This is a genomic window from Paraburkholderia phymatum (assembly GCF_040965635.1).
Lineage (GTDB): Bacteria > Pseudomonadota > Gammaproteobacteria > Burkholderiales > Burkholderiaceae > Paraburkholderia > Paraburkholderia phymatum_B.
The window spans coordinates 219884-275049 of record NZ_JBFRCH010000007.1; the positions used below are offsets into that span (position 1 = coordinate 219884).

General features: G+C 63.3%; 58 protein-coding genes, 1 tRNA gene and 1 pseudogene (2 of these 60 running past the window's edge). 28 read left to right on the top strand and 32 right to left on the bottom strand.

Features of this window, described 5'->3' with window-relative positions; all coding sequences use genetic code 11:
- On the top strand, window positions 1–346 hold the 3' portion of the coding sequence (locus AB4Y32_RS16580) for a GNAT family N-acetyltransferase (RefSeq protein WP_368722368.1). The gene continues 146 nt to the left of window position 1, outside the view; 346 of the gene's 492 nt are visible here — the last part of the coding sequence; its start codon lies off the left edge, out of view; it ends in the stop codon at window positions 344–346.
- Between the two features lie 246 nt (window positions 347–592).
- On the top strand, window positions 593–2935 hold the full coding sequence (locus AB4Y32_RS16585; RefSeq protein ID WP_368722369.1) for an EAL domain-containing protein: 2343 nt from the start codon (window positions 593–595) through the stop codon (window positions 2933–2935).
- Window positions 2936–2978: 43 nt separating this feature from the next.
- Here AB4Y32_RS16585 and mnmH read toward each other — a convergent pair whose 3' ends face one another.
- Window positions 2979–4025, bottom strand: coding sequence for a tRNA 2-selenouridine(34) synthase MnmH (gene mnmH / locus AB4Y32_RS16590; protein ID WP_368722370.1), 1047 nt, complete (start codon window positions 4023–4025; stop codon window positions 2979–2981).
- A gap of 224 nt (window positions 4026–4249) precedes the next feature.
- Between mnmH and AB4Y32_RS16595 the strand changes: the two genes are divergently transcribed.
- Window positions 4250–4858, top strand: coding sequence for an HPP family protein (locus AB4Y32_RS16595; protein ID WP_368722371.1), 609 nt, complete (start codon window positions 4250–4252; stop codon window positions 4856–4858).
- Between the two features lie 45 nt (window positions 4859–4903).
- Here the strand turns inward: AB4Y32_RS16595 and cobA are convergent, their stop codons facing one another.
- Window positions 4904–5665 carry a uroporphyrinogen-III C-methyltransferase gene (gene cobA / locus AB4Y32_RS16600; protein WP_368722372.1) on the bottom strand — a complete coding sequence of 254 codons (762 nt, stop codon included), beginning with the start codon at window positions 5663–5665 and terminating at the stop codon, window positions 4904–4906.
- Window positions 5666–6332: 667 nt separating this feature from the next.
- Between cobA and AB4Y32_RS16605 the strand changes: the two genes are divergently transcribed.
- From AB4Y32_RS16605 to AB4Y32_RS16625, 5 genes are all read left to right on the top strand, one after another.
- Window positions 6333–6569 carry a hypothetical protein gene (locus AB4Y32_RS16605; RefSeq protein WP_368722373.1) on the top strand — a complete coding sequence of 79 codons (237 nt, stop codon included), beginning with the start codon at window positions 6333–6335 and terminating at the stop codon, window positions 6567–6569.
- 67 nt (window positions 6570–6636) lie between these two features.
- Window positions 6637–7527 carry an SMP-30/gluconolactonase/LRE family protein gene (locus AB4Y32_RS16610; RefSeq protein ID WP_368722374.1) on the top strand — a complete coding sequence of 297 codons (891 nt, stop codon included), beginning with the start codon at window positions 6637–6639 and terminating at the stop codon, window positions 7525–7527.
- Between the two features lie 211 nt (window positions 7528–7738).
- Complete coding sequence (locus AB4Y32_RS16615) at window positions 7739–8746, top strand: LacI family DNA-binding transcriptional regulator (RefSeq protein ID WP_368722432.1); 1008 nt, start codon at window positions 7739–7741, stop codon at window positions 8744–8746.
- A gap of 589 nt (window positions 8747–9335) precedes the next feature.
- Window positions 9336–10079, top strand: a complete 744-nt coding sequence (locus tag AB4Y32_RS16620; protein ID WP_368722375.1) for a hypothetical protein — start codon at window positions 9336–9338, stop codon at window positions 10077–10079.
- A 117-nt stretch (window positions 10080–10196) separates the two neighbouring features.
- On the top strand, window positions 10197–10637 hold the full coding sequence (locus AB4Y32_RS16625) for a PRC-barrel domain-containing protein (protein ID WP_368722376.1): 441 nt from the start codon (window positions 10197–10199) through the stop codon (window positions 10635–10637).
- Between the two features lie 137 nt (window positions 10638–10774).
- Here the strand turns inward: AB4Y32_RS16625 and rpoD are convergent, their stop codons facing one another.
- The 8 genes from rpoD to AB4Y32_RS16665 form a co-directional block, all read right to left on the bottom strand.
- The gene (gene rpoD, locus AB4Y32_RS16630; protein ID WP_368722377.1) at window positions 10775–12772 is read right to left on the bottom strand and encodes an RNA polymerase sigma factor RpoD; all 1998 of its coding nucleotides are present in this window, start codon (window positions 12770–12772) and stop codon (window positions 10775–10777) included.
- 302 nt (window positions 12773–13074) lie between these two features.
- Window positions 13075–13335 carry a hypothetical protein gene (locus tag AB4Y32_RS16635; protein WP_368722378.1) on the bottom strand — a complete coding sequence of 87 codons (261 nt, stop codon included), beginning with the start codon at window positions 13333–13335 and terminating at the stop codon, window positions 13075–13077.
- Window positions 13336–13590: 255 nt separating this feature from the next.
- On the bottom strand, window positions 13591–14370 hold the full coding sequence (fabI, locus tag AB4Y32_RS16640; RefSeq protein ID WP_368722379.1) for an enoyl-ACP reductase FabI: 780 nt from the start codon (window positions 14368–14370) through the stop codon (window positions 13591–13593).
- Between the two features lie 2 nt (window positions 14371–14372).
- Complete coding sequence (locus AB4Y32_RS16645; RefSeq protein ID WP_368722380.1) at window positions 14373–15554, bottom strand: acetate/propionate family kinase; 1182 nt, start codon at window positions 15552–15554, stop codon at window positions 14373–14375.
- Window positions 15555–15573: 19 nt separating this feature from the next.
- Window positions 15574–16527: a phosphate acetyltransferase gene (locus AB4Y32_RS16650; RefSeq protein ID WP_439899800.1), complete on the bottom strand. Its 954-nt coding sequence runs from the start codon at window positions 16525–16527 to the stop codon at window positions 15574–15576.
- Window positions 16528–16628: 101 nt separating this feature from the next.
- Entirely contained in the window at window positions 16629–18911 is a 2283-nt protein-coding gene (locus AB4Y32_RS16655) for a DUF3141 domain-containing protein (RefSeq protein WP_368722382.1), read from the bottom strand.
- A gap of 148 nt (window positions 18912–19059) precedes the next feature.
- On the bottom strand, window positions 19060–19272 hold the full coding sequence (locus tag AB4Y32_RS16660) for a hypothetical protein (RefSeq protein ID WP_368722383.1): 213 nt from the start codon (window positions 19270–19272) through the stop codon (window positions 19060–19062).
- Between the two features lie 43 nt (window positions 19273–19315).
- Complete coding sequence (locus AB4Y32_RS16665; RefSeq protein ID WP_368722384.1) at window positions 19316–20470, bottom strand: acyl-CoA dehydrogenase family protein; 1155 nt, start codon at window positions 20468–20470, stop codon at window positions 19316–19318.
- Window positions 20471–20668: 198 nt separating this feature from the next.
- Here AB4Y32_RS16665 and AB4Y32_RS16670 point away from each other — a divergent pair, with 198 nt between their 5' ends.
- From AB4Y32_RS16670 to AB4Y32_RS16680, 3 genes are all read left to right on the top strand, one after another.
- Window positions 20669–21391, top strand: a complete 723-nt coding sequence (locus AB4Y32_RS16670; protein ID WP_368722385.1) for a sulfite exporter TauE/SafE family protein — start codon at window positions 20669–20671, stop codon at window positions 21389–21391.
- 84 nt (window positions 21392–21475) lie between these two features.
- Window positions 21476–21811, top strand: coding sequence for a YbjQ family protein (locus tag AB4Y32_RS16675; RefSeq protein ID WP_368722386.1), 336 nt, complete (start codon window positions 21476–21478; stop codon window positions 21809–21811).
- Between the two features lie 40 nt (window positions 21812–21851).
- Complete coding sequence (locus AB4Y32_RS16680; RefSeq protein WP_087738637.1) at window positions 21852–22046, top strand: YqaE/Pmp3 family membrane protein; 195 nt, start codon at window positions 21852–21854, stop codon at window positions 22044–22046.
- A 56-nt stretch (window positions 22047–22102) separates the two neighbouring features.
- Here the strand turns inward: AB4Y32_RS16680 and AB4Y32_RS16685 are convergent, their stop codons facing one another.
- The 4 genes from AB4Y32_RS16685 to AB4Y32_RS16700 form a co-directional block, all read right to left on the bottom strand.
- A complete protein-coding gene (locus AB4Y32_RS16685) occupies window positions 22103–22330 on the bottom strand; it encodes a hypothetical protein (RefSeq protein WP_368722387.1) in 228 nt (75 codons plus the stop codon).
- 92 nt (window positions 22331–22422) lie between these two features.
- A complete protein-coding gene (locus AB4Y32_RS16690) occupies window positions 22423–23031 on the bottom strand; it encodes a hypothetical protein (protein WP_368722388.1) in 609 nt (202 codons plus the stop codon).
- A 67-nt stretch (window positions 23032–23098) separates the two neighbouring features.
- Window positions 23099–23491, bottom strand: a complete 393-nt coding sequence (locus AB4Y32_RS16695) for a hypothetical protein (RefSeq protein ID WP_368722389.1) — start codon at window positions 23489–23491, stop codon at window positions 23099–23101.
- Window positions 23492–23580: 89 nt separating this feature from the next.
- Window positions 23581–23748 carry a hypothetical protein gene (locus tag AB4Y32_RS16700; protein ID WP_368722390.1) on the bottom strand — a complete coding sequence of 56 codons (168 nt, stop codon included), beginning with the start codon at window positions 23746–23748 and terminating at the stop codon, window positions 23581–23583.
- Window positions 23749–24121: 373 nt separating this feature from the next.
- Between AB4Y32_RS16700 and AB4Y32_RS16705 the strand changes: the two genes are divergently transcribed.
- Window positions 24122–24526 (top strand): helix-turn-helix domain-containing protein, encoded by a 405-nt coding sequence (locus AB4Y32_RS16705; protein WP_368722391.1) that lies wholly within the window; start codon window positions 24122–24124, stop codon window positions 24524–24526.
- 64 nt (window positions 24527–24590) lie between these two features.
- Here AB4Y32_RS16705 and AB4Y32_RS16710 read toward each other — a convergent pair whose 3' ends face one another.
- The 3 genes from AB4Y32_RS16710 to AB4Y32_RS16720 are packed head-to-tail and all read right to left on the bottom strand — an operon-like array spanning window position 24591 to window position 25866.
- Window positions 24591–25085 (bottom strand): lytic transglycosylase domain-containing protein, encoded by a 495-nt coding sequence (locus AB4Y32_RS16710; RefSeq protein ID WP_368722433.1) that lies wholly within the window; start codon window positions 25083–25085, stop codon window positions 24591–24593.
- A gap of 32 nt (window positions 25086–25117) precedes the next feature.
- On the bottom strand, window positions 25118–25483 hold the full coding sequence (locus AB4Y32_RS16715; RefSeq protein ID WP_368722392.1) for a hypothetical protein: 366 nt from the start codon (window positions 25481–25483) through the stop codon (window positions 25118–25120).
- A 14-nt stretch (window positions 25484–25497) separates the two neighbouring features.
- Window positions 25498–25866, bottom strand: a complete 369-nt coding sequence (locus tag AB4Y32_RS16720; RefSeq protein WP_368722434.1) for a hypothetical protein — start codon at window positions 25864–25866, stop codon at window positions 25498–25500.
- A 384-nt stretch (window positions 25867–26250) separates the two neighbouring features.
- On the opposite strand from AB4Y32_RS16720, the gene AB4Y32_RS16725 reads away from it, so the two are divergent.
- Together AB4Y32_RS16725 and wrbA are read left to right on the top strand one after the other, a co-directional pair.
- Window positions 26251–26958, top strand: a complete 708-nt coding sequence (locus AB4Y32_RS16725; RefSeq protein WP_368722393.1) for an MgtC/SapB family protein — start codon at window positions 26251–26253, stop codon at window positions 26956–26958.
- A 168-nt stretch (window positions 26959–27126) separates the two neighbouring features.
- Window positions 27127–27726, top strand: a complete 600-nt coding sequence (gene wrbA / locus AB4Y32_RS16730; protein WP_368722394.1) for an NAD(P)H:quinone oxidoreductase — start codon at window positions 27127–27129, stop codon at window positions 27724–27726.
- Between the two features lie 169 nt (window positions 27727–27895).
- Here wrbA and AB4Y32_RS16735 read toward each other — a convergent pair whose 3' ends face one another.
- On the bottom strand, window positions 27896–28444 hold the full coding sequence (locus tag AB4Y32_RS16735; protein WP_368722395.1) for a YbaK/EbsC family protein: 549 nt from the start codon (window positions 28442–28444) through the stop codon (window positions 27896–27898).
- A 182-nt stretch (window positions 28445–28626) separates the two neighbouring features.
- Window positions 28627–29214 (bottom strand): DUF3331 domain-containing protein, encoded by a 588-nt coding sequence (locus AB4Y32_RS16740; protein ID WP_368722396.1) that lies wholly within the window; start codon window positions 29212–29214, stop codon window positions 28627–28629.
- A 523-nt stretch (window positions 29215–29737) separates the two neighbouring features.
- Between AB4Y32_RS16740 and AB4Y32_RS16745 the strand changes: the two genes are divergently transcribed.
- Window positions 29738–30115: a DUF427 domain-containing protein gene (locus tag AB4Y32_RS16745; RefSeq protein ID WP_087738629.1), complete on the top strand. Its 378-nt coding sequence runs from the start codon at window positions 29738–29740 to the stop codon at window positions 30113–30115.
- A gap of 304 nt (window positions 30116–30419) precedes the next feature.
- The gene (locus AB4Y32_RS16750) at window positions 30420–30710 is read left to right on the top strand and encodes a hypothetical protein (protein WP_368722397.1); all 291 of its coding nucleotides are present in this window, start codon (window positions 30420–30422) and stop codon (window positions 30708–30710) included.
- 8 nt (window positions 30711–30718) lie between these two features.
- Here the strand turns inward: AB4Y32_RS16750 and AB4Y32_RS16755 are convergent, their stop codons facing one another.
- Window positions 30719–30862, bottom strand: coding sequence for a hypothetical protein (locus AB4Y32_RS16755; RefSeq protein WP_368722398.1), 144 nt, complete (start codon window positions 30860–30862; stop codon window positions 30719–30721).
- Window positions 30863–30928: 66 nt separating this feature from the next.
- Entirely contained in the window at window positions 30929–31117 is a 189-nt protein-coding gene (locus AB4Y32_RS16760; RefSeq protein WP_368722399.1) for a hypothetical protein, read from the bottom strand.
- Window positions 31118–31618: 501 nt separating this feature from the next.
- Between AB4Y32_RS16760 and AB4Y32_RS16765 the strand changes: the two genes are divergently transcribed.
- From AB4Y32_RS16765 to AB4Y32_RS16775, 3 genes are all read left to right on the top strand, one after another.
- Window positions 31619–31831 (top strand): hypothetical protein, encoded by a 213-nt coding sequence (locus AB4Y32_RS16765; RefSeq protein ID WP_087738627.1) that lies wholly within the window; start codon window positions 31619–31621, stop codon window positions 31829–31831.
- A 228-nt stretch (window positions 31832–32059) separates the two neighbouring features.
- Window positions 32060–32251 (top strand): hypothetical protein, encoded by a 192-nt coding sequence (locus AB4Y32_RS16770; RefSeq protein ID WP_087738626.1) that lies wholly within the window; start codon window positions 32060–32062, stop codon window positions 32249–32251.
- Between the two features lie 150 nt (window positions 32252–32401).
- Window positions 32402–33427, top strand: coding sequence for a S1C family serine protease (locus AB4Y32_RS16775; RefSeq protein ID WP_368722400.1), 1026 nt, complete (start codon window positions 32402–32404; stop codon window positions 33425–33427).
- A 6-nt stretch (window positions 33428–33433) separates the two neighbouring features.
- On the opposite strand, the gene AB4Y32_RS16780 is transcribed toward AB4Y32_RS16775, so the two are convergent.
- Window positions 33434–35803, bottom strand: coding sequence for a DNA polymerase II (locus AB4Y32_RS16780; RefSeq protein ID WP_368722401.1), 2370 nt, complete (start codon window positions 35801–35803; stop codon window positions 33434–33436).
- Between the two features lie 228 nt (window positions 35804–36031).
- Between AB4Y32_RS16780 and ahpC the strand changes: the two genes are divergently transcribed.
- The 4 genes and pseudogenes from ahpC (at window position 36032) to AB4Y32_RS16800 (ending at window position 40275) form a co-directional block, all read left to right on the top strand.
- Complete coding sequence (gene ahpC / locus AB4Y32_RS16785; protein ID WP_368722402.1) at window positions 36032–36595, top strand: alkyl hydroperoxide reductase subunit C; 564 nt, start codon at window positions 36032–36034, stop codon at window positions 36593–36595.
- Window positions 36596–36795: 200 nt separating this feature from the next.
- Window positions 36796–38388 (top strand): alkyl hydroperoxide reductase subunit F, encoded by a 1593-nt coding sequence (gene ahpF / locus AB4Y32_RS16790; protein WP_368722403.1) that lies wholly within the window; start codon window positions 36796–36798, stop codon window positions 38386–38388.
- Window positions 38389–38579: 191 nt separating this feature from the next.
- Window positions 38580–38792, top strand: a complete 213-nt coding sequence (locus tag AB4Y32_RS16795; RefSeq protein ID WP_368722404.1) for a DUF3079 domain-containing protein — start codon at window positions 38580–38582, stop codon at window positions 38790–38792.
- A gap of 283 nt (window positions 38793–39075) precedes the next feature.
- Window positions 39076–40275 (top strand): annotated as a pseudogene (locus AB4Y32_RS16800) (branched-chain amino acid ABC transporter substrate-binding protein).
- A 6-nt stretch (window positions 40276–40281) separates the two neighbouring features.
- On the opposite strand, the gene AB4Y32_RS16805 reads toward AB4Y32_RS16800, so the two are convergent.
- From AB4Y32_RS16805 to AB4Y32_RS16815, 3 genes are all read right to left on the bottom strand, one after another.
- Window positions 40282–40740, bottom strand: coding sequence for a hypothetical protein (locus tag AB4Y32_RS16805; protein ID WP_368722405.1), 459 nt, complete (start codon window positions 40738–40740; stop codon window positions 40282–40284).
- Window positions 40737–41276 (bottom strand): septal ring lytic transglycosylase RlpA family protein, encoded by a 540-nt coding sequence (locus tag AB4Y32_RS16810; RefSeq protein WP_368722406.1) that lies wholly within the window; start codon window positions 41274–41276, stop codon window positions 40737–40739. Before AB4Y32_RS16810 ends, AB4Y32_RS16805 begins: the two co-directional genes overlap by 4 nt.
- A 172-nt stretch (window positions 41277–41448) precedes the next feature.
- Window positions 41449–41949 carry an OmpA family protein gene (locus tag AB4Y32_RS16815; protein WP_368722407.1) on the bottom strand — a complete coding sequence of 167 codons (501 nt, stop codon included), beginning with the start codon at window positions 41947–41949 and terminating at the stop codon, window positions 41449–41451.
- Window positions 41950–42545: 596 nt separating this feature from the next.
- On the opposite strand from AB4Y32_RS16815, the gene cyoA reads away from it, so the two are divergent.
- The 4 genes from cyoA to cyoD are packed head-to-tail and all read left to right on the top strand — an operon-like array spanning window position 42546 to window position 46417.
- Complete coding sequence (gene cyoA / locus AB4Y32_RS16820; RefSeq protein WP_368722408.1) at window positions 42546–43445, top strand: ubiquinol oxidase subunit II; 900 nt, start codon at window positions 42546–42548, stop codon at window positions 43443–43445.
- Window positions 43446–43448: 3 nt separating this feature from the next.
- The gene (cyoB, locus tag AB4Y32_RS16825; protein WP_368722409.1) at window positions 43449–45461 is read left to right on the top strand and encodes a cytochrome o ubiquinol oxidase subunit I; all 2013 of its coding nucleotides are present in this window, start codon (window positions 43449–43451) and stop codon (window positions 45459–45461) included.
- Window positions 45461–46075, top strand: a complete 615-nt coding sequence (gene cyoC, locus AB4Y32_RS16830; protein ID WP_368722410.1) for a cytochrome o ubiquinol oxidase subunit III — start codon at window positions 45461–45463, stop codon at window positions 46073–46075. Before cyoB ends, cyoC begins: the two co-directional genes overlap by 1 nt.
- The gene (gene cyoD / locus AB4Y32_RS16835; protein WP_368722411.1) at window positions 46076–46417 is read left to right on the top strand and encodes a cytochrome o ubiquinol oxidase subunit IV; all 342 of its coding nucleotides are present in this window, start codon (window positions 46076–46078) and stop codon (window positions 46415–46417) included.
- Window positions 46418–46724: 307 nt separating this feature from the next.
- Here cyoD and AB4Y32_RS16840 read toward each other — a convergent pair.
- Window positions 46725–46801, bottom strand: a tRNA-Val gene (locus AB4Y32_RS16840).
- A 198-nt stretch (window positions 46802–46999) separates the two neighbouring features.
- Between AB4Y32_RS16840 and AB4Y32_RS16845 the strand changes: the two genes are divergently transcribed.
- The gene (locus AB4Y32_RS16845) at window positions 47000–48355 is read left to right on the top strand and encodes a TAXI family TRAP transporter solute-binding subunit (protein WP_368722412.1); all 1356 of its coding nucleotides are present in this window, start codon (window positions 47000–47002) and stop codon (window positions 48353–48355) included.
- A 437-nt stretch (window positions 48356–48792) separates the two neighbouring features.
- On the opposite strand, the gene AB4Y32_RS16850 is transcribed toward AB4Y32_RS16845, so the two are convergent.
- The 6 genes from AB4Y32_RS16850 to AB4Y32_RS16875 form a co-directional block, all read right to left on the bottom strand.
- Window positions 48793–49110: a DUF4148 domain-containing protein gene (locus AB4Y32_RS16850; protein WP_368722413.1), complete on the bottom strand. Its 318-nt coding sequence runs from the start codon at window positions 49108–49110 to the stop codon at window positions 48793–48795.
- Between the two features lie 166 nt (window positions 49111–49276).
- Window positions 49277–50410 (bottom strand): lipocalin-like domain-containing protein, encoded by a 1134-nt coding sequence (locus AB4Y32_RS16855; RefSeq protein WP_368722414.1) that lies wholly within the window; start codon window positions 50408–50410, stop codon window positions 49277–49279.
- Complete coding sequence (locus AB4Y32_RS16860; protein ID WP_368722415.1) at window positions 50410–53013, bottom strand: FtsX-like permease family protein; 2604 nt, start codon at window positions 53011–53013, stop codon at window positions 50410–50412. The genes AB4Y32_RS16855 and AB4Y32_RS16860 overlap by 1 nt, the downstream gene beginning before the upstream one ends.
- Window positions 53006–53722, bottom strand: a complete 717-nt coding sequence (locus AB4Y32_RS16865) for an ABC transporter ATP-binding protein (RefSeq protein ID WP_368722416.1) — start codon at window positions 53720–53722, stop codon at window positions 53006–53008. The genes AB4Y32_RS16860 and AB4Y32_RS16865 overlap by 8 nt, the downstream gene beginning before the upstream one ends.
- Window positions 53723–53858: 136 nt before the next feature.
- Complete coding sequence (locus tag AB4Y32_RS16870) at window positions 53859–54245, bottom strand: DUF2917 domain-containing protein (protein WP_368722435.1); 387 nt, start codon at window positions 54243–54245, stop codon at window positions 53859–53861.
- 263 nt (window positions 54246–54508) lie between these two features.
- Window positions 54509–55166: the 3' portion of an APC family permease gene (locus tag AB4Y32_RS16875; RefSeq protein WP_368722417.1), read on the bottom strand. The gene runs 620 nt beyond the window's last position; only the last 658 of its 1278 coding nucleotides appear in the window; the start codon falls outside the window, past its right edge; its stop codon occupies window positions 54509–54511.

Consider the following 55166-nt stretch of genomic DNA (forward strand, 5'->3'; position numbering starts at 1 on the left):
GCAGACGTTCGAGCAGACATACACGTTGCCGTCGGGCCTGTTCTTCGTCGCGGAAGCAGACGGCGACATAGCGGGCTGCGTGGGACTTTTGCGTCATTCAAATGAAGTTGCCGAAGTGAAACGGCTTTATGTGCGTCCCGCATATCGTGGTCTTTCGCTTGGGGCGAAACTCATCGCATCGGTGATCGGCAAGGCAAGCACGCTGGGATACGCGAAGCTCGTGCTCGATTCCGTTCCTCAAACGGCCTTCGCGCAGCGTTTGTACGAACGCGTGGGCTTTACCGAAACGGCCGCCTATTATGCGAATCCCGTCGCAGGGACGCGCTTTCTCGAACTCGTCCTCTAAAGGGGAAGAAGGACGTGCCCGATCGCTCGTGATCTCACGCTGAGAGAAGAGCGCGTTGCACCCACGACGCAATTGACATCCGATGCAAGTGCTTCGATGCAAGTGCTTGGCTCGCGAAGCGTGCAATTGTCAAATGCAGCATCGGTCGATGCTAACGCGCATCGCTCTTTTCGTATGAAGTATCAACCTCGGGCCAGAGTTGCCGTTATACATCGGCAGAGTGACCGGAACTGGCCTGAGCTAATAATGCTTTCCTCCCTAACGGAACGGACGTCCGACGCCGGATTGCAATACCGGTTTCACCGACGTTCACTGGAACATCAGCGACCCCTTGCGACCATGACGATGGCGTTTACAGTCATCGTATTCATGGCGTTTGCGTTCGCGCGCTGCTTCGTGGCGGGGCCGGCCGTGCCGCTCATCTGGCGGCTCGCGTGCGCCGCGTGCCTTGCGCTGCTGGTCGCCGCGATTGCCCGCGCGAAGAGCACATCGCAATTCGGCGCGCTCGGCGTCGCGTATATGCTCGTGCTGCTCGCGGGGCTCGCGTTGAATGTCGATGGGCTCGACGTGCCGTTGGTGTGGGCGCTGCCCGCAATGGTCGCGATTCCCGTCTGCGCGGCGCCGCTGTGGCTTACGCCTGCGCATTTTTTCGTCGGCAGCGCGCTCTTTTGCGCAACGGGCGTACCGCTGCTGATGAGCCTGCCGCGCGCGCAAGGCGATGCGAATGTCGCGTGGTGGATGTGGCTCGCGATCACGCTGCCGACGGCCGCCGTGTTCCATTTCGGCTTCTACCGCTTCAGGCGCAATCATTTTCTGCTGGAAGACCGCCTCGCGCGCCTTGCCGCAACCGATCCGTTGACGGGACTGCACAACCGCCGCGCGTTTCTCGACCAGGCTGCGTTGCGTCTGTCGAAGCTGAATGGCGAGGCGAGTATCAGCGCCGTCTTTCTCGACATCGATCACTTCAAGTCGCTGAACGACCGCTTCGGTCATGCAGTCGGCGATCAGGCGCTATCGAACGTCGCGCGCGTGTTGAAGGAGATGACGACGCCCGCCGACATCGTAGGCCGTATTGGCGGAGAAGAATTCGTGCTGCTGCACGACGCGGCCTTGCGTCCCGCCGCGCAACTCGCCGAAACGTTGCGCATCGCAATCGGCCGCATTGCGCGTCCCGATGGCCTCTTGAGCGCGAGCTTCGGCGTTGCGCAATACCGATGCGGCGAGAGCGTGATGGCGCTGCTCGATCGCGCCGACGAGGCCTTGCTGCGAGCGAAGCATACGGGGCGCAACTGCGTGTGCATCGAACGCGCGGCGCCCGTCGATCCCGTGCGACTCACATGGGCGCATGATCGCGCGGACGGGGCTTCGTCGGAGCCGCTTCGCCAGCTGTGGGACGACTTCTGGCTGACCTCGCACTTCCAGCCGCTCTACAGCCTCTCGCATCAGAAGCAGGTCGGCTTCGAGGCGTTGTTGCGCGGCGAGCGCGAGGACGGCTCGCACGTGCCGCCCGCCGTGCTGTTCTCGCCGAGGCCATTCAGCGATCAGGGCGATCTCGACCGCACGAGCCATGCGTTGCATATCGGCAATGCGCGCCGCCTGATCCCTGATGACGCATGGGTCTTTCTCAACATTCTGCCAGCGACTTTCGTCGCCGACGGCTATGCCGACCAGCTTGCGCGACTCGTGGCCTCGGCGGGGCTCGCGCCGGATCGCGTGGTGCTCGAACTACTGGAGTCGCACGGCGGCAGTGTCGACGACATGTCGCGCGCGGCAGGCCAATATCGCGAGCACGGTTTTCTGATCGCCGTCGACGATTTCGGCGCGGGCCACTCGAACCTCGACCGTCTGCTGCGCATCCGGCCCGACCTCGTGAAGCTCGACGGCGAGTTGATACGCGCAACGAGCCCGGGCGTCGAGCAGCCGATCTTGCCCAAGCTCGTCTCGCTGCTGCATCAGGCGGGCATGCTGGTCGTGGTGGAAGGCGTCGAGACGACGGAGCAGCTGATACTCGCCGTCGAATCGAACGTCGATTTCGCGCAAGGCTTTCTGCTGGGCCGGCCGTCGCCATCCGTCACGCCGCCCGATGCCGTGCACCGGCGCATCGATCATGCATTCGATGTGATCGCGCAAGGGCGCGCGAATCAGCATGCGCTGTTCGAATCGGAAGTGCGGCCGTACCGGCAGGCGCTCGATGCGGGCGTCGACGCATGGCTCAAAGGCGTGCCGCTCGACGACGCGTTCTGCGATCTCGCGCAACTGGAGCTATGCGTCAGCTGCTTCGTGCTCGACGAGACGGGGCGGCAGATCGGACACGAAGTGATGGGCAAGGCGTCAGCCGTCGAAGGCGGCTCGCTGCATCCCGTCGCGAATCCGCGCGATGCGCGCTGGGACCATCGGCCGTATTTCCGCAATGCCGTGCTGCGTCCGGGTGTGCCTGTCACGAGCAGCCCGTATCTGTCGCTGGCGAGCGGCAGGCCGTGCATCGCGGTGACGGTCGCGTTGCAGTCGCATGAGGGGCGCTGCGTGGTCGGTGCGGAACTGGACTGGTCGCTGCGGCGTCTGCCGTGGCCGACGGCCGAGCACTGGTGATGCGTCGCGCGCGCTGACGCTTAAGCGTCGATGCGTTGAAGCGTTAGCGCAATTGCGCGAGCAGCGCGCGTGCCTGTTCGTTGATATCGGCGTCCGTGGGCCGAAGCGCGAAGCGCATCGACCCGGGCAACTGTGCAAAATGCTTGCCCGTGCTGCGCGCGTAGGCGGGATCGTAGTGCAGGTCGATCAGCTGCTCGAAGAGTTCGACGCGTTTGTCTTCGTCGATCATTTTCTGCCATTCGCCGATTCGCGCGCGACCGTGCAACTCGAGCAGCTTCGCGAGTTGCGCCTTGAAGAACTCGCGATTGTCGAACAGGTGCGCATAGTCTTGCAGCAGCAGACGGATGCGTTCGCCGCGCTCCGTTTCCACCCGGATGCACGTGCCGCGATGAATCTGCTCCGTCAACGAGACGGGCAGCGAGATGGAACCGATGCGCCGGCTTTCCGCTTCGACGAATACGGGCCGATCGTGGTCGAGTGCGCGCAACGCGGAGACGAGCGCGGTGTCGAAGGCCTTCTGCGAAGGCTGCGCCTCGTTCGGCAGCATGCCCAGAATCGAACCGCGATGCGACGCGAGCCCTTCGAGATCGAGCGTTTGCGCATCGGTTTCGGCAAGCGCGTTCAGGAGACGCGTCTTGCCGCTGCCCGTGTGGCCTGCAAGTACGACGTAGCGGAATCGCCCCGGCAACGCGTCGAGCGACTCGACGACGGCGCGCCGGTAGCTCTTGTAGCCGCCATCCAGTTGCCGCGCGCGCCAGCCGATCAGGTTGAGCCAGGTCGTCATCGACCCCGAGCGCTTGCCGCCCCGCCAGCAGTAGACGAGCGGCCGCCAGTTGCGCGGACGGTCCGCGAAGGTTGTTTCGAGGTGCGCGGCGATGTTGCGCGAGACCATGGCCGCGCCTTGCCGGGTCGCCTCGAACGGCGACACCTGCTTGTACATCGTACCGACGATGACGCGTTCCTCATTGGACAGAACGGGCGCATTGATTGCGCCGGGAATGTGGTCTTCGGCGAATTCGAGCGGCGTGCGGACATCGACGATTTCGTCGAACTCCGAGATCTGGTCGAGCGGGGCGAGAAGCGATTTCAAGGGTTGGAGCACACGGGCCGTCGCGGTGCGACGTAATGGGTAATTATCGCATGTCGGCGTTTTGCCCCGCTTTTGCCGGCTTTTTCTGTGTTCGGGCAGCGACAGACCGTCGCGCGCAAATGCCTCACGTTATGATGTAAACTGACAGCAAGCGATGAAAGCTGATGTGCATCGCCGGAATTGCCGTTTCATGCACGGTCAACGCACCCTTGGGGAGGGCCAACATGTCGATTTCGTCGGTATTGAACTGGTGTTTCGGGAACCCGAGTCATCACGTCGGGCCGGAGAATGACCGCGCCAGGGGCGACGGTGAATCGAACCAGGGAGAAGACCGGGCGCGGGGGCAACAGGACGAACGGCGAGCGATGCTCGGCGAGCTGCAACGGCAAGCCTATTTCCAGCAGCTGCTGCGGCTCACGTGCGCGGACGTGATGCGCAAGCCGCCCGTCACCGTCACCGTCGACGATACGATCGGCGCAGCGTTGAAGCTGCTCGATTCGCACCATATCAAGCTGCTGCCCGTCGTCGATGCGGAGGGCTGTCTGAAAGGCGTGGTCACGCATGTCGACTTGCAGCCGCTCGATGCAGTTCTGCCTTTCCTCAAGCTCGCATCCGATACGACCGTGCCCGAGAGCGAGCGGCGCGCGCGGCCCGTGGCCACGGTGATGTCGCGCAAGATCCGCTGCGTTGCGGAGACGACGCCGCTCACCGACGTCATTGCGCTCTTTACGCAAAAAGAGGGGCATCATCATTTGCCCGTCGTGGGCGAGGGCGGCCTTGTGGTCGGCGTGCTGACGCAGGCCGACATCATGAAGATCATGTGCGGGCAATAAGCGGGCGCTGAGCAATCGCATCGCCAGGCTAGTCGGCCGGCGCGCTCACGCGCTCAGCCGGCACATCGACTCGCTGCGCGCGGCCAGTTGCGCCACGCCTTCTCCAATCGCCCCGCCGACCAGAATCACGGCCGGGCTCGCAATATTTTCCGAGGCGGCACGCGCCGCAATCTCGCCCAGCGTCGCACGCACGCGCTTTTCGCGCGACGTGCCGGCCCATTGCACGACAGCGGCGGGCGTGTCGATTGGTAGTGTCTTGCCGAGCGCTTCGCTGATGCCGTCGATACGGCTCGCGCCCATGTAGATCGCGAGCGTCATGCCCGTGGCCGCGAGCGTCGCCCAGTCGGGCTCGCTGCCGTCGCGCAGATGCGCGGTCACGAAGATCACGCCCTGGCAATGGTCGCGATGCGTGAGCGACACGCCGAGCCCCGCTGCCGCCGCAAAGCCGGATGAAATCCCGTTGACGATCTCGACGTCGATTCCCGCGCTGCGCAGATCGGCGATCTCTTCGCCCGCGCGGCCGAACAGCAGTGCATCGCCGCCCTTGATCCGCACGACGTGCCGGCCTTGCAGCGCATAGCGGCGCATCAGGCGCTGGATGAACGCTTGCGGCGTCGACTTGCAGCCGCCGCGCTTGCCGACCTTGATCACGCGCGCATGAGCCGCCTTCAGCGTCGTGATTTCGTCGTCGACGAGATCGTCGATCAGCATCACGTCGGCGGCCGCGATCGCGTTCGCTGCCCTGAAGGTGAGCAGGTCGAGATCGCCGGGTCCCGCACTGACCAATGTCACTTTGCCCGTGTTCATCCGTTTCTCCATCGCGTGTCTTCGCCAATCGATGCCGCCAATGCAAAACGGCGTCCCGCTCGTGCTTGCACGAAGCGGACGCCGCTGTCCTGTCGCTTTCTTACCTGTTCCCGCCACTGGCTCTATGCCCGAACCGGATGCCGGCGCCTTTGCCAGCGAGGAGCGTTACCGCAAGAACGGGGCCAGTCGCGGAAACGTGTGCGCCTTCCATGCCTTTGAGGCGCAGCCGACTTCGTTGCGCGCGGATGAATCGACTGCGCGATGCAATGCGTCTGACGATTGCAACGCGATCGGCAGCGCACTCGCGCAGTGCTGCGGTGCACCACCAATGTGCTTGCGAGCATCACGATGATTCGCCGATCACGGCCGCTTTCGAAGCAACGTGATCGCCACGGCGCCTGCGCGCGCGGCCATCCAGCGAACCTCGCGCATGGCATATGACTTGCGATACCGAACTGCCGCGGCGTCAACGACGAGTCGCGGCGCAGCAAATCTTCGTGGCTTTCGTAGCACTTTGCAGCATCGAATTGGACAACGGCGTCCCCTCGGTCTGGTCTTCGAACCGGACTGGCGGGACGCCGTTGCCGTTTGGCTGTTGCCGTTTATTCTCGCGCCTTCTTCGCGCCGCACGCGCACGAACGCGTCATGACAAGCACCTGGAGACGACATGAAGCAGCGCCTGTCGACGTTGATCGACTTCTTCACCCCCGATCGCGTGCCCGTGGCTGCCCTCGCCAGCGAAGAAGAGGATAGCCGCCAGCGACATGGTGCGAGCATGCGCCCCGAACGGCTCAGGGAGCGGCGGCGCGGACCGCGCGCGCGGGTGCAACGCGGCGATGCTCACAGAACGGTTCGCGCAACGGGCTGCGTGCGAAGAACGGCTACGACGCTGGACGTTGCATGATTGTTTGCTACTGTTGATTGATCCGCGCCGCGTGCGTTTTGCAGAGCCACGAGAGAGGACCATCATCATGCAGACGTTCGAATGTGTATTGCCCGCTGCCGCCGCGCTCGGCGAATGTCCACGCTGGGATGAGCGCCGCGCGAAACTGTGGTGGGTCGATATCCAGGCGCCGGCGCTGCATGGTTTCGATCCGAAGACCGGGCAGGACGTGGCGATTCCGATGCCCGAGAACATCGCGTGCTTTTCGCTGACGGTAGACGACGGTTTCATCGCCGGCATGCGCACGGGCATCTTTCTGCTGGACGCGAACGGGCAGGTGGTGCGCAAGCTCTGCGCGAACCCGGAGAATCCCGCAACGAGCCGCTTCAACGATGGCCGCTGCGATGCGCATGGCCGGTTCTGGCTCGGCACGCTAGACGAACCGAAGGCGGGCAATGCCGCATCGTTGTACCGCTACGCAAACGGCGAGCTGACGAAGATCGACGCGGGCCTGCTGACGTCGAACGGCATGGCGTTCAGTCCCGACTACCGTTGGTGTTATCACTCGGATACGCCGCGCTTCACGATCTACCGGCACCCGTACGATGTCGACAGCGGCGAGGTCGGGCCGCGCGAAGACTGGGTGAAGTTCGAGCCGACGCCGACGGATCGCGGGCGTCCCGATGGCGCGTCGGTGGACAGCGAAGGCTGCTACTGGTCGGCGCTGTACGAAGGCGGACGTGTGGTGCGCATTTCGCCGGAAGGCAAGGTCGTCGGCGAATATCCGCTGCCCGCGCGCTGCCCGACGATGTGCGCGTTCGGCGGCGACGATCTGCGCACGCTCTATGTGACCACCGCGCGCCAGGGGCGTCCCGCCGACGAAATCGAACAGTATCCGCAATCGGGCGGAGTCTTTGCGATGCGCGTGTCCGTGCCGGGGCTGATCGAAAAGCGCAGCGCGTTGCGCGTGACGGATTGAATGGGCGAAACGCGCACGCATCGAATCCGGCGCCGCGTTTCACCATGCTTTTCGTGTAGCGTCCGTCGCGGACGGACCGGTCGCGTGCGAGGTTGCCGTTATCATATGCGGCTGATAAAGAATGCGACCCCAAACGACCAGCATGTCCAGCACTCCACGCAGCACCAGACGCGCCATAGAAACACGCAACGCGCTCGCGGGACCGCCGCGCATGTCGGATGTCGCGGCGCTCGCGGGGGTATCGAAGATGACGGTCTCGCGCGTGCTCGCCGGCCGTGGCGTGGCGCCCGCCACGCGCGAGCGCGTGCAGCGGGCCATCGACGAGCTCGGCTACGTCGCGGATGCGGCAGCGGGTGCGTTGTCCTCGGGCCGTTCCGCGTTCGCTGCGGTGCTCGTGCCGTCGCTTGCCAGCTCCAACTTCTCCGACACCGTGCGCGGGCTCACGGCCGCGCTCGAGCCGCAAGGGCTGCAACTGCTGATCGGCGATACGGACTATGACCTCGAACGCGAAGAGCGGCTCGTGCGCTCGATGCTGCGCCATCAGCCGCGCTGCATCGCGCTGACGGGCGCGCAGCACACGAGCGGGACGCGCGAACTGTTGTTGCGCTCGGGTGTCCCCGTCGTCGAGATGTGGGATTTGCCTACCTCGCCGATCGATTCGGCCGTGGGCTTTTCCAACGCGAAGGCCGCGCGCGAGATGGTTCGCTATCTGGTCGAGCGCGGCTATCGGCGTATCGGCTTTGTCGGCGGCGCGAGCGAGCTCGACCGGCGCGGCCTCGAGCGTCTGAAAGGCTATCTGCAGGAAGTGAAGGCGCATGGCCTGGGCGAGCCGCGCGTCGTGCGTCTCGGCGAGTCGCCGATCACGATGAGCCACGGTGCGCCCGCGCTCGATGCGCTGTTGCGTCAATGGCCCGATACGGACGCCGTGATGTGCGTGAGCGACATGTCCGCGTTCGGCGCGATCATGCAATGCCACCGGCGCGGCTTGTCGGTGCCGGGCGATATCGCCGTCGCGGGCTTCGGCAATTTCGAAGTGGCCGCGTGCTGCACGCCCACCATCACGACGATTTCCGTCGACGCGTACGGCATCGGCACGCGCACAGGCGAAACGCTGCTGGCCGCGCTCGCGGCACAGGACGGCGTGGCAGGATCGACGCGCGCTTCGGCGCGCAAGAGCGTGAAGATCGACTTCAGCGTGATCGCGCGCGAGAGCGCGTAGCGCGCTTTTCATCGGACCATCGGCGTGCGCGCTGGATGCGAATCTCGCCGCGCGTGGGCTACCCGGCCCGGGCGCACTTGTAGTTGGCGCGATAGTTGGCACAATAGTCAGTACATGCCAGATTGCGTGAAGGCGAATGGAGAAAACGTTTGCGAATCACGTTCGATGGGGTCGCAAGCTTCGCTATGCTGAGGATGGTAAAGCTAACCGCATTGCCTTCATTCTTTCCCTGAATAAATGTATGCGCAAAGGCCTAAAGGTCTTCGATTCGGTGTCGATATACAGGCAAGAATAAAAGGCGCGTCGAGCGCCTGTGTAGTCGAACTGCACGCCAGGTACTTCGGTGCCTGGCGTTTTTTCTTGGCAGAACGCCTGCTAGAACCATAGCCTGCTTGCCGCATCCCGTTCATCGAATACGCTTAGAATGCGAATTGATAGTACGTTCGATCCGTCGAGACGAACCGTGACAAGAACAACACGCACCGATAGCGTCATCATGAACGGAGAGGATGTTGTGCATTTTCTGAATCGCACGGTTGCCAGGGCAAATGGAGTCGGGCTTAGGCTGTGCATTGCGGCGGCGCTGTGCATGAGCGCCGCCGCTTATGGGGCGACGAGTGCATCGGCGAATGCTGCCTCCAAAGCCGCCGGATCGGAAGCGTCGAACACCACGGCCATGCAGGAGCACGTCACCGCCGACGATCCCGTGAAAGTGCGCGATGCACTCGCTGGCCAGATGCCCGCTGCCGCGACGCAATCGCTTAGCGACCGGATTCGCAATCTCGCGCGTCAGCCGTTCGATCGCATCTTTCACGGCCATGCGGCGACCACGGAGAACGGGCAGCGCACGTTCCTGTTCATGATTCCCGCGCCGCACGGCATTCTGTACCGCTCGGCGACGCATCGGCTGAGCGTGAACGTGCCGCTTGCCAGCGACGAGCATCCTGAAGCGATCCAGCTCTATCTGAACATCGTCGGCCCGAGGGGGCGCGGGCTCGTGATCGCGCCCGACGCGAAGGCCAAGGGCTACATCCAGAACATCGACCTGATCCAGCTTAAGACGGAAGGCGCGGTGAAGACCGTCGCGCGCGGCCGCCTAATGCTCTCGCAAGAGGCGTTCGAAAACGCCGGCGACAACTTTGCGATCGTGCTCGTCTGCACGCTGGAGCCGCCGTATCTGACGGAGACGCGCGAGCACAGCGATCCAACCGATGAAGAGCCCACCGACATCACGCGTCGAACCTCCACGCTTCACGCAAGCGTTCAGGCCGTCTGGCTCGTGAACCAGAAGGATGGTTCCGTGCTGGGAAAAGGGCTGAGCCTCGCGAAGTAGCACGACGACAAGCGCTTCGTGTACCCTTCTGCGACGGTTTATTTCCGATGCGGTAAGGTATGTCGCTTCTCACAGCAGCGGCAGTCCCTCGCAACATTTCACATCGGAGAATAAGCTATGAAGGCAAAGTGGGCAGCGGTCCTGATCGCGGCGTCGACGGTCGGCGTGTTTTCGGGTCAAGCCAGCGCGCAGGTGGCGGGCGCACAGACCATCGGCGTGAGCGTCGAGCAGGAATCGATCATCATCAACGGCTGGAGCGCGAAGAAGAGCCTGCTGGGCAAGCCGATCTACAACGAGCAGGGCCAGAAGGTCGGCGTGCTGCACGACATCATCATTTCGCCGGACAATGCCGCCTCGTTTGCAGTCGTCGCTGCGCATCAGTTCCTTGGCGTGTCACAGCACGATGTCGCGATTCCGATGTCCCAACTCGACTATACGGGTGGCAAGCTGGTGTGGGCGGGCGCTACGAAAGACGCGGTGAAGGCGATCCCCGCATTCCAGTATTCGAAAGTGCGCGCGACGCCGATGGCTCGCAAGGAATATGGCGAGCATCATTGATGCGCTGGTTGCCTCACATGCACTCGTGGCGCACGCGTTGAGGTGAAGGTGCAATAAAAAACGCGCGACAGCCCCAAGGCTGTCGCGCGTTTTGTTTTCGCGTGCTGCGCGTCACGGCGACGTGCAGCTTCGAGCCGTTAGCCGCGCTCGAGGAACGGGCGCAGCTTGTCCGCGCGGCTCGGGTGATTGAGCTTCCGGATCGCCTTGCCTTCGATCTGGCGGATACGCTCGCGCGTCACGTCGAACTGGCGGCCCACTTCTTCGAGCGTCAGTTCCGATGCGGTGTCGATGCCGTAGCGCATGCGCAGCACCTTCGCTTCGCGCGGCGTGAGCGCGTCGAGCGCTTCGTCGATCGCGCGGCGCATGTTCGCGTGCACGGCGGCATCGGCGGGCGACGTCGCGGACGTGTCTTCGATCATGTCGCCGAGCGTCGTGTCGGCATCTTCGCCGACGGGCGAATCGAGCGACGCCGGATTCTTCGCGATTTTCAGGATGCTGCGGATCTTCGCCTCGGGCATGTCCATGCGCTCGGCGAGCACGGACGGATGCGGCTCCTGGCCCGTCTGCTGGACGATCTCGCGCTGAATGCGGTTCAGCTTGTTGATCGACTCGATCATGTGGACAGGCACGCGGATGGTGCGAGCCTGGTCCGCGATCGCGCGCGTGATGGCCTGGCGCACCCACCACGTCGCGTATGTCGAGAACTTCCAGCCGCGGCGGTATTCGAACTTGTCCACGGCCTTCATCAGGCCGATGTTGCCTTCCTGAATCAGATCGAGGAAGTGCATGCCGCGATTGACGTACTTCTTCGCGATCGAAATGACGAGACGCAGGTTCGCTTCGATCATCTCGCGCTTGGCCTGGCGCATCTTCGATTCCGCCGAGTTCAGCTGCTTGTTGATCTGCTTGAGCTGCTGCAGCGGCAGCGCGATCGCGGTCTCGATATCGACGAGCTTCTGCTGCTCGGATTGAATCGCGGGCAGGTGACGCTCGAGGGCGGGACCATATGCCTTCGACTTCGCGGCCGTGCGCGTCGTCCATTCGAGATCGGTCTCGTTGCCCGGGAACGATTCGACGAACGCTTCGCGCGGCATGTCGCAACGATCGACGGCGATCGACAGGATGTTGCGTTCGATCGCGCGGACCAGCGCGACCTGAGCCTGCACGTCCGCGCACAGGCGGTCGATGGTCTTCGCGGTGAAGCGGATCGGCGTGAGTTCCTGCTGGATCGACTCGCGCAGGTTCGCGATGGCCGTTGCGCGGCGCTTGTCCGTGACGGGCATGTCGGGCACGCTCGCGAACAGCGCGCGCACGCGCTCGAAAATCGCGAGGCTGTCCGCCGTCAGTTGTTCGAGGCGCGCGGCGTTGGCCTTTTCGCCGCCGTCGTCGGAGAGATCGCCGTCTTCGTCATCCGAATCTTCGTCCGATGCGCTCGCTTCCAGTTCTTCTTCCGCGGCGGCGTCGGCTGCTTCGTCGTCCATTTCGGCGGCTTCGCTGGCGTTGCTGATGCCGTCGACCAGTTCGTCGATGCGGATTTCACCCGCGACGACGCGATCCACGTCCGCGAGAATCGTCGAGATGATGGACGGGCACATTGCGATGGCTTGCACCATGTCCTGCAGGCCGCCTTCGATGCGCTTGGCGATTTCGATTTCGCCGGCGCGCGTGAGCAGCTCGCTCGCGCCCATTTCGCGCATGTACATGCGGACGGGGTCGGTCGTGCGGCCGAATTCGGAGTCGACGGTGGACAGCGCGACTTCCGCTTCTTCATCGGCCTGATCGTCCGTTGCGGCAGCCGACGGGCCGTCGTTCAACAGCAGCGTTTCCGCGTCGGGCGGCGTTTCATACACGGAGACGCCCATTTCGCCGAACGTGCTGACGATGGTTTCCATCGCGGCCGTTTCGGTGAAATTGTCGGGGAGGTGATCGTTGATGTCGGCGTGCGTCAAATAGCCGCGCTCGCGGCCTAGCGCGATCAGCGCGCGCATCTGACGTTGACGTTCTTCAGCGAGGGATTCCATCAGACCAGCGTCTTGCAGCAGGACGGCGGGTTGGGCCTTCGCCTTTGCGGCGCGCTTCGGCGCCTTCGATGCGGTGGTTTCGAACTGGGAGTTGTCCCGGTCAAGCTTTGCCAATACGTTCTCCTCGGCAGGCTGTTTCGCTTCCCCGCGCGCACGCGCGCGGCAGGCAGCGTGACCTGTCGGATCGTGAGGGAGGGCGGGGTGTTGCACGAATCGATTGACGCGGAACGACGCGCTTGGGGCCCGCCGAAGCGCACTGAAATGCCGGTGCGTTCGCTGGACCTTCCGCGCAGTGCCTTCCATTTAGGACGCAATTCGACGCGTGCGAAAAAAGTGAATCTGTAAGTATAGCAGAAAAGTGGTGCGGTGCACCACTTTATGTAGCATGAAATGCGCCGCGCTGGTGCGAACGGGTGTCATTGCCTTCTGGAAAGGTCCGCCGCGACGACGCCCGCGAGCGCGGCGACCACCACGCAGCCGAGCGTCAGCAGCGTCTTGGCGACGGCCACCGACACGTGCTCCGGTCCGATCACGGCAAACGCGCCGACCAGCAGGCCGATCGCCGACAGCGCGAACATCGTCCACGGCGTGCCGCCATGCGCGACCTTGTCTTCGCGCGCGGCGGAGGCGGCGTCCTGCGCGTTGTCCTGCTCCGGAATGATGGAAGGCGTGGGCACGGCGTGTGTTTTCGACGAAGAAGAGATGGAGGTTATCTTATGCGACGCATCGTTCATTTCGACTACGTGTTGCTTTCGGATCGTTGACTGACACGCGTATGCCGTTGCGGGCGGCCGCGCAAGATCCATCATGTTATGAGATGTTCCTGCCGGCGTCAGCCGGGGGGCGCGGTTGCGTGCAGAAGTACAACGCCTGTCAGGCGTGAATGGTTTACACGCGGGAGCGGGGCGCCGATATCGAACGACGCCCCGCATTCAGCCGATGATATTGACCCCGCCGTCGACGAACACCGTGTTGCCCGTCACGCGCCGCGCGTACGGTGTCGCGAGGAACGCGCACGTGTAGCCGACGTCCATGATGTCGACGAGTTCGCCGATGGGCGCGCGCTCGGCCGCTTCGTTGAGCAGCAGATCGAAGTCCTTGAGCCCGGACGCGGCGCGTGTCTTCAGCGGCCCGGGCGAAATCGGATGCACGCGGATGTGCTTTGGCCCGAGTTCGTGCGCGAGGTAGCGGCACGACGCTTCAAGCGCGGCTTTCACGGGGCCCATCAGATCGTAGTTCGGCACGACGCGCGTCGCGCCCAGATAGCTCATCGCGAACATCGAGCCGCCTTCGTCCATCAGCGGCGCGGCGAGGCGCGCCATGCGGATGAACGAATGGCACGAGATGTCCATCGCCACCGAAAAGCCTTCCGGGGAGCTGTTCAGCAAGCCGCCTTGCAGATCGGCTTTCGGTGCGAACGCGATCGAATGCACGGCGACGTCGAGCCGTCCCCATTCGTTTCGGACGGCGTCGAATACGGCTTCGAGCTCGCCGGGCTTCGACACGTCGAGCGGCAGCAGCATCGACGCGCCGAGTTCCTGCGCGAGCGGCTCGACATAGGCTTTCGCCTTGTCGTTCAGATACGTGATGGCCAGCTCCGCGCCCAGTTCGCGAAACGCGCGCGCGCAGCCATACGCGATGGAGTGCTCGTTGGCGATCCCGATGATCAGCACCTTGCGCTGTGCGAGCGGCTGACCCGTTGGCTTGTCCATGCTTAACCCTCCAGCCGGCTGAGCGCGTGCCGGGCGATCATCAGTTCTTCGTTGGTGGGAATGACCCAGACGTCGACGGCGCTCTTCGCGTCGCTGATGAGCGGACCGTGACGTGCGTTGGCCTCTTCGTCGAGCGACACGCCGAGCCACGCCGCCAGCTCGCACACGCGCTTGCGCACGGCGTCCGCGTATTCGCCGATGCCTGCCGTGAACACGATCGCATCGAGTCCGCCGAGCGCGGCCGCGAGCGAGCCGAGTTCGCGCGAGATGCGGTAGCAGAACAGCTCGACGGCTTCGGCGGCTCTCGGGTCGTTGCTCGCGAGCAGCTCGCGCATGTCGCTGGAGATGCCGGATACGCCGAGCAGGCCCGAGCGCTTGTACAGCAGCGATTCGATTGCGCGCGCATCCATGTTCGCCTCTTCGAGCATCCACAGCACGACGCCGGGATCGAGGCTGCCCGAGCGCGTGCCCATCACCAGCCCTTCGACGGCCGTGAAGCCCATCGTGCTCGCGATGCTCTTGCAGCGATCGAAGGCCGTCATGCTCGCGCCGTTGCCGAGATGCAGCACGACCGTCTTGCCTTGCGCCGCGCGTTCGTCGCAATCCGGCAGCACGCTCGCGATGTATTCGTACGACAGCCCATGAAAGCCGTAGCGCCTCACGCCCCGGCTCGTGATGTCGGGCGGCAGCGCGAAGCGCGTCGCGACGGCGGGCTGCGTGTGATGAAACGCGGTATCGAAGCATGCGATCTGCGGCACGTTTGCGTTGCGCGCCATGATCGAGCGGATAGCCGCGAGATTGTGAGGCTGATGCAGCGGCGCGAGCGGCACGAGCGCTTCGAGTTCTTCCATCACGTGCGCGTCGATGCGCACGGGCTCCGAATAGCGGTCGCCGCCATGCACGACGCGATGGCCGACTGCGCGTAACGTTGCACGGCCCTCGCCGTGGGTGCGCAGCCAGTCGAGCAGAAACGCGATCGCGTTGTCATGCCCGAGCTGCTCGCCCTCCCGCCAGCTCTTGTCTTCGAGTACTTCGCCGCTTTGCCGCTTCGCGATGAAATGCGGATTCGAATAGATCTCTTCGATCTTGCCGCCCGCAATGGGATCGAGCTGCGCGCCGTTCACGCCGAACGCATGAAACTTGATGCTCGACGAACCCGCGTTGATGACGAGGATGACGTCCATGCCGGTTCCTCAAACGTTCTCAGACGATCGCGGCCGAGGGCTGCTCGCGCCGCGCGAGCGCGACCATCGACGCGACCGCGCACGAAGCGAGCCGCGTGATCACCGAGTCGGCGCGGCTCGTCAAGATGATGGGCACCTTTGCGCCGAGCACGATGCCGGCTGCGTCCGCGCCCGCGAGAAACGTGAGGCTCTTCGCGAGCATGTTGCCCGCTTCGAGATCGGGGACGACGAGCACGTTCGCATGGCCCGCGACGGGCGACACGATGCCCTTGATCTTCGCGGCCTCTTCACTGATCGCGTTGTCGAGCGCGAGCGGACCGTCGAGAATGCCGCCCGTGATCTGTCCGCGATCGGCCATCTTGCAGAGCGCGGCGGCTTCGAGCGTCGACGGCACTTTCGAGTTGACCGTTTCCATCGCCGACAGGATCGCCACGCGCGCCTGGGGAAAACGCAGCGCATGGGCAAGTTCGATTGCGTTCTGCACGATGTCGCGCTTTTCGTCGAGCGTCGGCGAGATGTTGACGGCGGCGTCCGTGATGATGAGGGGATCATCGCGGCCCGGCACGTCCATGATGAAGCAGTGGCTCACGCGCCGTTCGGTGCGCAGGCCCGTCGCGCGCGCGACGACGGCGCCCATCAGCTCGTCCGTGTGCAGCGAGCCTTTCATCAGCGCCTGTGCCCTGCCTTCGTGCACGAGGCGCACTGCGCATTCCGCGGCCGCGTGGCTGTGCGGCGCGTCGACGATAGGCAGGTCGCCGAGATCGAGTTCGCCTTCCTTCGCGGCCGCCTCGATCTTCGCGCGCGGTCCGACGAGAATCGGCGCGATCAGCTTGAGGCGCGCGGCTTCGACGACGGCCGACAACGAATCGCGATCGCAAGGATGCGCGACGGCCGTCGGCGTCGGCGGAAGGCTCGCAGCAACGGCGACGAGACGCTCGTATTTGTCGCGCTTGTGTTCCCGCTGGGGTTCCATCGTGTGTGCCCTCGTATGTGCCATCGTGTGAAAAGCGACCCCGCATCGCCGATGCGCGCGGCGGGCTGTGGCCGCCCGCTCGCGCTGAGTCGATGCGTCCTTTACTCGACCTGCTGGCCCGCTTCCGCGCGCCGCGCTGTTTTCTTCTTCGACGCCGATTCGAAAATCGTCAGCACGCGGGCGAGATCGGCGCGCTCGTTGTCGTCGAGCGGCAGCGTCGTGCTGATCTTGTCGATATCGCGCGCGGCGTTGCGGATGCGCGTGGCGGGCGCGTCGGCCAGCAAGCCGGGCAGGGCTTCGATCGCGGCCTCGGTGTCGAGGCGCAGCAATGCGGCCTGCTCGCGCACGACGTGCTTGAACGCCAGGATGCCCTGATCCGACAGCGTGCTGAGCATTTCGCGCGCGAGGTTGAAGCGGCGCTCATCCGCTTCGCCGTGCGTGCGCTTGACATAGAGCAGCGCGCGCACGCTCGCTTCGAGAAGGCCGCCTTCCGTCATGTCGTTGCGCAGACGCGCGTGCTCGGCGACGATCGATGCTTCGCGCTCTTCCGTGTCGCCGGGTTCCGTCAACGCCGCCGATTTCTCGCCGTCCGTTCGCGGCGGAAGACCCGCGAACGCCTGCAGCCAGGGCGCGCTGTACACCGCTTCGAACATCTGCTCGACGGCGGCGTCGCGCATGTCGCGATAGTAGTCGAGCGACGCTTCGATCGCGTTCGACATGAACGTCTGCATCTGCAGGAACGGATTGTCGGCGTCGATGGGCGCGCGCGCTTCCTTCACGCTTTGCGCAGCCTGCGCAACGGACGAGGCAAGCGGATTGCGATCGGACCATAGCTCATAGGTCACGCGCAGCGGATGCAGCTTGCTCGCGAAATCGGCCATCCACGGCGTCACGCCCGCGTGAAGCCACGGCTGCATGGTGCTGCGGTACAGCCCGAGATTGAAGCGCGACAGATACGCGGCCGTTGCGAAGCGCCGGTCGCTTTCCGGATCGGGCTGCACGATCTCGCGCACGTCGGCGATCGTGCGCGGCGAAATCGACAGTACGTTGTCGCCGATCACGAGGTCCGTATGCTCGGTCGCGTCCGTCTTCGCACCGATGTGCGCTTCATAGAGGCCGGGCGGCAGCAGGTCGATCAGATCGATATTGCTGACGAACTCGCGATGCTCCTTGCGTCCCGTGCTGCTCGACACGAAGATGCCCAGGTGGCCGATGCTGTCGTGCGTCGCGTAGACGATGGTCTGATCGTGGCCGAGCAGATCGGCGTCGTCGCGATAGAGATCGGTGATCCAGCCGAGCGCCTGCGGCGGCGGCGTGATGTTGTCGCCATACGAGCAGAACACGACGATGGGCGAGCGGATATTGCGCAGATCGAGCCGCACGCCGTCCGCTGTCACGATCTCGCCCTTGACGAGCCGGTTGCCGACGAACAGGTTGTCGACGATGTACTGCATTTCGCCCGCATTCAGGAACACGTGGCCGCCCCAGTACTTTTCGAAGCCCAGATAGCGCGGCCCTTCTGTGTCGATGTTCGCGTAGAGGTTGTACTGCTTCGTCCACAGCGTATTCGCGGGATTCAGGTTCTCGAAGTTCTCGACGAGCCATGCGCCGTCGAAGCGGCCGTCGCCGATATCGCCCGTCAGCGCCGTGAGCCACGAACCGCCCAGCATGCCGCCGGAATAGCGCATCGGATTCTTGCCGCGCCAGCCGGCCCAATACGACACAGGCGCGCCCGCGACGACAATCGGGCCGAACAGTTCGGGGCGCATCGCGGCCGTCATCAGCACTTGCCAGCCTGCCTGGCAATTGCCGATCACGGCGGGCTTGCCGGGACTGTCGGAGTGCAGCTCGATCACTTTTTCGAGGAACGCCGCTTCTGCGTGCATCACGTCTTCGACCGTTTGTCCCGGCACGGGGTCGGGCAAAAAGCCGATGAAATAGCACGGATGCCCTGCGCGCAACGCGGCGCCGATTTCGCTTTCGCGCTTGAAGCCGCCAATGCCCGGGCCGTGTCCCGCGCGCGGGTCGACGACGACGAACGGACGCAGACGGCCGGGATCGTGTCCGTTCGCGAGATCGCGGTCGGGCGTCAGGTCAGCGGGCGGCACGATGCGAACGAGGCCGTAATTGACGGGGCGCGGCAACTGCCGCCCGTCGACGATCAGTTCCCTGTCGAAGTCGAGCACGTTGGGCACGCGTTCCTGCAAGTGCGACTGATATTGATTGCCGCGCTCGCGCATCACATCGGCAAACAGCACGCTGCGCTGCCACGCGTCGATCGCATAGGCGGATGCTTGCGTCAGCAGATTGCCTGGCACCGACGCGAAGGGCAGCGGCGGAATGGAAAAGCTGGACGAAACGGATGTCGGGAGAGACTGATTCATGGTCGCTTCGAACTCCCTCAAAGAGTCGGTGCCACGGTCCCATGCGATGCGCACCAGCACGCATCGCGTGTACATCGAACTCGTACACCAGGCGTGCATCGTTGCACTGGGTCACGCGCCTGAAACCAGGGCGCGACTTCAACACGCCTCAGCGAGGCGCGGCTTCGATCAAGATCAGCGATAAAGATGGCAGTTGCATGACGCGAGTATGAATGCGGCCATCGGACGCGCGATACGCGCGCGCAGAGGCTTGTTGCGATGCGTCATCAAAGCAGTTTAGGTCGGGATGTTTTTTCTGGCAAACAAAAAGCGATGCCTGCCCGCGGGAGCGAAATAAAAGAATGGGAAGAGTGGACGACATGCGCCGTCCACTTGTTTGCGCTGAGGTCAGCGCGATCGAAGCATCAATGGCTTGCGTCGCGAATCATGTTGCGCGCGATTACGAGTTGCTGGATCTGCGACGTGCCTTCGTAAATGCGGAAGAGGCGCACGTCGCGATAGAAGCGCTCGACGGCATAGTCGGACACATAGCCCGCGCCGCCATGGATCTGCACCGCGCGATCCGCGACACGTCCGCACATCTCCGATGCAAAGAGCTTGCAGCACGATGCTTCCGTCGATACATCCTCCTTGTTGTCGCGGCGGCGCGCAGCATCGAGCACCATCGAGCGCGCGGCGTAGATGTCCGCGCGGCTGTCGGCGAGCATCGCCTGCACGAGCTGGAATTCGGCGATCGGCTGGCCGAACTGCTTGCGCTCCAGCGCGTAGCGCAGCGCATCGGCGAGCATGCGTTCGGCCGCGCCGACGCAGATCGCCGAGATGTGCAGGCGTCCTTTGTCGAGCACTTTCATCGCTGTCCTGAAGCCGACGCCTTCCTTGCCGCCGATGATGTTCGCAGCAGGCACACGGCAGTTCTCGAAGATCACGTCGCAGGTATGCGCGCCTTTCTGGCCCATCTTCCTGTCGATCTTGCCAAGCGACAGACCCGGCGTGCCCTTCTCGACGATGAACGCCGAGATGCCGCTCGCGCCCTTGATGTCCGGGTTCGTGCGCGCCATCACCGTGTAGATGCCCGCTTCCGGCGCGTTGGTAATGAAGCGCTTGGTGCCATTGATCACGTAATGATCGCCGTCACGCAAGGCCGTCGTGCGCAGCGATGCGGCGTCGGAACCCGAATTCGGCTCGGTCAACGCGAACGATGCGATCAGTTCGCCCGATGCGAGCTTCGGCAGATAGTGGCGCTTCTGTTCGTCCGTGCCGTCGATGATGAGCCCTTGTGAGCCGATGCCGTTGTTCGTGCCGATCAGCGAGCGGAATGCGGGCGATGTCTTCGCGATCTCGAATGCGGCGAGCACTTCTTCTTCCATCGTCAGGCCGAGGCCGCCGTATTCCTCGGGAATCGACAGACCGAAGAGGCCGAGTTCGCGCATCTCGCTGACGATGGCAGAGGGAATCTCATCCGTTTCGGCGACTTCGTTTTCGGCGGGCACGAGACGCTCGCGCACGAAGCGCAACAGCGAATCGAGAAGAATGGACAGTGTTTCCTGATCGCGGATCATCGTTCGTATTACCTGTGTGCAATGTGATCTTGCAATTGTGCCTGCACCCTTGAAGGTTCGTCATACGACGGGCTCGTTGCCGATGCGCGAGTTTCTGCTTCCCAGTTCGGCTTCACGTTAGCTGCCGTTGCCCGTAACGCGGTTGCGATGCCGCTCTTTTCGCGTAGGATGGCGCCAGCGCATTTTCCGGGGACACGCGTGGGCTATCTGTTGGTACTGGCCGTCGGCCTGGCGGCGGGGACGTTGAGCGGCGTGATCGGCACCGGCTCGTCGATGTTGCTGATGCCTGTGCTCGTGATGATGTTCGGCCCCCAGCAGGCCGTGCCCATCATGGCGATTGCGGCGATCATGGGCAACATCGGCAAGGTGCTCGCGTGGTGGCGCGAAATCGACTGGCGCGCTTGCGGCGCGTATTGCGCGACGGCCGTGCCGGGCGCGGCGCTCGGCGTACGCACGCTGCTCGCGCTGCCGCCGCATGCCGTCGAGATCGCGCTCGGCGTGTTCTTCGTCGCGATGGTGCCGGTGCGCCGCTGGCTTACGCGCCGCTCGATCGGTCTCAAGCTATGGCATCTGGCGATCATCGGCGCACCCATCGGCTTTCTGACGGGCATCGTCGTATCGACGGGCCCGATCACGGTGCCCGTGTTCATGGGCTATGGTCTCGTGAAGGGCGCGTTCCTCGCGACGGAAGCGGCCGGCTCGGTCGGCGTGTATGTGGCCAAGGTGATGACGTTCGGCCGCTTCGGCGCGCTGCCCGTTCACGTCGTGCTGGACGGGCTGATCGTTGGGTCCGCGCTGATGGCGGGCGCGTTCTGCGCGCGCCGCATCGTCGTGCGAATGAGTCCCGGCACGTTCAGGCTGGTCGTGGACGGGCTGATGCTGTCGTCGGGACTGTCACTGTTGTGGGCGGCGGGACGCTGATCTGCTCGTCCTGCCTGCTGGAACCATGCCGCCGTGCATGTTCTCATTGAACCGGATGCAATCACTCGACACGAAAGGAACGACATGATCGAACGAAACATGGTCTCCACGACTTTCGATTTGCCCGGCTACACCGTCGACGGCTCGCTTGGCATCGTGCGCGGCATCATCGTGCGCTCGCGTTCGGTGGTGGGCGCGATAGGCGCGGGGCTGCAGACGATCTTCGGCGGCAATATCTCGCTGTACACGTCGCTGTGCGAGCGGGCGCGGCGGGACGCGTACGAGCGCATGGTCGCGGAAGCCGAGACGCTCGGCGCGAACGCTGTCATCGGCATGCGTTACGATGCGACCGAGATCGGCTCGGGCGTCACGGAAGTGCTCTGTTACGGCACGGCAGTGCGCGTGCGCCGCAACGTGTGATCGAAGTGTCCAACTTTAAGTCGATGCCTAAGGAAATGTTATGCGCCTGTTGCTTGCCCTGATCTTGCCGTGGTTCCAGTTCTTCACTATTGGCCGTCCGATAGCGGGCATCATCTGCCTCGTGCTGCAACTGACGATCATCGGCTGGCTGCCCGCCGCGATCTGGTCGGTGTACGCGCTGAGCCAGTACAAGACCGACAGGAAGATCGAAGAAGCGCTCGGCCGGCGCACGTAAGCCGCGCCGTGCGCATGCGGCTCGACTCCATCCGTGGAGCGAGCCACGATATCGTGCTAGTCGTCGACGAACAGCATCGACACATAGAGGATCGTCGACACGATGATGATGCCGACGCCGACGAACACTTTCGTGCGGTTGAATTCAAGCCCGCCGTTGATCGCAACGGCAATGCCGACGACGGCCGACAGCGTGCCGATCGCCGCCAGCACGACGTGCGCCTTGCTCCAGATCATCTTGCGGCGTGCCTGGCGCTTCGGAGAGTTCCAGGGTTCGATTGGCATCGCGGTGAGCGTGCATTCAAACGTGTGGGCTGCCGAAGCCGGCCCGTCTCGCTGCGAGGGCAAGAAGGCCAGACGTCGAAGTCGAGTACCTGTTATTGAATGGGCGTGCCGTCACGCGTGATCTGGATGGCCGTCGCCGACACGTAGTTCGCGCGGACGCTGTCGCCGACCTTGATCTTGTCGAGCGGCACGTCGGGCGCGACTTGCAGGATCACGCTGCGGTTGGGACCGCGCAGCGTCACCTGGCGCTTCTTGTGATCGATCTTCTGCACGGTCGCGACCACTTCGATGTTCTGCTTCTGCGTCGACGCGCCGCCTTCCACGGGCGTGGTCGATTGCGATTCGACGCGCGAACGCACGCCCTTCGAGTCGACCTTGTCCGCCGACATCAGCAGCGCGCCCTTGTACGAGATGTGCACCTGATCGCCGACCTTCAGCTTCTTCACGTCGCCGACATCGGGATCGACTTCCACGATCATCGAGTTGCCGCGCGGGCCGCGGATCGTCACCTCGTTTCTGTCGGTGTCGATATGCGTGATGCGCGCCGTCACTTCGGCGACGGCAGCGGTGCCGACCGCGTTCCCAGCGGGCGACGATGCCGGATTGTCCTGCGCGCGAGCGTCGATGGCGGGCGCGGCCAGCGCCGCGCAAGCCGCTGCGATGGCCAGAATGCGAATCGAACCGCAAACTACACGTTGCATGTGAGACTCCTCGTTCGTGCGTTGAGTGGGCCAATCGTCCTGTGCGGGGGCCGTGGCGGTTTAGTGGTCACGCAGTTTCGGTCGCGTGGCTTGCTGCCTTCTGTCTCGCGTCGTCGTACACGCGGCGCCGTTCCGCCTCAACCAGCATCCGCTTGCGCTTGATCGACTGCCGGTGAATGGGCGGCCCCATCACGGCCACGTAGTCGTTGTAGCGATGCTTCTGGAAACGGCGGAAAAAGTCAGGGCCGGGCAGGCCGTTGCTGAGCGCAAGCAACACGCCGTAGTCGATCGTCGATACTTCCCCGAGCGAGGCAATGGCTCGCTCCAGCGCGTCATAGCGCGCAGTGAGCGGATCGCTCGCGCCGAACATCGCGTGAAATCGCTGATAGGTAAGCAGCCGCTCGTGCTCGGCGGCGCGTCGCAACGCCACGACGATACGATCAACCCGTTCCGCTTCCATGTTGCCCTCCGCGCGTGAGATTTCGCCGTCGCGTAAGGAATCAAATGCCGCGCGACGGGCGTGTTGCAAATAGTCCGCTTTGCCTTTTATCAGTGAAGCTGTTTTATTGCCAATATGGCCTGATGTAATTTGCGCATTTTGTTTTTTAAAGCAATCGCTCGTCGCTTTTCAAAAAGCAAATAAAACAGGCGCGACGGATTATGCCCGCTGGTTTGCAACAGGCCGACGGCTAAGGTATTGCGCTGAAATAAACGCATTGCCGCACAACGTGCTTCTTATGAAAATGGAGCAGGCACACGTACAGGCTGTGGACCGTATGGCTCGAGTCGATGCGATGCAGTAATGGTTACAGCATGCTAGCAAACGATTTCGGCAAGTTCAAGAAAACATCCGGACACCCAAAGATTGCGAGGCGTTTATTGTTTACCAAAATAGACACAGATTTTCTTTTGTTGGATATCCCGCAATAAAATCGCTAAATGATTTTTCAGTGCTCATGAAATTTCACGGGCGAGAGACACAGGCGGTCTCTAAAGATATATCGGTCTTTTAAATGCTTTGCATTTGTTGCGCCATGTCCGTCATCTGGCGACCCGGGCGTTCGTGTTCTGACCATCGACGAGGTCGCTCATGCCTTCACGAAACGAGGAATTGCCGACCGTCATGCGCAGACTCGCCGCGGGCAGGATGCTGATGGAAGGCGCGTCGATCAGCGACGTCGCGGCGCAACTGCACATCTCCGAAAACACCGTGCGCAAATATCGCGCGCTGCTGAACGAGGGCGGGCTGGATTCGTTGAGGCAGCTGAGCGTGGGCGGCCGTTCTTCGGTGCTCGACGAAGCGGCGATGCAATGGATCGCTTCCGCGTTGAGCGGCCCCGCGAGCGTTCACGGCTTCCCGTCCGACGCGTGGACCAGCAACCGTCTGCGCGAACTGATACGGGCACAGTTCGGCGTCAGCTACTCGCGTGTCTATACGTGGCAGATCGCGACCAATCTCGGGCTCGGGCACCGGCTTACGAAGTCACGCAAATAGTCGTGCGACAGGCCCCTTGAGCGGCCTTCAGCGCGGCTTTCAGTGCGGCCTTCCAGCGCGGCCTTCAGCGCGCAGAGGGCAGCAACTCGCCCCATGCGAGGAGAATCTTCTGGATGCTGCGCGCGTACGAGTCGCGCTCTTTCGGCGACTCCGAGTGATACGCGCCGATCGCGCGCCACGTGTTGCCGTACTTGACCATCTTCTGCTTGATCAGCCACGCGGCGACATAGATGTTCACGCATGCATCGGTGAGCGCGCGATGCGGAATGCCGAGGCGCTTCAGGTCGCTGAAATGAACGGAGTTGATCTGCAATTGCCCGACGTCGATCGAGCCGTTTGCGTTGCGATTGATCGCGCTCGCGTCGCCCTTCGATTCGTGCCAAGCGACCGCGCGCAGAATCAGCGGATTGACGCCTTGATAGGCGGCTGCCTGTTCGAAGCAGTCGTCGGCACGCGCGATGTCGCATGTCAGCGACGACACGCACAACGCGAGCGCGGCGAGCGCGCCTTTGAGCAGATGGCGCGAACGGCGCGTCGCAAGAAGCCGGTGAGTGGACACATGAGTGGACACGACAGGATGCTCCGTTGCGGTTATTTCGCCATTGCGAGTTCGAGCTGCTTTTCGACCGAGCGCAGATACGTGCGCGAAGCGTCGGAGACGACGAGGCGCGCCGCGGGCACCGTGGGCCTCACGTCGGCGACGACGCGCGCCTTGCGCTTTTTCGCGGTGCGCTTCGGCACGACGGGCTCCTCATCGTCGTCGGAGGCGGGCGGCAGCATCGAAAGCGTCGGCAGCGGCGGATAGACCTTGTCGGCAGCGGGCGCGCCGGACATGGCCGGCGCAACGTTCGCGCTGCCTGCCGACAGCGTGCCGGCGACGGCCGGCTGGCCGGCGTGAGCGGCCTGGCTTAGGCCGGCGAGCACGAGGCTCGCCGCGAGGAGAGCGGTCCTGAACATGGCGAGGCCTTCCTTCATGGTGTCGCGGAGAGTGTCGCTGAGGTTGGCCTGATCGACACGCTATACGGCTGGTTCGCGCCCGCCGTCAGGTTCTCCAGGCTGATCTTCGCCGGATGCTGCGGCGGCACGCCTCGCCAGATGGCCTGATTCAGATACGGCAGGTCCTGGCCGAGGGCGGTGACGAGGATCGTCGTCGGCTGCTTTTGCGAGGCGGCGAGCGCGCCCGCCTTGGCGAGCACGGCCGACAGTTGCGGATCGCGGGCGCCGAGCGCATCGGGCGGAATCGTGAAGCTGATGAGGTCGGCCGACACGGGCGGCTTGTCTGCCTGCGATGCCGTGTTCGTGGGCAATTGCGCGCAACCGGCCAGCGCGACGAGAACCATACAAAACGCAAGCTGCTTCACGAACCGCTCCCAGAAGTCGTTGACGCTACATCGGTTTGTCGGCACGGCCGCGGCGAACTTGATATGCGCTCCGCAAACGTTTGGCAAATCGGGAAAGTTGACTCAGGAACGCTCGTCGTCTGGAAACTCTGACCGTCGAAGGCGCGGAAAAACGGTGAGGTTGCCTCGCGCGTCTTCAGCGGGGTGGCGGGCGCGCGTCTTCGGCGCACCCAGGGGTTTTCACCACTTTGCGAGCGACGAAGTGTGACAAGCTCGCGACACTGCCGCCGAACACATTCGGTGTAACACAGTAGTGAAACACAGCGGCTTCAGCATAGCGTCCCCATCATCCGGCCTCACGGCTTTCAGCTTGCGAACAACGACATGGCAGCGGATTTCATCTGGCGGCTACTCGCCGCGTTTGCGTGCGGCGTCGCGATCGGTCTGGAACGGCAGATGCGCCAGCGCACGGCCGGGCTGCGCACGATCACGCTGGTGGCGAGCGGCGCGTGCCTGTTCGTCACGCTCGGCATGCTGACGGGCAACGGCGTCGCGGGCGTCACGCAGATTGCTGCGTACGTGGTGTCGGGCGTCGGCTTTCTGGGCGGCGGCGTGATCATGCGCGACAAGGGATCGATCCAGGGCATCAACACGGCGGCGACGCTGTGGTGCTCGGCCGCCGTCGGCGTGCTGTGCGGCGCGGGTCATTACGGGCCGGCGCTCGCGGGCACCATCGTCGTGCTCGCGACCAATACGCTGCTGCGCGAAGTGAGCCGCGCGATCAACGCGACGCCTGTGTCGAACGCGGATCTCGTGCGCGAGTATGTGCTGACGGTCGTGTGCCGCGAACAGGATGAGATCCACATTCGCACGCTGCTGTCGAACTCGATGTACTCGCAGCCTTTGTCGTTTCAGAGCTTGACGAGCCAGGACTTCGACGACGATCCGACGCGTATCGAAGTGACGGCGACGTTGCGCCTGCATCCAAAGGACCAGGGGAAGCTCGAGCTGATGGCGAGCCGCATCAGCATGGAGAAGGGCGTGTCGAGCATCAGCTGGTCAGCGAGGGAAGCCGAGCCGACGCCAGAGTGAGAAAGCGCATTGCAAGGCGCTGCGCGAAGCACGGCAACGCGCTGCTCGCCAACGAACCCTCGCGAGACACGCGATGCGCGTCCGGAGTATCGTGGGCGGCACGGCAGGGTGACATGCTTGCTTCTCAACGCGAAGCGCGACGGCTTCGCTTCTTCTCAGGAGATTGCAATGGCCAAGGTTCTCGTTCTCTATTACTCGTCGTACGGGCACATCGAAAAGATGGCCGAAGCAATGGCCGAAGGCGCGCGCAGTGCGGGCGCGCAGGTCGACATCAAGCGCGTGCCGGAGACCGTTCCCGAAGAGGTCGCGAAGAAGGCGCACTTCAAGCTCGATCAGCAGGCGCCCGTCGCGACGGTGGCGGATCTCGAGCAATACGATGCGATCGTCGTCGGCACGCCGACGCGTTATGGACGCATCTCGTCGCAAATGGCCGCGTTTCTCGATCAGACGGGCGGACTATGGATGCGCGGCGCGCTGAACGGCAAAGTGGGCGCGGCATTCTCATCGACGGCGACGCAGCACGGCGGGCAGGAGACAACGCTCTTCTCGGTCATCACGAACCTGATGCACCTTGGGCTGATCATCGTGGGCTTGCCGTACAGCCATCAGGGGATGATGAACATGACGGAGATCGTCGGCGGCGCTCCGTATGGCGCAACGACGATTGCGTCGAGCGACGGCTCGCGCCAACCCAGTGCGATCGATCTCGAGGGCGCGCGGCATCAGGGCGCAATCGTCGCGAGGACGGCGGCGAAGCTGTTTGGCTGAGCGGCGTTTTTGTTGCAGCCGGTTTGCAGTTGAATTGCAGTTGTTCGATTGCAAATGGAATTGCGGACCGAATGCGCAGCGCACTGAATGCAGTCTGCCGTTCAGTGCGCGAAAGCGCTGGTGTCTGCTTGCCGGGATAACGTTGCAAGCTCAAGCGCTTGACTGCGAGTCATGCGGTCTCGGCGGGCGGCAACGTCAATTGCGCGATTTCAACCGTCTCGAGTTGCTCGAGCACGGCGGGTGCGAGCAGCAGTTTCGCCTTGCGAATGCCCGCGCCCATCACGACCTGCTGACGCTCCATCACGGCGGCATCGACGAGAACGCGCCAGCCCGCAGGCAAGCCGAATGCGGTAATGCCGCCGAACTCCATCGCGCTCTGTTCCGTCGCGACCTCGCGTTGCGCGAACGAAATGCGCTTCGCGCCGAGCGCCGCTTTCACCGCGCCGTTCACGTCGAGGCGCAGCGAGCCGAGCGTCACCAGCGCGGCGAGATGCTCGCCGCCATCCTTCTTGTAGCGAACGACGATCGTGTTCGCGCAGTCTTCCATCGGAAAGCCGTAGCGGGCGCTGAAGTCGGCCGTATCCGATGCATCGTCGGTGACGGAGAACACGACGACGTCGCGGCTTGCGATCGATGCCGCGACGTGCGCGGGAAGATGTGCGCCAATCCGATCGGGCGCGATGATGTCGAGCTTCAGAAGCGGTTCGTGCGAAAGCATGATGGGTGTGAACGATGGAGGACGATGGCAGGGCGCACACATTGTACGATTCCCTGCCGCGTGCCGCTGATCCGCACTTCACTGTGTCACATCGATTTGATGTGCCGATTCAAAGCGATCGCGGACCGCTGCGTCCGCAACCTTCGGAAGCGCAGACTATTTTTCTTCGAGGGCGCAGCTCATCACTCAAGATCGTCGAGGAGTTTGGCGAGAATTATCTGCGACATGTTTCGCGGACGGCTCGAAGGACGGCTGAACGGCCCGTAGACGGCATCGCCACGCACGATCTCCGCGCCCGTCAGCGCGCACACGCCGCGCGAGCGTGCAATGCGGCGCACCCACAGTTGCTCGGTGTAACGACCGGCCGTCGAATCGCGCCACGTAATCGAAACCGACTTTGCGCCGAACCGTTCGACGAATGTGATGACAGCGGCGCTGTGTTCGTCCGATGTCGCCTGCGACCTCGCGCGCTCGGCATTCGCCGTGCGGCGGGCCGCGCGCGCTGCGCATGCGCCGTTGTCGCATTTGTCGGACGATGCGGCCTTGTTGTCCTGAGAAGGGGACTTGCCCAGCCGCGAGATGGTTGTCGTCCACGGATCGCGCAGAGCGGGCTTCGCGGGCGCCGAGCCGCCGCTTGCCGCCTCGCGTCCGACGTCGGCATAGAGCGCCTGTGTGCGGCGCAGTTCGACTTCGGCACTATTGCGCCGGTTTGCGTGTGCGGGACGCCTGGGTTCGGCCGTAGTACCAGTTGCAGTTCCGATCCTGCTCACGTCGACTCCTCTTCAAAAGCACGGCCCTTCGAAGCGGCCATGTCGCACAGACAGAACTTGCGTTCTGCTTCTGACGGCCGCCCGCAGCCGCAAAAGCGGCCACTTGCGCGCGGGCGAAAACGCATGCGCCGCGCGTCGTTGCACCTTGACGGCGAACGAACGGAGCGGCTGCACGCTGCAAGGCAGCGTAGCGGTAAGCTTGTCACGGCCGGCAAAAATGGCCGGTCACATGGGGTGCATGCTAACGGCTTGCTATCGCCGGATAAATGCCGCGGAATTGAACACTCAATTTATCTAATTCAAACAATGAAGCTGCTTCGATGCCGGGCAGGACGCATTCGCTTGCCAGTCGGACGATTCCGTCGATGCATATGCACACGAATCGTGCGCGAACCGCGCAAATGCGCGTCATAGAAGCTACGTCGAACAGGGTCTTGCCTTGACTTCGAAATGCGGGCGTCCATACTCGACTAACGCTTTGGCGCTTCGCCATCCGCTCATTCATCGCAAGGACACGACCGTCATGGACAAGACAGTGAAGGTACCCGGCCCCGATCATCCCATCACGATTGCAAAGAGCGGATCGCGCGTCGTAGTGTCCGTGGCGGGGCGCAAGATCGCCGACAGCAACGATGCGCTTTCCTTTCACGAAGCGTCCTATCCCGAGGTGCTCTACATTCCGCGCAAGGATGTCGACATGTCGCTGCTCGAACGCACCGATCATTCGACGTATTGCCCGTATAAAGGCGAGTGCAGCTACTACAGCATTCCCATCGGCGGCGAGCGCTCGGTCAATGCCGTGTGGACTTACGAAAGCCCCTACGATGCCGTTGCATCGATCAAGGAACATGTAGCGTTCTATCGCGATCGCGTGGATTCGTTCGAGGTGAGCGCGCAATAAAAGAACCCGCGAATGGACCGCTATCGCTGCGGTTCATTTATTTGCAGATGAAAGGCTCCGGTTCTCAGGACGCAGTGCCGGCGTGCATCATCGGCGTTTGAACGTCTTCGACGGTCCGATCACGCGTGACATGAATGACAAAGATAAAGCGCGCGTGAACCAATGCGCTTCATGATCGCGCGCGCATTCAGGCAATCGATATGAAACGCCGAAAAGCCGCATGCGCGCACGCTTTCGCGGCAGGATGCAGACAGCGTCAAATGACGATCACTTTCTACTGATGTTGCGCAAGGACACAACGCACGTGTCGAAGCCGATGCTCACGCACGGTCTCGCGCGGAGTCCGGATAACGCGACCGTGCTGATCGACGCGGGGCGCGCCGATTTCATCGACCGCGAAATCCGCGATATCGCGACACGCTCGATGCGTTTTGGGGCGATGTACTGCGACGTCAAATCACCGTCGAGCGTTTGCGCTGGCCAGAGCCGGCCGCGCAGGAGGGCGGGCGTTGTTGCCGTCGCCGCGCGACGGGCTAGCGAAGGCGATAAGGCGAAGGAGCGGCGAGGGCGTCGACGGGCGCTCTCGCCGGGGTGAGGTAAGGGTTACTCGGCGATCGAATAGCGCGACGGTCGTGCCGCCTTCACCTCGACGGGCAGTTCGATACGCGCGCTCGCGCCGCGGATGAAGAAGACCGCGCACAACGCCACCAGGGTCCAGACGCAAAAGATAACGGTCAAAGCGCTCATTTCAGATCATTCCAGTAAAACAGGACTGCGGTTACGTACTGCTCGTCCGGCTGCGATAGCTACCAGTCAATGCACGGTGTGATGGTCTGTGCCGTCGAACAAAAGCTCGTCGATCAGGCGCGTGGCCAGTTCCAGCTGTTTTTCGAGCGACATGCGCGCCAGTTCCGCGCTCGCCGCGTCGCCGCGCGCCACGGCGGCGTGCGCCTGGGTGGCAAGGCGCAGCACGGTGTCCGAGGCGAGTTGCAGGCCGCGCATCAGATCCTCCTGCGCGAACTCCGACCCGCTGTTGCATTCCGGCACCGATGCTTCCGGCGAGCCGGTCTCGAACTCACGATTTCTGTTGTATCGGTAAGACATCTCAGGCTCCTCGGTGCACTAGCACGATTGCAGTGTGCGCCGCGGGACTCCTTTTCAATTCGTTGAACAGAGGCCGGTTCTCGACCCATTCCGCCACCATTGCGCCAACCTCGCATTCCGCTGAGCAATCGGTTCGCGAGCAGGCTGGCGATCGCGCGCCGCGATTATCCGGCTATGCACACACACGCTCTCTTTTCCGCTTCGGACGAATAGTAAGCAACTGTTATCGCGCGGTCTGCAAGGGCTGGCCCTGGGTTGCGTCGCCGACCGTTATTGCGCGGGTAATAGTGCACGGCTCCCACGCCCGCTCCGTGGGCGTGTCGTAATGTGCGGTCACAACTGTTTGCGAACAGTTTCTGCAGCGTCTGCTCCAATGTCGCAAGGAGAAGGAGAACGATCATGAAAAAATTACTGACGCTGGCAGCCGTCGTCACCGCGACGATCGGGCTGGGGGGCTGCGTAGTCGCACCGCCTTACGGTTATGCGTATGCGCCGGATTACGGCTATGGCTACGCGCCGGGCTATTACGCGGCACCGTCGGTGAGCGTCGGCGTCGGCTATAGCTGCTGCTGGGGCCACGGCGGATGGGGCCATGGCGGCTGGCATCGGTAAGCGGGGGGCTGCGCGCGCTGATGCGCCGCGCGGGATTGTACGGGAGGAATGCGAAGCGGGTAGCGCGTGAGTGAAGGGTGCGCATCGGGCGTTCGGCGCCACACGTTGCGCTCGCGCACGTGACGGCGGCGCGGCTGCGTCTGAGGTACGATCACGGGGCCGGGCGCGACACACCCGGCTCTCCCCACGCAACGACTCCGCAACGCCACCTACGTTTTCACACCGAGCATGGACTACCGCGTTACCTACGAGCACAGCCTCGCGACCGCCCCCGACGACTTCATCGTGAATGTGCCGTCTCAACTGGTGTCGGATGTGCCGTCGAATGTTCCCCGGGCGCTGCTGCCTGAAGTCATCGAGAAGCTGATTCTCGAACGCTCGCCGCGCATCGGCCGCATTCGCAATCTGAAGCTCATCTGACGCCGCATCTGACGCCGCATCTGACGCCCCGCGTCTGGCTCCAATTCGCCATCTCCTCTTGCGCGGCCGGCTTCCAACGCCGGCCACGTCCGCTTGAAAACGGCTTGCTTGCCCCGCATGTCTGGCTCTCGCCCAATCCGGAGCCTTCTCATGGGAAGCCGTCCCCGTTTTATCGACGATCTGTCGGGCGCCGCGCCGAGCGCCGCTGCCCCGGAATCGTCCGACGACGACGCACTCCTCGACGCCTATTCGCGCACCGTCATCGATGCGCTCGAACGCGTGCGGGCGGCCGTCGTCTTCATCACCGTCGAGCGCCGCGTGCCGGGCGCGCCGGAGCGCCGCGCGCGCGCGGGCACCGGCTCCGGTTTCATCTTCACGCCCGACGGCTATCTGCTCACCAATAGCCACGTCGTGCACGGTGCGACGCATATCCGCGTGCAGCTCGCGGACGGCACGAAGTTCGACGCCGATCTCGTCGGCGATGATCCGCACAGCGATCTGGCCGTGTTGCGCGTCGGCTCGCCGGAGCCGCTGCCGCATGTCGCGCTCGGCGAATCCGGAAAATTACGCGTCGGCCAGATTGCGATTGCAGTCGGCAATCCGCTCGGGCTCGAGCAGACCGTCACGGCGGGCGTCGTGTCCGCGCTCGGCCGCTCGCTGCGCTCGAATTCAGGGCGCATGATCTACGACGTGATCCAGACGGACGCCGCGCTCAATCCCGGCAACTCGGGCGGTCCGCTGATCAATTCGGCGGGGCAGGTGATCGGCGTGAACACGGCGATCATTCCGGGCGCGCAGTCGATCAGCTTCGCGACGGCCATCGACACCGCCAAGTGGGTCATCATGCAGATCTTCGCGCATGGCCGCGTGCGGCGCGCGTATATCGGCGTGGCCGGGATGACGATGGCATTGCCGCGCCGCGTGCAGCGCTATTTCGATCTGACCTCGGACAGCGGCGTGCGCGTGATGGAGATCGTCAAGGGCAGCCCCGCCGCATCGGGCGGCCTGCGCACCGACGATACGATCGTCGCGATCGACGGGCAGATCGTCGATGGCGTCGATACGTTGCAGCGTGCGCTCGACGGCACGAAGATCGGCCGCGCGGTGAACGTGAGCGTGCTGCGCGGCACGCAGCGGGTCGAACTGACGGTGACGCCCGTCGAGCAGACGGCTTAAAGCGGCCTAAAACAGCTGCCGCTGGCCCGACGCGAGCGTCGTGAAGTCGTCGCGCAGCAACGGCAGGATCGCGTCGGCGACGGGCTGGAGCTGGCGCGTCAGGTAGTGCTCGTAGTCGATGTCCGAGCGCAGCGTTTCGAGCGGTTCGGGGCCGCCGCTCGTCATCACGTAGCTGATCCAGCCGCCGTTCTGATACTGCAACGGGCGGCCGCGCTGCCGGTTGAATTCGTCGGCGGTGCGCGCGGCGCGCACATGCGGCGGCACGTTGCGCTCGTAGTCGGAGAGCGGCCGGCGCAGCCGCTTGCGATAGACGAGCAGATCGTCGAATTCGCCCGCGAGCGTGCGCCGCACGTAATCGCGCACGTAATCGCGATACGGCTGCTGCTTGAAGATGCGCAGATACAGTTCCTGCTGGAAGCGCTGCGCGAGCGGCGTCCAGTCGGTGCGCACGGTTTCCAGCCCCTTGTAGACGACTTCCTCGCTGCCGTCGGCGGCCACTGTCAGGCCCGCGTAGCGCTTCTTGCTGCCTTCTTCTGCGCCGCGCACGGTCGGCATGAAAAAGCGCTTGTAGTGCCGCTCGAATTGCAGTTCGAGCGCGCTTTCCAGTCCGAAGCGCTCGCGCACGTGATCGCGCCACCACGCGTTGATCTTGCCGACCAGTTCGCGTCCGATGCGCGCCGCGTCTTCTTCGTCATGCGCGTGCTTGAGCCACACGAAGGTCGAATCGGTATCGCCGTAGATCACTTCGTAGCCGCTCGCTTCGATCAGTTCGCGCGTGCGATGCATGATCTCGTGGCCGCGCATCGTGATCGACGATGCGAGCCGCGGATCGAAGAAGCGGCAGCCCGTCGAGCCGAGCACGCCGTAGAACGCATTCATGATGATCTTCAGCGCTTGCGACAGCGGCTTGTTTTTCTCGCGCTTGGCGGCTTCGCGTCCTTCCCACACCTGAGCGACGATCGACGGCAGGCAGTGGCGCGTGCGCGAAAAGCGCGCGCCGAGAAAGCCGGGCACGGAATGCGCGTCGTCGGGATGGCGCACGCCATCGACGAGGCCGACGGGATCGATCAGAAACGTACGGATGATCGACGGATACAGGCTCTTGTAGTCGAGCACGAGCACGGAATCGTAGAGGCCGGGCTTCGAGTCCATCACGAAGCCGCCGGGGCTCGCCGCGCCCGCGACGTCGCCGAGATTCGGCGCGACGTAGCCGAGCCGGTGCATGCGCGGCATGTACAGATGCGTGAACGCCGCGACCGATCCGCCGCTGCGATCGGCGGGCAGTCCCGTGACGGTCGCGCGTTCGAGCAGGAAGGGCAGCAGCTCCGTCTTCTCGAAGATGCGCGTGACGAGCTCGCAGTCCTTCAGGTTGTAGCGGGCGAGCGCGGGCTTGTCTTCGTCGAAGCGGCGCTGGATTTCGTCCATCCGCTGATACGGATTGTCGATCGCCTTGCCCTCGCCGAGCACCGCTTGCGCGACGTATTCGAGGCTGAACGACGGAAAGCTCCACGTCGCGGAACGCAGCGCCTCGATGCCGTCGATGATCAGCCGCCCCGCCGCGCCCGCGAAGAAATGGTTCTGCTTGAGGCCGTGCTCGCGCCATTCCATCACCGCGCCGCCGCGTCCGATGCGCAGCGGCACGCCATGTTCTTCCGCTGTATCGCGCAGCACCTTCAGGTCGAACTGCACGAGATTCCAGCCGATGATCGCATCGGGATCATGCTGCTCGAACCAGTCGATCAGCCGCTCGATCAGTTGCGCGCGCGTGTCGCAATACTCGAGTGCGAAGTCGACGTCCGGGCCCTCGGCGTTCCGCGGGCCGAGCATGTACACCTGACGTTGTCCGCAGCCTTCGAGCGCAATCGAATACAGCTCGGCGCGCGCGCTGGTTTCGATGTCGAGCGACACGAGCTTGAGCTGCGGACGATAGCCGCTCGCGGATTTCATGTCGACGTTCAGCAGCGGACCGCCAGCGGGGTTCGGCTCGCCGCCGAACAGCACGGGCGCGGTGATGAACCGCTCCATCATGTAGCGCTCGTGCGGAAACACATCGGCTTCGTACACGTCGACGCCGCCCTGCTTCAGCCGCTTTTCGAGCGCGATGAGCTGCCGGTATTGCGGGCAATACAGCCCCAGCACAGGACGATGTTGGAAATCGCACAGGTCGAGTTCGCGCAATTCGACGTTCTTTTCACGATGCAACACGGCTTGCGCGCGCTCGCGCTGCGCGGCGGGAATGAACGCGACGCACGGCTGCGGGCGCAGGCGGACGTGGCGCGGACCGTCGTCGGTGGCGAGCCAGAACTCGATTTCCGTCCCGGCGGCCGTATCGCGCCAATGGCGGGTGAGAAGAAATCCCTGTTGAAGCTCGGACAAGCTGGAAACCCCTGCGCGGATACTTTTTGCAGCCATTCTACCCGCGACAGAAGGCGCGCGCCGGGCGCTTTCCCTTGTCTGGCGGGCGTTCGGGCCACGTGTTCGCCTGGTTGATAGAAAATCTAAATTGGTCGAATCGTAACAATCAAATTTATTAAATTCGGTGTCTTCTTCATACTTCAATCCAACGCAGCACCCAACCCAACTCAACCGAAGAGGACGCATCAGATGCCGATCATCAACAGCCAGGTCAAACCGTTCAAGGCCACCGCATACCACAACGGCGATTTCGTGACCGTCACCGACGAGAGCTTCAAGGGCAAGTGGTCCGTCGTCGTGTTCTATCCGGCCGACTTCACTTTCGTGTGCCCGACCGAACTGGGCGATCTGGCCGATCGCTACGAAGAGTTCAAGAAAATCGGTGTTGAAATCTATAGCGTGTCGACGGATACGCATTTCACGCACAAGGCATGGCACGACACGTCGGACACGATCGGGAAGATCAAGTACCCGATGATCGCTGACCCGACGCTCGCGATCTCGCGCAACTTCGACGTGCTGATCGAAGAAGAAGGCCTGGCGCTGCGCGGCACGTTCGTGATCAACCCGGAAGGCGAGATCAAGCTGTGCGAAATCCACGACAACGGCATCGGCCGTGATGCAGGCGAACTGCTGCGCAAGGTGCAGGCTGCGCAATACATCGCGGCGCATCCGGGCGAAGTCTGCCCCGCCAAGTGGACGCCCGGCGCTGAAACGCTGACGCCGTCGCTGGACCTCGTCGGCAAGATCTAAGCCGCCCGTCCGCTAATACCCACGCGCTATTGGCTGTACCTCTGCTTTCTGCGGCGCCACTCATGAAGTGGCGCCGCGTGAAGCAGTCCGCAAGGTCACGCCTTGCGAACTGCTTTACTGCCGTGCGTCCGCTTTGTCGAAAAAGCGCGCAGCGCACGAATCAAACACCCATTCCCATCTCGCCACGGACCCTAAACGCCATGCTCGACGCGAATCTCAAGACCCAACTCAAAGCCTACCTCGAGAAAGTCAGCCGTCCCATCGAGATCGTCGCTTCGATCGACGACAGCGCGAAATCGCATGAACTGATCGCGCTGCTGAACGACATCGCATCGCTGTCGGACCGCGTGAGCGTGATCGAGCGCCGCGGCGACGACGAGCGCAAGCCGTCGTTTTCGATCGGCGAGCCGGGCAAGGCTGCCGGCATCCGCTTCGCCGGCATTCCGATGGGCCACGAGTTCACGTCGCTGGTGCTCGCGCTGCTGCAAACGGGCGGCCATCCGATCAAGCTCGACGATGCCGTGATCCAGCAGATCCGTGAACTCGACGGCGACTATGCGTTCGAGACGTACTTCTCGCTGTCGTGCCAGAACTGCCCGGAAGTCGTGCAGGCGCTCAACATCATGGCGCTGATCAACCCGCGCATCCGCCACACGGCGATCGACGGCGCGGTGTTCCAGAACGAAGTCGAGTCGCGTCAGATCATGGCCGTGCCGACGATGTTCCTGAACGACGAAGTATTTGGCCAGGGCCGCAGCGGCGTGAAGGAGATTCTCGCGAAGCTCGACACCGACGCCGGCGCGCGCGCCGCGAAGGAATTGGAGAAGAAGCCGGTGTTCGACGTGCTGATCGTCGGCGGCGGTCCCGCGGGTGCGGCGGCTGCGATCTACTCGGCGCGCAAGGGCATCAAGACGGGTGTGGTCGCGGAACGCTTCGGCGGCCAGGTGCTCGATACGCTCGCGATCGAAAACTTCGTCTCGGTGCAGGAGACGGAAGGACCGAGGTTCGCGACGGCGCTCGAACAGCACGTGAAGAGCTATGAAGTCGACGTGATGGACGTGCAGCGCGCCGAAGCGCTGACTCCGGGCCGCATCAACGAAGTGCGCCTCGCGAGCGGCGCAGTGCTGAAGGCGAAGACGATCGTGCTGGCGACGGGCGCGCGCTGGCGCGAGATCGGCGTGCCGGGCGAGCGCGAGTACCGCAATCACGGCGTCGCGTACTGCCCGCATTGCGACGGCCCGCTCTTCAAGGGCAAGCGCGTCGCGGTGATCGGCGGCGGCAACTCGGGCGTCGAAGCGGCGATCGATCTGGCGGGTATCGTGAGCCAGGTGACGCTGATCGAATTCGGCGCAACGCTGCGCGCCGACGAAGTGCTGCAACGCAAGCTGCGCAGCCTCGCAAACGTGATCGTGATCACGCAGGCGCAAACCACGGAAATCACGGGCGACGGCAAGAAGGTCAACGGCTTGACCTATACGGACCGTGCGTCGGGCGAGTCGAAGCATGTCGAGCTTGAAGGCGTGTTCGTGCAGATCGGCCTCGTGCCGAACACCGAATGGCTGAAGGGCACGGTCGAACTGTCGAAGCACGGCGAGATCGTCGTCGACGCGAAGGGCGCGACCTCGGTGTCCGGCGTGTTCGCGGCCGGCGACGTGACGACGGTGCCGTTCAAGCAGATCGTGATCGCCGTGGGCGAGGGCGCGAAGGCATCGCTGGCGGCGTTCGATCATCTGATCCGTACGAGCGTCGACGATGTGGAAGAGGTGCAGGCGGCGGAACTGGCCGAGGCCTGATCGACGGGTTCGCGAATCGATCGGTGGACGGGCTAGCTTCGGCTAGTCCGTTTTCGTTTGCGCGGGCCCGATGCGCGGGCGCGCTCGTTGGAAGCGCCGCCGTCGGCTGCTGCGAAGTCATGTCGCACGGTTGTGGCTGTTGCGAGCACTATCATGGATGGTGGTCCCGATCTGCACAAATCGATTCGACAATGGCAAAGAAAATTCCACTGCATCCGAAGCACCCTGAACGGATCTGCTGGGGATGCGATCATTACTGCCCTAAAGATTCGATGCAGTGTGGCAACGGGTCAAGCAGAACGCAGCATCCCATCGAACTGCTTGGCGACGACTGGTACACGGTGGGCGACTGGGGCATCGAAGTTCCTGAAGAAACGAACGAATGGCATCGCGTGGCACAGTAGATCGCATCGTCAACGCGTTCGCAAACTCATCTCCTCCTGCACGGCCAGCGCGCTCAATACGCCAGCAAACCTTCGCTTCGTTTGTCCACGTCATCAATCTGTATTCCTTTCCCATCGGGCGCCGATGAAATAAAGGCGCATCGTCGTTCGTTCGCTTGACCAATCTTGACAGTAACGGCCAATCCTCTGTGCTACCGTTTTTGGCTATCTATTCGGAATGCGAATGGAATAGTGAAGACACAAAGTTCGCAATTTCACCGGAAATTCATAGAGGAGAAAGCTGTTGAAGAATCTCGCAAAACTGACGTTGATCGGCCTCTCGCTGATCACTTTGACGCTGACGGGCTGCGGCAAGAAAGAGCCACATCCGCAGGCCGCCGCACAAGGCGTTGGCGCGGCTGACGAAGAGGTGGTGAAGATCGGCCATGTGGGGCCGCTGACAGGCGGCAGCAGCCATCTCGGCAAGGACAACGAGAACGGCGCGCGTCTCGCTGTGGAAGAGATAATCAAGACGGGGCTCGTGATCGCCGGGCGCAAGGTGCGTCTCGAACTGGACGGCGAAGACGACGCGGCCGACCCCAAGACGGGAACGCAGATCGCGCAGAAGTTCGTCGATGAACACGTCGTCGCGGTGATCGGCCATCTGAACTCGGGCGTCTCGATTCCCGCGTCGCGCATCTACAACGATGCAAACATCGTCGAGATTTCGCCGTCGTCGACCAATCCGGACTATACGAGACAGGGCTACAAAAGCGCGTATCGTGTGGTCGCGACGGATGCGCAGCAGGGGCCCGCGCTGGGCAATTATGCGCTCAAGTCGCTGAATGCGAAGTCGATTGCCGTCGTCGACGATGCGACGGCGTACGGCAAGGGCCTCGCCGACGAGTTCGCGAAAGCGGCGCAGGCGGGCGGCGGACGCATCGTCGCGCGGTAGGCCTCGACCGACAAGGCAACCGATTTCCGCGCCATTCTCACCACCATCAAGAGCGCGCATCCCGACGTCATCATGTTCGGCGGCATGGATTCGGCCGTCGGCCCGTTCATCCGCCAGGCGGCTGCGCTCGGCTTGACCGCCAAGTTGCTGAGCGGCGACGGCGCATGCACGGAGAAAGTGGCGGAACTCGCGGGTGACGCGGTGAACAATCTTGTCTGTTCTGAAGCCAGTCTCGCCGTGTCGCGTATGCCGAAGGGCGCTGAGTTCGAAAAGCGCTTCGAGGCGCGCTTCAATGGGCCGATTCTCTTCAACGCGCCGTTCGCCTACGACGCCGTGTACGTCGTAGCCGACGCGATGAAGCGTGCCAACACGACGGACGCCGCGAAGGTGCTGGGCGCGATCCCTGCCACCGATTACAACGGCGTAATCGGTCACATCGCATTCGATGCGCACGGTGACATGAAGGAAGGCGCGATCACGCTGTATCACTATCAGGACAGGAAGAAGACACTTCTCGATGTCGTGAGGTTCGGCGGCGCGTCGGCCTGAGTCGACTCAAGAAGATTGATGTAACCGGCGCGGCTTCTGCCTGGCGCGAGCCGCGCTGTCCGTTGCCAGCTTTCCGCCCGCGCCGGCCGCTTCCTTGCCGATTCCGGACGGATTGACGCCACCCAGCATCAGTTGTTCGGTGGACCAGCGGTAGTAAATGTCCGGATGACGCCCGCCAGTTTTGCGCTTATGTCGAATCGTGCGCGCACGCTTCGGTTTCTGCGCATGAACTTTGGCAGAGGGCTTTGCAGCTATGCCACTGGAGGTTTCCAACGGCACCGCGACGATCGTCGGCTCGAGACCGGGTTGAACCGCTAACACATCGGCGGCACACAGCGCGAGCCCGCATACCGTTAGCGTGAGCCGCCGGACTAACGTGACGACGCGGACGCGTGTGCGCCACTCGTGACACCTTTCGATCTGCCGCCTTGCGCGAGCGTGGGCATAGGGCTCCTGGCGGATCACGATTCCGATCCGTCGGCCGACGTCAATTTGTCTGCTGTCTTGCCGATCCGTTCGATCTGCACGCGCCTCGAACGTGCGTGTGTCAGTCCTAATGCCTTCGCCGCGGCGTAAGAGAGATCGATGATTCGGCCCTTCACGAACGGGCCGCGATCGTTGATGCGCACGACGACCGACTTTTCCGTTCCCAGCGAAGTGACGCGCACGTACGAACCGAACGGTAGCGTGCGATGAGCGGCTGTCATCGACAGACGGTTGTAACGTTCTCCGTTTGCGGTCCGGCGTCCGTGAAACTTTGATGCATACCACGAGGCATCGCCCAATTGCAGCGCACTACCCGTAGATTTGAACGCGGTGTTCAAGGGCTGAGCGAGGTACTCACTTGCTGAAACATCGACGGAAGTGGCGGTCGGCGCGCGCGGCGCCGAATCTGGAATGGTTACGATCGCACTGGATGCATGGTGATCAGGTGGGTTTCGTGTACAAGCGGCACACAAGAAAAAAATGAATAGTATTCCGAAATAACGTATGGACAACACGATCGACCCTCATATCGTCACGAGAAACGGGATCTAACGGTCTCGAATAGTTCGCATTGACGAAGTGCCGGCGTCGCGCCGGATTCTTGACAGATGTTTACCGTTCTCGCGAGGGAAACTGATGAGCGATGGAGGGCAGGCGTCCGGAAACGTCTGCCAGAATCGCTGTCGCTCACTTGCCCATCACGGCTTCGAGCGATTCGCCCATCACGACGATCTCCGTGCGGCGATTGCGTGCGCGGCCTTCGGGCGTGTCGTTTTCCGAAACGGGACGGTCGAACGCGTAGCCCTTCAGCGACACGCGCGAAGCACCGATGCCGCGGCGCTCCAGTTCATCCGCGACCGTCTTTGCTCGTGCTTCCGACAAGTGTTGGTTGTATTCGCGCGTGCCGACGTTATCGGTGTGGCCTTCGACGATCATTGGCTTTTTCGTGCGGTTCAGCACGACGACGACACGTGCGATGGCAGGTTCGGAGTCGGCGCGCAAGCTCGACTCGTTGAAGTTGAACAGGACTTTCTCGGGCAGACGCACCTGCACGCCGTCCTTGACCTGAGTCACTTCGATGCCGGCTTTCCGGTTGAGCGCTTCTTCATTTTGACGATCGAGTCCCGAGCAGGCGGCCAGCAGCGAAAGGGACAAGACGCAGGTGACAAGAGGCAATAGTTTTCTCATGATCGTGGTGTCTTTGCGGAAGTTGGGAACGGACAGGCGCTTTTTGCGGGCGACAGTCGGGTCATCGCGCGACCACTGCGATGCGAAGGCAAGCGCTTCGAACCTCAATTTTTTATCCGAAACGACAAGACTGTGATCAGTTATCCATAGTTTTTTTCGAAAATTGACAACAAGGTGTCGCATGCACGCGCCGGACTGCAAACAAGCGTGAAACTTTCGACCGACGGCGCGTGACGGTCAGCGATCGACATTCGCTGGCGTCGCTCGACAACAGCACTGCCGACGTTCGCGGTGCGTGAAGTGCGGTTTCGAATCTCCGAGCGGAGCGAGAGGCGATCGCGAGACTGAGATCAAGCAAGAAATATCTGTGCGTCGCTGACCAAACAGGCCGCTGCTGCGGGAAAAGTCGCCCACTGAACATCGACTCTGTGACATCAGGTCGCACGCCTAACACCGGATTCCCGGCTGTGTCCTTGATGGAGATCACGATTTCAAAAGCAGCGCGTCCCTAGAATCGCGGAGCACATAAGACCTTGTGCACTTTGCCTTGCAAACCCCACACGTGCATAGCGTGGTTCAACGATTATTGGGCAAATATGTTAGCCAAAAGTACCTTTAGAGGTTGCCTCATACCGGTCAGCATCGGTCTGACCGCGTTTCTCACGGGATGTCAACTCGAAGTGCTTGACCCGAAAGGCAGCGTCGGGGTCGCCGAAAAGTCGCTGATAGCGACGGCGACCTGGACGATGCTGATCGTCGTCATTCCCGTCATTCTGTTGACGTTATTGTTCGCGTGGCGCTATCGGGCGTCGAACCGGAACGCGGCCTACGCGCCGAAGTGGTCGCACTCCACCGCGATCGAAGTGGTCGTGTGGACGATACCCGCGCTGATCATTCTGTTCCTCGGCATCCTCACATGGAGAACCACGCACGAGCTCGATCCGTACAAGCCGCTCGAATCGAACGTCAAGCCGATCGACGTCGAAGTCGTCGCACTCGACTGGAAATGGCTCTTCATCTATCCGGATCTGGGCATCGCGTCGGTGAACCAGCTGGCGATGCCCGTCGGCACACCCGTCAACTTCCACATCACGTCCGACTCCGTGATGAACTCGTTCTTCATCCCGCAACTCGGCACGCAGGTCTACGCGATGGCGGGCATGCAGACGCGCGTGCATCTGATCGCGGACGCGCCGGGCGACTACGCGGGCGTCTCGGCGAATTTCAGCGGCAAGGGCTTCTCGGACATGAAGTTCCGCACGCTCGCCGTGAGCCAGGCCGATTTCAACGGCTGGGTGCAAAAGGTCAAGGCGTCACCGGACCGGCTCGACATGGACCACTACGGCGTGGTCGCGAAGCCGAGCGAGAAGGAGCCGGTGCGCTATTTCTCGTCGGTAGATCCGAAGCTGTTCCACAACGTCATTGCGAAATACAACAGTGGCCATGTCGTCGATTTCCGTGACGCCAACTGCAGCACGAACGCTTCGAAGGAGTAACGCATGTTCGGCAATCTGACTTTAGAGGCGATTCCGTTCGATCAGCCGATCATCATGGGCGCGGGCGCTCTCATGGGGCTGATTGTTCTGGCCGTCGGCGTGTTTCTTACGCGCGCACACAAGTGGCGCTGGCTGTGGACCGAATGGCTCACGAGCGTCGATCACAAGAGAATTGGCGTGATGTACATCGTCGTGGCCGTGCTGATGCTGCTGCGCGGCTTCGCTGACGCCGTGATGATGCGTTTGCAGCTTGCGCTCGCGAGCGGCGGCGCGGCGGGCTATCTGCCGCCGCATCACTACGACCAGATCTTCACCGCGCACGGCGTCATCATGATTTTCTTCATGGCGATGGCGCTGATGGTGGGCCTGTTCAACATCGTCGTGCCGCTGCAGATCGGCGCGCGCGACGTCGCGTTTCCGTTCCTGAACTCGCTGTCGTTCTGGATGACGGCGATCAGCGCGATCCTGATGAACATTTCGCTCGTGATCGGCGAGTTCGCGCAGGTCGGCTGGCTGGCGTATCCGCCGCTGTCCGAATTGCAGTTCAGTCCGGGCGTGGGCGTCGACTATTACATCTGGGCGCTGGAGTTGTCCGGTGTCGGCACGCTGATCACGGCGATCAACTTCTTCGTGACGATCGTCAGGATGCGCGCACCCGGCATGACACTGATGAAGATGCCCGTGTTCACGTGGACAGCGCTCTGCTCGAACGTGCTGATCATGGCGACGTTCCCGATCCTGACGATTGCGCTGGCGCTGCTCGGTCTGGACCGCTACATGGACATGCACTTCTTCACGAACGAGGCAGGCGGCAACGCAATGCTGTATCTGAACCTGATCTGGGCCTGGGGACACCCCGAGGTCTACATTCTGGTTCTGCCCGCGTTCGGCATCTATTCGGAAGTGATCTCGACGTTCGCGAAGAAGCCGCTGTTCGGCTACAAGACGATGGTGTACGCATCGTGCGTGATCATGGTGCTGGCGTTCCTTGTGTGGGCGCACCACTTCTTCACGATGGGTTCGGGCGCTGACGTCAATGCGTTCTTTGGCATCGCTACGATGATCATTGCGATTCCGACGGGCGTGAAGATTTTCAACTGGCTGTTCACGATCTACCGCGGCCGCCTCGAAATCACGGCACCCGTGCTGTGGACCATCGGCTTCATGATCACGTTCACGATCGGCGGCATGACAGGCGTGATGCTGGCGATTCCGGGCGCGGACTTCGTGCTGCACAACAGCCTGTTCCTGATCGCGCACTTCCATAACGCGATCATCGGTGGCGTGGTGTTCGGTTATCTCGCCGGCTTCAGCTACTGGTTCCCGAAGGTGTTCGGCTTCAAGCTGAACGACAAGCTCGGCAAGAGCGCGTTCTGGTGCTGGTTCGTCGGCTTCTACGTGGCGTTCATGCCGCTCTACGTGCTCGGCTTCATGGGTGCGACGCGCCGTCTGAATCACTACGACAACCCGGCATGGCAGCCGTACATGATCGCTGCCGCGATCGGCGTCGCGCTGATCGCGATCGGCGTCGTGTTCCAGGTCACGCAGGTGGTGGTCAGCATCATCAACCGCAACAAGCCGGAATACCGCGATGTGACCGGCGATCCGTGGGGGGCGCGCACGCTCGAATGGTCGATCTCGTCGCCGCCGCCCGCCTATAACTTCGCGACGATTCCCGTCGTCGAACAACTGGATGCGTTCGCTCACATGAAGGAAACGGGCAAGGGTCTCGGCGTGCAGGCGGAGTATCAGGACATCCATATGCCGTCGAACACGGGCGCTGGCTTCTTCATCGGCATGTTCAGCCTCGCGCTCGGTTTCGCCGCCGTGTGGCATATCTGGTGGCTCGCGATCGTGTCGCTGGTGGCGATCGCGGCGACCGTGATCGGCCGCAGCTTCGGCCGCGACGAGGGCTACTACATTCCGGCCGACGTGGTGCGGTCAATCGAAAACAAAGGCCGCGCGCCGCTCCCAAAGCATGCTGAAGCGCCGCTGGCTCTCGCGGAGGTCGAGTGATGCTGCAAAAAGTCTCTGCCGTAACCTTGAACGAGGTCGATGGGCACGGCCATCATGGCGAATCGCATTCGGTGTTCGGCTTCTGGCTGTACCTGATGACCGACTGCGTGCTGTTCGCGTCGTTGTTCGCAGTGTTCGCCGTTATGGCGCACCAGTTCAACGCCGGGCCGACGGGCAAGGATCTGTTCGACATTGCCGGCGTCGCGCTCGAAACGGCTGCGCTGCTGTTGAGCAGCATCACCTACGGCTTCGCGATGGTCGCTGCGCGCCGCGACAATCCGCGCGCCGTGCTGACGTGGCTCGCCGTCACGTTCGTGCTCGGCCTCGTGTTCCTGAAGCTGGAGCTGACCGAGTTCTCGCATCTGATCGCGGAAGGCGCGGGTCCGTCGCGCAGCGCGTTCCTGTCGTCGTTCTTCGCGCTGGTGGGCACGCACGGTCTGCACGTCGCGACGGGGCTGATCTGGATGGCCGTGCTGGCCGTTCAGGTGGCGCGCGCGCCGCAACTGACGCAACGCGAAATCACGCGTCTGACGTGCCTGAGCCTCTTCTGGCACTTCCTCGACGTCGTATGGATCGGCGTGTTTACCTTTGTCTATCTCGGGAGCGTGCTCTAAATGGCTCACTCGAACTTACATGCGCTTAATCCGGAAGCGGGCCACGGCGGTATCGGCAGTTATGTGGTCGGTTTCGTTCTGGCCGTGGTGTTGACGGCTGCCGCGTTCGGCGTCGTGATGCAAGGCTGGCTGCCCGCCAGCTCGGCGCCGCTCGCGCTTGCCGCGCTTGCTGTCGTGCAGATCGTCGTGCATCTGGTGTTTTTTCTGCACATGAGCGTGTCGACGTCGGGCCAGCGCTGGAATACGCTCGCGCTCGCTTACACGGTGCTTGCCGCGATGTTCCTGGTGTTCGGGACGGTATGGGTGATGCACAACGTCAGCATGAACATGATGTCGCGCTAACAGCGTTGACGATGTATCCGGGCATTGCGTCGTGAGGCGTGATGCAGGCGGAAGCGAAGCCGAAGGACAGATGTTCTTCGGCTTTTTTGTTTGCCCGTGCCGATGGTGCCGCTATCGCGCGAACGGGGAAGGGAGGCGGAAGCGACGACGCCGTAATGCCGTATCACGCGGCGCGAGCCCGCGTGCAAGCACAAGCGGAAAGGAAGGCGGACAGGGCGCCGCAAAGCGGGAAGTTCGCTCAGAGCCAGAACGCAAAAAAGCGGCAAGCATCCGATGCTTGCCGCTTCTGTGTACTTCATATATTCGTTGGTAGGCTCGATTGGACTCGAACCAACGACCCCCACCATGTCAAGGTGGTGCTCTAACCAGCTGAGCTACGAGCCTAGCGAAGGCGCGAATTATAGAGACACACTTTCGATCGCGCAAGCCCTCGGTGTAATTTTGTGCCGGTGGGCGTGTTCGCACGAATACTGGGCCGATGAACGACGCGCGGGCGCAGCGCCGTTCCAGTTTCGGATGCTCCCCAGAACGGCGCGAGACGTCTACGATTGACAATGACGCGTATCGGAGGCGAGCCGGTTCATGAAAGGATTTCGTCCGCATTTTCGGCACTTCGTTCGCGACCACACGCATACCGTGTGGCGCGATCTGGCATGGACGTCATTGCCATTCGTGCTGCTGTTCGCAGTGGTCGTCTGGCTCGTCGTATGGCTCGTCGATCCGGCGCCGCCGCGTTCGATCACGATCAGCGCCGGCCCGCACGACAGCTCGTTCATGCAGATCGCGCAGGAGTATCGGAAGATACTCGCGCGCAACGGCGTGACGCTCAATGTCTTGGCATCGGACGGCTCGGTGCAGAACCTCGACCGGCTGCTCGATCCGAAACAGAAGGTCGACATCGCGCTCGTGCAGGGCGGCGTGTCCGGCGGACGGGATACGACGTCGCTGATGTCGCTCGGAAGCGTTACGTACGTGCCGATCATCGTGTTCTATCGTGGCCGGGGCTTGACGCAGCTGTCGGATCTGGAAGGCAAGCGCATCGCGATCGGCCGCGAGGGCAGTGGGACGCGGATGCTGTCGCTGAACCTGCTGGAATCGAACGGCGTCTACGCGGGCGGCGAAACGACGCTGCTGCCGCTCGATGGACTCGATGCGGCGAAGGCGCTCGTCTCGAACCAGGTCGACGCGGCGCTGTTGAGCGGCGACTCGGCCACGCGCGTGCTGATGTTGCGGCTGCTCGGCATTCCCGGCATTTCCGTGATGGACTTCGGCGAGGCGAGCGCCTACACGAGAATCTTCCCCTATCTCGACGAACTCGACCTGCCGCCTGGCGTGCTCGATCTGCGCCGGCGTATTCCGCCGGAGACGGTGCATCTGATCAGCCCGACCGTCGAGCTCGTCGCGCGCGACAACCTTCATCCGGCGATCTCCGATCTGTTGATCGAAGCGGCACAGGAAGTGCATGGGATGGCGGGCCTGTTGCAGAAGGCGGGGCAGTTTCCGAATCCGACGGTGCGCGAGTTCCGCATCAGCGAGGACGCGACGCGCTACTACAAGTCAGGGAAGAGCTTCCTGTACCGGACGCTGCCGTTCTGGCTCGCGACTGTGGTCGACCGCCTGCTGGTGCTGCTGCTGCCGATCGCCGTGCTGCTGTTCCCCGCGTTGCGTCTGATTCCGGCGCTTTTCACCTGGCGCGTGCGTTCGCGCATCTATCGCTACTACGGCTCGCTGATCGCAATCGAGCGCGAGGCGATGCGCGATTCGTCCGCCGAGGAGCGCAGCAAGCTGCTGATGGAGCTCGATCAGATCGACGCTTCGTTGAACACGTTACGCATGCCGCTCGCCTACGCCGACGGCTTCTACGTGCTGCGCGAGCATGTGCGGTTCGTGCGGCAGCGGTTGGAGGGCGTTCCAGAGCGGGTGCGTGCGCATCCGTAGCGGCGGGTGCCGAGTGCTTGCTCCGACGTGAAAAGTCGTGGTGCGTCAAGCAGATGCGTTTGGAGTCCGGGCGTTGTCCACAGGGTTATCAAGAAAATCTGTGGGTAACTCAGGCGCGAGCAAAAGGCTTGCTGATCCGGTCCGAACGAGCCTGTGGTTCAGACAAGGAATTCGATTGCATTGAGTCAGATGCAATGGAATCCGAAACAGATCCGATGCGACTTCGCGCAACTTTATCCCCCTGCACAACACGCTTTCCTCGCGCAAAAAAGCCTGTCTTGATGCGATCTTGACAGGCTTTTTCACGCATCGGGCGCGGGTCCATTCGCAGACGCAGACGTTCCCACGACGCAATGCATAACGACGACTCAATCGGAACGATCGACAGGGAGCGGCGAAGTCGCGTACCGTTCCATCCATTCAAGCCGTGCGACGTTTTACGGACGGCCGTACATCGCATTCCAGTCGGCAGCCGAAACTCCCGGGCGGCCCGATTGCGATACCCCGTTCGCAACACTGCCGTATCCGCTTGCCGCGCCGTTTTGCGCGTTCACGCGTGCCTGTGCAGCGAGCAGTTCATCTGGGTAATGCGCTTCCGAGCCTGCGCCCGGACGATAGCCGGCCTTCTCCAGTTGAACCAGTTCCGCGCGGACCTGGGCGCGGGTGACTGGCTGGTTCGCCTCAGCGAACGACATGGCGGGAACAGCGAGAACAACGGCGACGGCAACAGCGACAGCCGTGATCAGCGACTTCATGACAACCTCCAACTTTGCTATGACTTTGCGAACAGCCCTGTTCGCAATCAGTGTGAGAGGAAGTGTAGGTAAGTAAACGCTTAAGATTAAGGCTGTCCGCAGGAAGTGATTCTTCCGAAAACAAGGGTTAACACCTAGAGGTACGCTGCAACAAGGCTCAGCGGGCTCAGCGCTGCTCCAGCTTCAGCTTTTTCCCATAGCCGGTCAGTTCGAGGTATCCACGCCCGGCCGGCTGACCATCACGGCTGACGGTGACGGCGCCTTCCCAATACAGTGCACCCGTCGATTCGCGCGAATCGAGTTCCTGATCGTCGAGCAACGGCGTCAGTTGCCAGCGCGTGTCACCTGTCCGCACGACGGTTGCAACGGGATACAGCGTATTCGTACGCGGCGAGCGCCATTGGCGGACGGGCGTGAAGTCGACGGCGCCGGGACCGTAGTGTATGACGCGCCCATCGGCGGTACGCAGCGCGGCATGCGCCCAGACCGCGTGTCCGTCGACGCCGCGCACCTTGAACGCCATCAGCGCCGCGCCGTCCGACAGATTCGCGCCGAGCCAGTCCCAGCCTGCCGCGTCCGCGGCGAGCAGCGCGCTCGACCATTCGTGATCGAGCCACGCGCTTCCCGTCACGGGCGTCGGCTTCGATGCCGCCGCGCCGCTGTCACCGCTGGCCGCAGGACGCATGACACTGCCCGTCACGCGCAGTTGCGGCTCGCTGTAGTAGTAGCTTGCCTGCTCCGGCAGTGGCCCTTTGCGCGAATAGCCGTTCGCGCCCTGAACGAGCGGCGCCTGCGTCGGCGTGAAGGTGAGATGCAGCGCAAAGCCGGCGGCGTCGGCCGTGACTTCGTAGTGACCGTCCGGCGCGCGGACCATGCGCCATGTATCGAGCCGCACGTCGGTGTTATCCGGCTTCGCATAGGCGAGGCCGAACCCTTGGCGCGCGATCTTCTGATCGTGCACAAGCCGGCCGAACGCCGGATCGCTCAGCGCGGCATGGGCGATGATCAGCTGCGTCGGCGCGAAGGCGCTCGGGTCGCTCGCGGGATGGCCCGTCGCCGAGCGGAAGAACGTGATCTGAAAGCCGAGCGGCTGATGATCGGGCGTTTCGAGCCAGCCCATCGCGTACCACCATTCGGTGCGATACGCGGAATGCGCGCCCGTGTCCTGCGGCAACACGACGGGCTTGTCGGGCGTCACGATCGCGAATGGGGAACCGGCGGGCGGCGCTGCCGCAAGCGCAGCCGACCACGCGCACAACACGCAAGCGAACGCCGACGACAGAAGAAGCACGCCACGCATCACCAGTCCTCCCTGACGGCGCGCACGGCATCGACGGACACGGCCCGCCGGCCGGCCGCCACCGCCGTCGTGCACGACGACGCGAGCATCACGATGGCCAGCACCGACAGCAACGTCCACGGCACATGCAGCGACATGCTCCAGTGAAACGACTGCGGATTGACGACGAACACGAGTACCAGACTGATCGCGAAACCGAGCGCGCAGCCCATCGCGATGCCGAGCGCCGTGAGCAACCCGCCTTCCGTCGCGAGCAGCGCGAGAATCTGTCCGCGCGTCACGCCGACGTGGCGCAGCATGCCGAACTCGCGCGAGCGCGAGAGCGTCTGCGCGGAAAAGGTCGCCCCGACGCCGAACAGCCCGATCACAATGGCGACGGTTTCCAGCAGATAGGTGACGGCGAAGCTGCGGTCGAAGATCGTCAACGTGCGCGCGCGGATGTCGCCGGGTTGCGCGAAGTCGAGCGCGCTTGCGAACGGCAGCGCGCGCAAAGCGGCGATCGCCTGCGTGGCGCTTACGCCGCGATCGAGCGTGAGGGCGGCATCGGTGGCGCCTGTGTCGCCCGTCAGCCGCCGATAGTCGGCGAGACGGATTTCTAGTGCGCCCGTCTGCCGCACGTAATCGCGCCAGATGCCCGCGACGACGAACACCGAGCCGCGCGTGCCAGTTGCGCTTGATGTGCCGAATGTTCCGATCGGCAGCGTCAACCGCTGACCGACGTGATAGCCATATAGATCGACCATCGCTTCGGACGCCCAGACAGGCGTTTCGCCCTCTCTCAACGCCGACGGCGAAAGTGTCTCCCCCGTGATCTGCAGATTCGCGCTCGGCTCGGCGGCGTCGATTTCGCGCGCGAGCAGCGCCACCGCCGGCCGCGACGGATCGAGCGTCAGTTGCGACGTGCGCGCGAACGCCGCGTGTCTGATGCCGCGCGTCGCGGCGATCATCGCCTGCTGCTGCGGGTTCAATCCGCCCGTATCGCCGTTCGGCGCGACGCGCACGTAGACGTCCGCGGAAAGCAGATGCGCGAGCCATTCCTCGACCGACACGCGAAAGCTCGACACCATGATCGCCATCGCGACGATCAGCGTGAAGCTCGACAGCACGCCGCCCATGGCAATCGACGCCTGCCCCGGCGCGTTCGCGAGCCGCGCGAGCGCGAGTGCAGTCACGGGTGCGCGCTGTCGTCCGTTGTACGCGCGGCTGAGCGCGCGGAACAGCAGCGACGTCACGCGCGGCATCAACGCAATGCCGCCGATCAGCAGCAGCGCGACGGAGAAATAGCCCGCGATGGGCATGTCGAAAACGGGCGGCGCTTGTGTCAGGGCCACGCCGAGCGCGAGGCAGCAGAGCGCCGGCCACGGCGTCGAGAGCTTGCCGAGAGCGGCTTCTTCGCCGCCCGCCTTTAGCGCGGGCGCAGGATGCGCGCGCGCCGCCTCCAGCGCGGGCACGAGACTGCCGAGCAGCGCGACGCCGACGCCGAGCGCAAGAAATATCGCGCTGGCGATGGGTTCGAAGCCGACGCTCGGCTGCACGCCTGGAAAATAGCCGCCGCCCAGATCGCTGCCGAAAAAGCGCAGCACGGCATAGGCGAGCGCGAAGCCGAGCGCGATGCCGCCGATTGCTCCGAACGTACCGAGCAATGCGCCTTCGAGCAGAATCTGCCGCAGCAACTGCGCGCGCGTGATGCCGAGCACGCGCAGCATCGCGAACTGCGCGCGCCGGCGCACGACGCCGAGCGCCTGAGTCGAGAACACGAGAAACGCACCCGTGAAAAGCGCGACGAGCGCGAGCACGTTCATGTTGATCCGGTAGGCGCGCGAGAGCCGGTCGGTGCGGCTTTCGACATCGCGCGTCGCCGTGACCACAAAGCGGCCGCCGAGCCGCTCTTGCAACGCTTGCCGGAAACGTTCGCGATCGACGCCGCGCTCCAGTTGCAGATCGACGCGCGACAGCTTGCCGAGCCGTCCGAAGCGCCACTGCGCGGCCGCGATATCCATCACGCCGATGCGCTGCCCCGGCCGCGCACGGACGATGCCGCCCGCGACGCGCAAGCGCACATCAGATGTGCCGCTGCGCAGCGTCACCGTGTCGCCGATACGCACGCCGAGCCACTGCTGCGCTGCGGGCGAGAGGAAGATCGCGTCGTCGGCGAGCGAGTCGAATGAATGATCGCTGTCCGTTACGCCCGTCAGATCCGGCGCGATGCGGCTTGCGCGAAATACGTCGATGCCGAGCACCTTCAGCGGCGCGGTGCGGCTCGGCACCGTCACTTCGAGTTCGAGCACGGGGCTCGCAAGCGTGACGCCTGCCTGTGCCGCAAGCTGCGGATACGCGCGTTCGTCGAACGTGGGCTGCGAGCCGCGCACCTGCAGGTCCGCTTCGCCCGACAGGCTGCGCGCCGCCGCCGAAAACTCGTTGAACGCGGCGCTGTTGATCAACTGCACCGCGTAGCCGAGTGCGACGCCCAGCGCGATCGTCGCAATCGCGATCAGCGAGCGGCCTTTGTGGCTGCGCCATTCGGCGGCGAGCAGCCAGCGCGTGAGCGTACGCACGCCATAGGACTTGCCCCGCGAGTTGCCCGCGAATACAGAGTCATTCATCGGAAGGGCGCAGCGCATGCGACGAGCGGACGTGCGTTGCGTGCAGCTTGCCGTCGCTCAAAACGAGAACGCGGTCCGCGAAGGCCGCGGCCGCCTCCGAATGCGTGACCATCATCGCCGCCGCGCCGTTCGCTTTTGTTTCCTCGCGCAGCAGCGCCAGCACTTCGTGCGCGGTGTCGGGGTCGAGATTGCCCGTCGGCTCGTCGGCGAGGATCAGCGTGGGCCGGTGCACCAGCGCACGCGCGATCGCGACGCGCTGCAGTTCGCCGCCCGAAAGCTGGCGCGGCAGGTCGTCGCCGCGTCCTTCGAGTCCGACGGCCGCGAGCATTTCGTTTGCGCGCGCCGTCGCGATGCCGTTCAGCAGCAGCGGCAACGCGACGTTTTGCGCGAGCGTCAGATGCGGCAGCACATGAAACGCCTGAAACACGAAGCCGAGCTTCTGACGGCGCAGGCGTGTGGCCGCGTCGTCGTCGAGCGTGGAGATGGGCGTGCCGTCGATCAGCACGTCGCCGCTATCCGCGCGATCGAGGCCCGCGATCACATTCAGCAAGGTCGACTTGCCGACGCCCGAATCACCCATGATCGCGACGAACTCGCCCGCGCCGAGCGCGAAATCGAGGCGCTCGAGCACGACGCGCTTTACGTCGTATGCCTTGCTCAGTGCACGGCATTCGAGCGCGGGCAGGACAGGGCTGTCGGAAGGCTGCATGCAATTCCTTGCTTTCGGGTCTGCGGCGGCTTTTGCTTTGGCCTTTTTAGCATGCCGCTGAGATCCGCGCATGCTGTTAGCCGCGCGGAGGACACGAGCAACCGATCGACGACACCTGCCACGCAACGCAAGACGCTCATCGAGACCACGGCGCAAAAATATCCGCGCCCAGCGAAGAGCAACGGTCGATCAATCGCGCCAGCATGCCGCGCGATGTCATGAGATGCGTAGTCAGGGAAAGCCGTGCAGCCGTATCGCCATCCGCGCTGACCCAGACACGCTCGCCGCGCTGCAGGCGGAACGTATCGCCGATCTGCAACCAGTGGTCATACGGTGACGCCGCGCGCGTCAGCCACACGCGCGCGCCTTGCACCAAAAGCTCGGTGTTCGCCTCGACGCGCCATGACATCGTCGCGCCGGGTTGTACTTCGAAGTGGACGACGACTCTCGGTAATCGCTCTTCCTGCAAGTGCGATAAGCAGAGCGAATCGTCATCGGTGAACTGCTGGCAAACCTTGTCCATCATGCACTCCGTCAAATGAGCCAGAGGACGGAAGGCACCAGTCAAACAAAAGGCCCCTTCCGTTTACCGGCGGGGCCTTGGGATCGTCAAGCTGACTGCTGCTGCGGATATCTAACGCACGCACGCTCCCATAGGCCCGCCGCGATGGCGTTCCATTGGGTTTTTATTAATCGCGTAAGCGATGGTGGTGAGCGTCAGCATGCATTCGAGTTTGTCGTGACGCCGATGCGTTGTCAACCAGTTTTCTCGCGCGCGTTGCATCATCATGAAATGGGCCTCGAACTCGAAACGAATACACGCCGCACGCGCAGATAGAGCAGTGCGCAGCCTGTGATGACGAGCGGCCATAACAGATACCAGCCCGTCGCGCAACACAAGCCCGCCACCGCAACGAGCGCGACGCGCGCACAACGATGCGCCCAGCTGCCGCGCGGCAACAGCCGCAAAGCCGCCGCCGTGCCAAGCGCATACACGGTGACGAACGAACCTGTCGTGAGCAGCACGAGCGGCTTCGGACCGACACCCGCGATGACCACAGCGACGAGCGCGAACGTGGCAAGCGCTGCGATCACGAACAGGCTGCGGCGCGGCACATCGCCGGCTCGGCTGCCTTGCGCGAGCCACTCGGGCAGCGCGCCGTCGCGACCCAGTGCAGCGCCGAGTTTTGCGGCACCCGCGAAATAGGCATTCATCGTGCCGAGCGTGAGCAGCAGCGCGGCGACTGCGGCCAGTATCTGTACCTTGCCGCCGAGTCCCCGCGCGAGCAATTCGGCAAGCGGCGCGCCCGATGCGCCCGCGTTCGGTCCGAGCACCATCACGCTCGCTGTCGCGACGCCCATATACAGCACGCCGACCACGACGACGGCGATACCCGCCGCCATCGGCAGATCGTGCGCGGGACGGCGAAACTCCGCGGCGAGA

Excerpts from the sequence above, each read along its gene's own strand:
- AB4Y32_RS16585 (WP_368722369.1), top strand. The coding sequence starts at position 593 with ATGCTTTCCTCCCTAACGGAACGGACGTCCGACGCCGGATTGCAATAC.
- AB4Y32_RS16595 (WP_368722371.1), top strand. The coding sequence starts at position 4,250 with ATGTCGATTTCGTCGGTATTGAACTGGTGTTTCGGGAACCCGAGTCAT.
- cobA (WP_368722372.1), bottom strand. The coding sequence starts at position 5,665 with ATGAACACGGGCAAAGTGACATTGGTCAGTGCGGGACCCGGCGATCTC.
- AB4Y32_RS16605 (WP_368722373.1), top strand. The coding sequence starts at position 6,333 with ATGAAGCAGCGCCTGTCGACGTTGATCGACTTCTTCACCCCCGATCGC.
- AB4Y32_RS16610 (WP_368722374.1), top strand. The coding sequence starts at position 6,637 with ATGCAGACGTTCGAATGTGTATTGCCCGCTGCCGCCGCGCTCGGCGAA.
- AB4Y32_RS16615 (WP_368722432.1), top strand. The coding sequence starts at position 7,739 with ATGTCGGATGTCGCGGCGCTCGCGGGGGTATCGAAGATGACGGTCTCG.
- AB4Y32_RS16620 (WP_368722375.1), top strand. The coding sequence starts at position 9,336 with ATGAGCGCCGCCGCTTATGGGGCGACGAGTGCATCGGCGAATGCTGCC.
- AB4Y32_RS16625 (WP_368722376.1), top strand. The coding sequence starts at position 10,197 with ATGAAGGCAAAGTGGGCAGCGGTCCTGATCGCGGCGTCGACGGTCGGC.
- fabI (WP_368722379.1), bottom strand. The coding sequence starts at position 14,370 with ATGGACAAGCCAACGGGTCAGCCGCTCGCACAGCGCAAGGTGCTGATC.
- AB4Y32_RS16645 (WP_368722380.1), bottom strand. The coding sequence starts at position 15,554 with ATGGACGTCATCCTCGTCATCAACGCGGGTTCGTCGAGCATCAAGTTT.
- AB4Y32_RS16650 (WP_439899800.1), bottom strand. The coding sequence starts at position 16,527 with ATGGAACCCCAGCGGGAACACAAGCGCGACAAATACGAGCGTCTCGTC.
- AB4Y32_RS16655 (WP_368722382.1), bottom strand. The coding sequence starts at position 18,911 with ATGAATCAGTCTCTCCCGACATCCGTTTCGTCCAGCTTTTCCATTCCG.
- AB4Y32_RS16660 (WP_368722383.1), bottom strand. The coding sequence starts at position 19,272 with ATGTCGTCCACTCTTCCCATTCTTTTATTTCGCTCCCGCGGGCAGGCA.
- AB4Y32_RS16665 (WP_368722384.1), bottom strand. The coding sequence starts at position 20,470 with ATGATCCGCGATCAGGAAACACTGTCCATTCTTCTCGATTCGCTGTTG.
- AB4Y32_RS16675 (WP_368722386.1), top strand. The coding sequence starts at position 21,476 with ATGATCGAACGAAACATGGTCTCCACGACTTTCGATTTGCCCGGCTAC.
- AB4Y32_RS16680 (WP_087738637.1), top strand. The coding sequence starts at position 21,852 with ATGCGCCTGTTGCTTGCCCTGATCTTGCCGTGGTTCCAGTTCTTCACT.
- AB4Y32_RS16685 (WP_368722387.1), bottom strand. The coding sequence starts at position 22,330 with ATGCCAATCGAACCCTGGAACTCTCCGAAGCGCCAGGCACGCCGCAAG.
- AB4Y32_RS16690 (WP_368722388.1), bottom strand. The coding sequence starts at position 23,031 with ATGCAACGTGTAGTTTGCGGTTCGATTCGCATTCTGGCCATCGCAGCG.
- AB4Y32_RS16695 (WP_368722389.1), bottom strand. The coding sequence starts at position 23,491 with ATGGAAGCGGAACGGGTTGATCGTATCGTCGTGGCGTTGCGACGCGCC.
- AB4Y32_RS16700 (WP_368722390.1), bottom strand. The coding sequence starts at position 23,748 with ATGCGTTTATTTCAGCGCAATACCTTAGCCGTCGGCCTGTTGCAAACC.
- AB4Y32_RS16705 (WP_368722391.1), top strand. The coding sequence starts at position 24,122 with ATGCCTTCACGAAACGAGGAATTGCCGACCGTCATGCGCAGACTCGCC.
- AB4Y32_RS16715 (WP_368722392.1), bottom strand. The coding sequence starts at position 25,483 with ATGTTCAGGACCGCTCTCCTCGCGGCGAGCCTCGTGCTCGCCGGCCTA.
- AB4Y32_RS16720 (WP_368722434.1), bottom strand. The coding sequence starts at position 25,866 with ATGGTTCTCGTCGCGCTGGCCGGTTGCGCGCAATTGCCCACGAACACG.
- AB4Y32_RS16725 (WP_368722393.1), top strand. The coding sequence starts at position 26,251 with ATGGCAGCGGATTTCATCTGGCGGCTACTCGCCGCGTTTGCGTGCGGC.
- wrbA (WP_368722394.1), top strand. The coding sequence starts at position 27,127 with ATGGCCAAGGTTCTCGTTCTCTATTACTCGTCGTACGGGCACATCGAA.
- AB4Y32_RS16735 (WP_368722395.1), bottom strand. The coding sequence starts at position 28,444 with ATGCTTTCGCACGAACCGCTTCTGAAGCTCGACATCATCGCGCCCGAT.
- AB4Y32_RS16745 (WP_087738629.1), top strand. The coding sequence starts at position 29,738 with ATGGACAAGACAGTGAAGGTACCCGGCCCCGATCATCCCATCACGATT.
- AB4Y32_RS16755 (WP_368722398.1), bottom strand. The coding sequence starts at position 30,862 with ATGAGCGCTTTGACCGTTATCTTTTGCGTCTGGACCCTGGTGGCGTTG.
- AB4Y32_RS16760 (WP_368722399.1), bottom strand. The coding sequence starts at position 31,117 with ATGCGCGGCCTGCAACTCGCCTCGGACACCGTGCTGCGCCTTGCCACC.
- AB4Y32_RS16765 (WP_087738627.1), top strand. The coding sequence starts at position 31,619 with ATGAAAAAATTACTGACGCTGGCAGCCGTCGTCACCGCGACGATCGGG.
- AB4Y32_RS16770 (WP_087738626.1), top strand. The coding sequence starts at position 32,060 with ATGGACTACCGCGTTACCTACGAGCACAGCCTCGCGACCGCCCCCGAC.
- AB4Y32_RS16775 (WP_368722400.1), top strand. The coding sequence starts at position 32,402 with ATGGGAAGCCGTCCCCGTTTTATCGACGATCTGTCGGGCGCCGCGCCG.
- ahpC (WP_368722402.1), top strand. The coding sequence starts at position 36,032 with ATGCCGATCATCAACAGCCAGGTCAAACCGTTCAAGGCCACCGCATAC.
- ahpF (WP_368722403.1), top strand. The coding sequence starts at position 36,796 with ATGCTCGACGCGAATCTCAAGACCCAACTCAAAGCCTACCTCGAGAAA.
- AB4Y32_RS16795 (WP_368722404.1), top strand. The coding sequence starts at position 38,580 with ATGGCAAAGAAAATTCCACTGCATCCGAAGCACCCTGAACGGATCTGC.
- AB4Y32_RS16815 (WP_368722407.1), bottom strand. The coding sequence starts at position 41,949 with ATGAGAAAACTATTGCCTCTTGTCACCTGCGTCTTGTCCCTTTCGCTG.
- cyoA (WP_368722408.1), top strand. The coding sequence starts at position 42,546 with ATGTTAGCCAAAAGTACCTTTAGAGGTTGCCTCATACCGGTCAGCATC.
- cyoB (WP_368722409.1), top strand. The coding sequence starts at position 43,449 with ATGTTCGGCAATCTGACTTTAGAGGCGATTCCGTTCGATCAGCCGATC.
- cyoC (WP_368722410.1), top strand. The coding sequence starts at position 45,461 with ATGCTGCAAAAAGTCTCTGCCGTAACCTTGAACGAGGTCGATGGGCAC.
- cyoD (WP_368722411.1), top strand. The coding sequence starts at position 46,076 with ATGGCTCACTCGAACTTACATGCGCTTAATCCGGAAGCGGGCCACGGC.
- AB4Y32_RS16845 (WP_368722412.1), top strand. The coding sequence starts at position 47,000 with ATGAAAGGATTTCGTCCGCATTTTCGGCACTTCGTTCGCGACCACACG.
- AB4Y32_RS16850 (WP_368722413.1), bottom strand. The coding sequence starts at position 49,110 with ATGAAGTCGCTGATCACGGCTGTCGCTGTTGCCGTCGCCGTTGTTCTC.
- AB4Y32_RS16855 (WP_368722414.1), bottom strand. The coding sequence starts at position 50,410 with ATGCGTGGCGTGCTTCTTCTGTCGTCGGCGTTCGCTTGCGTGTTGTGC.
- AB4Y32_RS16860 (WP_368722415.1), bottom strand. The coding sequence starts at position 53,013 with ATGAATGACTCTGTATTCGCGGGCAACTCGCGGGGCAAGTCCTATGGC.
- AB4Y32_RS16865 (WP_368722416.1), bottom strand. The coding sequence starts at position 53,722 with ATGCAGCCTTCCGACAGCCCTGTCCTGCCCGCGCTCGAATGCCGTGCA.
- AB4Y32_RS16870 (WP_368722435.1), bottom strand. The coding sequence starts at position 54,245 with ATGGACAAGGTTTGCCAGCAGTTCACCGATGACGATTCGCTCTGCTTA.